46 protein-coding genes and 6 tRNA genes (1 of these 52 running past the window's edge) are annotated in these 57,671 nt (G+C 40.2%); 15 read left to right on the forward strand and 37 right to left on the reverse strand.

All coding sequences use genetic code 11. The features are described from left to right. Positions 1-129: 129 nt before the first annotated feature. Entirely contained in the window at positions 130-2,193 is a 2,064-nt protein-coding gene (rpsA, locus tag LX73_RS04420) for a 30S ribosomal protein S1 (protein ID WP_148898254.1), read from the reverse strand. A 79-nt stretch (positions 2,194-2,272) separates the two neighbouring features. Next, on the reverse strand, positions 2,273-2,929 hold the full coding sequence (gene cmk, locus LX73_RS04425) for a (d)CMP kinase (RefSeq protein WP_148898255.1): 657 nt from the start codon (positions 2,927-2,929) through the stop codon (positions 2,273-2,275). Positions 2,930-3,082: 153 nt separating this feature from the next. On the opposite strand from cmk, the gene rpsT reads away from it, so the two are divergent. From rpsT to LX73_RS04440, 3 genes are all read left to right on the forward strand, one after another. After that, positions 3,083-3,334, forward strand: coding sequence for a 30S ribosomal protein S20 (rpsT, locus tag LX73_RS04430; protein WP_148898256.1), 252 nt, complete (start codon positions 3,083-3,085; stop codon positions 3,332-3,334). An 18-nt stretch (positions 3,335-3,352) separates the two neighbouring features. Continuing rightward, a complete protein-coding gene (gene gpmI, locus LX73_RS04435) occupies positions 3,353-4,876 on the forward strand; it encodes a 2,3-bisphosphoglycerate-independent phosphoglycerate mutase (protein ID WP_148898257.1) in 1,524 nt (507 codons plus the stop codon). Positions 4,877-5,118: 242 nt separating this feature from the next. Then, a complete protein-coding gene (locus LX73_RS04440; RefSeq protein WP_148898258.1) occupies positions 5,119-7,731 on the forward strand; it encodes an ATP-dependent Clp protease ATP-binding subunit in 2,613 nt (870 codons plus the stop codon). Positions 7,732-7,824: 93 nt separating this feature from the next. On the opposite strand, the gene LX73_RS04445 is transcribed toward LX73_RS04440, so the two are convergent. Then, positions 7,825-8,952 (reverse strand): hypothetical protein, encoded by a 1,128-nt coding sequence (locus LX73_RS04445; RefSeq protein WP_148898259.1) that lies wholly within the window; start codon positions 8,950-8,952, stop codon positions 7,825-7,827. Between the two features lie 136 nt (positions 8,953-9,088). Between LX73_RS04445 and LX73_RS04450 the strand changes: the two genes are divergently transcribed. From LX73_RS04450 to LX73_RS04485, 8 genes are all read left to right on the forward strand, one after another. After that, positions 9,089-10,048, forward strand: coding sequence for a glycosyltransferase family 2 protein (locus LX73_RS04450; protein ID WP_148898260.1), 960 nt, complete (start codon positions 9,089-9,091; stop codon positions 10,046-10,048). Between the two features lie 157 nt (positions 10,049-10,205). Next, a tRNA-Pro gene (locus tag LX73_RS04455) sits at positions 10,206-10,279 on the forward strand. Positions 10,280-10,339: 60 nt separating this feature from the next. Beyond that, positions 10,340-10,413, forward strand: a tRNA-Arg gene (locus LX73_RS04460). Positions 10,414-10,430: 17 nt separating this feature from the next. After that, positions 10,431-10,501: transfer RNA gene (locus tag LX73_RS04465), tRNA-Cys, on the forward strand. 12 nt (positions 10,502-10,513) lie between these two features. Then, positions 10,514-10,586: transfer RNA gene (locus LX73_RS04470), tRNA-Glu, on the forward strand. A gap of 10 nt (positions 10,587-10,596) precedes the next feature. Next, positions 10,597-10,670: transfer RNA gene (locus tag LX73_RS04475), tRNA-His, on the forward strand. 59 nt (positions 10,671-10,729) lie between these two features. Beyond that, a tRNA-Glu gene (locus tag LX73_RS04480) sits at positions 10,730-10,802 on the forward strand. Between the two features lie 120 nt (positions 10,803-10,922). Then, positions 10,923-12,194 carry an MgtC/SapB family protein gene (locus LX73_RS04485; RefSeq protein ID WP_148898261.1) on the forward strand — a complete coding sequence of 424 codons (1,272 nt, stop codon included), beginning with the start codon at positions 10,923-10,925 and terminating at the stop codon, positions 12,192-12,194. A 213-nt stretch (positions 12,195-12,407) separates the two neighbouring features. Here the strand turns inward: LX73_RS04485 and LX73_RS04490 are convergent, their stop codons facing one another. After that, positions 12,408-13,682 (reverse strand): NAD(P)/FAD-dependent oxidoreductase, encoded by a 1,275-nt coding sequence (locus LX73_RS04490; protein WP_148898262.1) that lies wholly within the window; start codon positions 13,680-13,682, stop codon positions 12,408-12,410. A gap of 275 nt (positions 13,683-13,957) precedes the next feature. Here LX73_RS04490 and LX73_RS04495 point away from each other — a divergent pair, with 275 nt between their 5' ends. Further along, a complete protein-coding gene (locus LX73_RS04495; RefSeq protein ID WP_148898263.1) occupies positions 13,958-14,842 on the forward strand; it encodes a universal stress protein in 885 nt (294 codons plus the stop codon). 16 nt (positions 14,843-14,858) lie between these two features. Here the strand turns inward: LX73_RS04495 and LX73_RS04500 are convergent, their stop codons facing one another. Further along, the gene (locus LX73_RS04500; protein WP_148898264.1) at positions 14,859-15,683 is read right to left on the reverse strand and encodes an SAM-dependent methyltransferase; all 825 of its coding nucleotides are present in this window, start codon (positions 15,681-15,683) and stop codon (positions 14,859-14,861) included. Between the two features lie 99 nt (positions 15,684-15,782). Further along, entirely contained in the window at positions 15,783-16,739 is a 957-nt protein-coding gene (locus LX73_RS04505) for a glycosyltransferase family 2 protein (protein WP_211359356.1), read from the reverse strand. 89 nt (positions 16,740-16,828) lie between these two features. Here LX73_RS04505 and LX73_RS04510 point away from each other — a divergent pair, with 89 nt between their 5' ends. From LX73_RS04510 to LX73_RS04520, 3 genes are all read left to right on the forward strand, one after another. Then, positions 16,829-17,149, forward strand: coding sequence for a MerR family transcriptional regulator (locus LX73_RS04510; RefSeq protein ID WP_148898265.1), 321 nt, complete (start codon positions 16,829-16,831; stop codon positions 17,147-17,149). A gap of 54 nt (positions 17,150-17,203) precedes the next feature. Next, the gene (locus tag LX73_RS04515; protein ID WP_148898266.1) at positions 17,204-18,079 is read left to right on the forward strand and encodes an MBL fold metallo-hydrolase; all 876 of its coding nucleotides are present in this window, start codon (positions 17,204-17,206) and stop codon (positions 18,077-18,079) included. A gap of 312 nt (positions 18,080-18,391) precedes the next feature. After that, positions 18,392-21,763, forward strand: coding sequence for a DUF4175 family protein (locus tag LX73_RS04520; RefSeq protein WP_148898267.1), 3,372 nt, complete (start codon positions 18,392-18,394; stop codon positions 21,761-21,763). Positions 21,764-21,859: 96 nt separating this feature from the next. Here LX73_RS04520 and LX73_RS04525 read toward each other — a convergent pair whose 3' ends face one another. The 31 genes from LX73_RS04525 to LX73_RS04675 all read right to left on the reverse strand — a co-directional run. Beyond that, positions 21,860-22,618, reverse strand: coding sequence for an HAD hydrolase family protein (locus tag LX73_RS04525; protein ID WP_148898268.1), 759 nt, complete (start codon positions 22,616-22,618; stop codon positions 21,860-21,862). A gap of 56 nt (positions 22,619-22,674) precedes the next feature. Next, complete coding sequence (locus LX73_RS04530; protein ID WP_148898269.1) at positions 22,675-23,028, reverse strand: four helix bundle protein; 354 nt, start codon at positions 23,026-23,028, stop codon at positions 22,675-22,677. Positions 23,029-23,047: 19 nt separating this feature from the next. Continuing rightward, positions 23,048-24,067 carry a vWA domain-containing protein gene (locus LX73_RS04535; protein ID WP_148898270.1) on the reverse strand — a complete coding sequence of 340 codons (1,020 nt, stop codon included), beginning with the start codon at positions 24,065-24,067 and terminating at the stop codon, positions 23,048-23,050. Between the two features lie 96 nt (positions 24,068-24,163). Next, a complete protein-coding gene (locus tag LX73_RS04540) occupies positions 24,164-25,489 on the reverse strand; it encodes a glycerate kinase type-2 family protein (protein ID WP_148898271.1) in 1,326 nt (441 codons plus the stop codon). A gap of 351 nt (positions 25,490-25,840) precedes the next feature. Next, positions 25,841-26,383, reverse strand: a complete 543-nt coding sequence (locus tag LX73_RS04545; protein WP_148898272.1) for an archaeosortase/exosortase family protein — start codon at positions 26,381-26,383, stop codon at positions 25,841-25,843. A gap of 470 nt (positions 26,384-26,853) precedes the next feature. Then, entirely contained in the window at positions 26,854-29,319 is a 2,466-nt protein-coding gene (locus tag LX73_RS04550) for an SLBB domain-containing protein (protein WP_148898273.1), read from the reverse strand. Between the two features lie 474 nt (positions 29,320-29,793). Continuing rightward, the gene (locus LX73_RS04555; protein ID WP_148898274.1) at positions 29,794-31,038 is read right to left on the reverse strand and encodes an MraY family glycosyltransferase; all 1,245 of its coding nucleotides are present in this window, start codon (positions 31,036-31,038) and stop codon (positions 29,794-29,796) included. Between the two features lie 108 nt (positions 31,039-31,146). Next, positions 31,147-32,514 carry a nucleotide sugar dehydrogenase gene (locus LX73_RS04560; RefSeq protein ID WP_148898275.1) on the reverse strand — a complete coding sequence of 456 codons (1,368 nt, stop codon included), beginning with the start codon at positions 32,512-32,514 and terminating at the stop codon, positions 31,147-31,149. Between the two features lie 640 nt (positions 32,515-33,154). Beyond that, positions 33,155-34,261 carry a non-hydrolyzing UDP-N-acetylglucosamine 2-epimerase gene (gene wecB, locus LX73_RS04565; protein WP_148898276.1) on the reverse strand — a complete coding sequence of 369 codons (1,107 nt, stop codon included), beginning with the start codon at positions 34,259-34,261 and terminating at the stop codon, positions 33,155-33,157. Between the two features lie 52 nt (positions 34,262-34,313). Continuing rightward, positions 34,314-35,174 carry a polysaccharide deacetylase family protein gene (locus LX73_RS04570; RefSeq protein ID WP_148898277.1) on the reverse strand — a complete coding sequence of 287 codons (861 nt, stop codon included), beginning with the start codon at positions 35,172-35,174 and terminating at the stop codon, positions 34,314-34,316. A 21-nt stretch (positions 35,175-35,195) separates the two neighbouring features. Next, positions 35,196-35,960: a methionyl-tRNA formyltransferase gene (locus LX73_RS04575; RefSeq protein ID WP_148898278.1), complete on the reverse strand. Its 765-nt coding sequence runs from the start codon at positions 35,958-35,960 to the stop codon at positions 35,196-35,198. A gap of 5 nt (positions 35,961-35,965) precedes the next feature. Further along, on the reverse strand, positions 35,966-36,670 hold the full coding sequence (locus LX73_RS04580; protein ID WP_148898279.1) for a WecB/TagA/CpsF family glycosyltransferase: 705 nt from the start codon (positions 36,668-36,670) through the stop codon (positions 35,966-35,968). 11 nt (positions 36,671-36,681) lie between these two features. After that, the gene (locus LX73_RS04585) at positions 36,682-37,707 is read right to left on the reverse strand and encodes a polysaccharide deacetylase family protein (protein ID WP_148898280.1); all 1,026 of its coding nucleotides are present in this window, start codon (positions 37,705-37,707) and stop codon (positions 36,682-36,684) included. A 6-nt stretch (positions 37,708-37,713) separates the two neighbouring features. Further along, on the reverse strand, positions 37,714-38,598 hold the full coding sequence (locus tag LX73_RS04590; RefSeq protein ID WP_148898281.1) for a sulfotransferase: 885 nt from the start codon (positions 38,596-38,598) through the stop codon (positions 37,714-37,716). Continuing rightward, positions 38,591-38,965: an acyltransferase gene (locus tag LX73_RS04595; protein ID WP_211359357.1), complete on the reverse strand. Its 375-nt coding sequence runs from the start codon at positions 38,963-38,965 to the stop codon at positions 38,591-38,593. The genes LX73_RS04590 and LX73_RS04595 overlap by 8 nt, the downstream gene beginning before the upstream one ends. A 140-nt stretch (positions 38,966-39,105) precedes the next feature. Further along, positions 39,106-40,143: a glycosyltransferase family 4 protein gene (locus tag LX73_RS04600; protein WP_170245578.1), complete on the reverse strand. Its 1,038-nt coding sequence runs from the start codon at positions 40,141-40,143 to the stop codon at positions 39,106-39,108. A 66-nt stretch (positions 40,144-40,209) separates the two neighbouring features. After that, positions 40,210-41,187, reverse strand: a complete 978-nt coding sequence (locus LX73_RS04605; protein WP_148898284.1) for a hypothetical protein — start codon at positions 41,185-41,187, stop codon at positions 40,210-40,212. 241 nt (positions 41,188-41,428) lie between these two features. After that, a complete protein-coding gene (locus LX73_RS04610) occupies positions 41,429-42,610 on the reverse strand; it encodes a hypothetical protein (protein WP_148898285.1) in 1,182 nt (393 codons plus the stop codon). 50 nt (positions 42,611-42,660) lie between these two features. Further along, a complete protein-coding gene (locus LX73_RS04615) occupies positions 42,661-43,623 on the reverse strand; it encodes a sulfotransferase family protein (RefSeq protein ID WP_148898286.1) in 963 nt (320 codons plus the stop codon). Continuing rightward, positions 43,616-44,488 (reverse strand): sulfotransferase domain-containing protein, encoded by an 873-nt coding sequence (locus LX73_RS04620; protein WP_170245579.1) that lies wholly within the window; start codon positions 44,486-44,488, stop codon positions 43,616-43,618. Before LX73_RS04620 ends, LX73_RS04615 begins: the two co-directional genes overlap by 8 nt. Beyond that, on the reverse strand, positions 44,485-45,828 hold the full coding sequence (locus tag LX73_RS04625) for a flippase (RefSeq protein ID WP_170245580.1): 1,344 nt from the start codon (positions 45,826-45,828) through the stop codon (positions 44,485-44,487). The genes LX73_RS04620 and LX73_RS04625 overlap by 4 nt, the downstream gene beginning before the upstream one ends. A gap of 47 nt (positions 45,829-45,875) precedes the next feature. Next, entirely contained in the window at positions 45,876-46,946 is a 1,071-nt protein-coding gene (locus LX73_RS04630; protein ID WP_170245581.1) for a Wzz/FepE/Etk N-terminal domain-containing protein, read from the reverse strand. Positions 46,947-48,076: 1,130 nt separating this feature from the next. Next, the gene (locus LX73_RS04635) at positions 48,077-48,301 is read right to left on the reverse strand and encodes a type II toxin-antitoxin system MqsA family antitoxin (RefSeq protein ID WP_148898290.1); all 225 of its coding nucleotides are present in this window, start codon (positions 48,299-48,301) and stop codon (positions 48,077-48,079) included. Between the two features lie 11 nt (positions 48,302-48,312). After that, complete coding sequence (locus LX73_RS04640) at positions 48,313-48,582, reverse strand: DUF4258 domain-containing protein (RefSeq protein WP_211359358.1); 270 nt, start codon at positions 48,580-48,582, stop codon at positions 48,313-48,315. An 881-nt stretch (positions 48,583-49,463) separates the two neighbouring features. Then, a complete protein-coding gene (gene cysN / locus LX73_RS04645) occupies positions 49,464-50,741 on the reverse strand; it encodes a sulfate adenylyltransferase subunit CysN (protein ID WP_148898292.1) in 1,278 nt (425 codons plus the stop codon). A gap of 74 nt (positions 50,742-50,815) precedes the next feature. Then, positions 50,816-51,721, reverse strand: a complete 906-nt coding sequence (cysD, locus tag LX73_RS04650; protein WP_148898293.1) for a sulfate adenylyltransferase subunit CysD — start codon at positions 51,719-51,721, stop codon at positions 50,816-50,818. A 199-nt stretch (positions 51,722-51,920) separates the two neighbouring features. Next, positions 51,921-52,454, reverse strand: a complete 534-nt coding sequence (gene cysC, locus LX73_RS04655; RefSeq protein ID WP_148898294.1) for an adenylyl-sulfate kinase — start codon at positions 52,452-52,454, stop codon at positions 51,921-51,923. A gap of 75 nt (positions 52,455-52,529) precedes the next feature. Further along, complete coding sequence (locus LX73_RS04660; protein ID WP_148898295.1) at positions 52,530-52,883, reverse strand: four helix bundle protein; 354 nt, start codon at positions 52,881-52,883, stop codon at positions 52,530-52,532. Positions 52,884-52,992: 109 nt separating this feature from the next. After that, positions 52,993-53,757: a 3'(2'),5'-bisphosphate nucleotidase CysQ gene (gene cysQ / locus LX73_RS04665; protein WP_148898296.1), complete on the reverse strand. Its 765-nt coding sequence runs from the start codon at positions 53,755-53,757 to the stop codon at positions 52,993-52,995. A 110-nt stretch (positions 53,758-53,867) separates the two neighbouring features. Then, positions 53,868-55,637: an SLC13 family permease gene (locus LX73_RS04670; protein WP_148898297.1), complete on the reverse strand. Its 1,770-nt coding sequence runs from the start codon at positions 55,635-55,637 to the stop codon at positions 53,868-53,870. 111 nt (positions 55,638-55,748) lie between these two features. Continuing rightward, on the reverse strand, positions 55,749-57,671 hold the 3' portion of the coding sequence (locus LX73_RS04675) for a ComEA family DNA-binding protein (protein ID WP_148898298.1). Its footprint extends 132 nt past the window's final position; only the last 1,923 of its 2,055 coding nucleotides appear in the window; its start codon lies off the right edge, out of view; the stop codon is at positions 55,749-55,751.

Below are 57,671 nucleotides of genomic sequence, written 5' to 3' on the forward strand. Positions count from 1 at the left end.
CTATGGTATCATAGTACGTGCCATCCGGCACGAGGTCAAAACTGCTTCCCTTAAAGAAATTGACACCAAATAAAAAAGGCTCAGAGAGTAATTCTCTGAGCCTTTATAATTATTTATCTAAGCAGTCCGTTATTCTTCCTGATCGTCTGCCTCAGTTTCTTCTGCCTCTGAAGCTTCGGAAGAAGCGTCGCCTTCCTGTTCTTCATCTTCGGCCTTTTCACGAAACTTTTTGACTGCTTCTGCTTTCTGTTTCTCAGCCATCTCTTGTTTCAGATCAGCTAAGCCCGACATTTCACCAAGCGTTGGAGTACCTGTTTTGGTAGAAGAACCGGATTTTTGAGTATCCCGTTCTTTCTTAGGCTTAGACTCGGATTCAGACTTTTCCACATCTTCTTCGAACTGGCTGAGGGTAATATTTTTATCAGTTTCATCCAGTTCAATGACAAATGCTTCAACGCTGTCACCTTCCTCATACTCTTCAGCAGGCTCACCGTCGATTTCAGCCTTATCGGCTGGCAAAAATCCTTCCAGACCATGAGGCAATGAAACAAAGGCTCCTTTTTCGGTTGTTTTGGTAATCTCACCTTCAACCTCATTGGTACCTCCGTATTCCTCGGCAAGAGCTTCCCAAGGATTTTCCTCAATCTGCTTGTGACCAAGCGTTATGCGGCGGTTTTCAAAGTCGATAGCCAGAATGATGACTTCGATTTCTTCACCCTTGTCAATAACCTCATTTGGATGATTAATTTTTTCCGTCCAGCTGAGATCAGAAATATGGATGAGTCCGTCAATACCAGGTTCGAGTTCAACAAAGACTCCAAAGTTAGTGAGATTTCGAACCGTACCTTTATGCTTGGATCCAACAGGATAGCGACTGTCAATGTCTTCCCATGGATCTTTATCAAGCTGCTTAACACCAAGTGATATCTTCTTTTCAGGCTCATTAACATTAAGCACTACACAGTCAATAATGTCATCCTTGTCAACCAACTGCGACGGATGCTTAATGTGCTGTGTCCATGACATCTCGCTGATGTGAATCAATCCTTCAACGCCTTTTTCAAGCTCGATAAAGGCACCATAATCAGCAATAGAGACGACACGACCCTGTACCTGAATATTTTCAGGGTATTTGAGATCAATTTCATCCCAAGGATGTGGCTGCAGTTGTTTGAGGCCCAGTGAAACACGCTTGGACTCTTCGTCAAAGTCAATAACTGCAACATTAAGACGCTGATCAAGCGAAACAATTTCTTCCGGATGATCAACACGTCCCCACGAAAGATCTGTGATGTGTAAGAGACCGTCCACGCCTCCAAGGTCGATGAATACACCGAAATCGGTAATATTTTTGACAACACCCTCGAGCACTTGTCCTTCTTCAATTGTGGACAGAATTTCTTCGCGCTGTTCTTCCAGATCAGACTCAATAAGTGCACGGTGCGAGACCACTACGTTCTCGGCCGACATATTCAGTTTCACAACCTGAAATTCCATCGTCTTTCCGACATACGCATCAAAGTCGCGTACCGGGCGAACATCAATCTGAGATCCGGGCAAGAAGGCATCAATACCCATAATATCGGCGACCATACCTCCTTTGATACGGCGCTTGATATATCCTTCAATAACTTCGCCGGTTTCTGCAGCTCGTTCAATAGTCTCCCACGCATGCAAGATATCAGCCTTACGACGCGAAAGGATAAGCTGCCCTTCTTCATCTTCAACCTGATCAAGGAATACATCAACCTCATCACCAGGCTGCAAGTTCTCTACAACTTCATCGGGAAATTCATTAGCCTGTATAATGCCTTCGGATTTGAAGCCAATATCGACAACTACGTAATCATTATTAGCAGAGGCAACACGTCCGGTTACAATTTCCTTCTCTTCAATTTCATTGAGCGTGTTCTCATACATTCCGGCAAGCTCATGAAACTCTTCATCAGTATAATCTTCTGATTCAGCCTGCAGCTGGTCGTATGTGAAGGTTTCATCGCTTTCTACATCGCCGGAAAAAGTAACAATTTCTTCTGGTTCCGGAGCTGTTTCTTCTTCGATTTCAGCTTGTTCCTCTTCTACCTGTTCTTCTTTGGTAGTAGATTCAGCTGTAGTTTCTTCTTGAGACTCTTCAGTAACCGCAGTCTCTTCTTCGGTTTCGTTGTTTTGTTCTTGTTTTGATTCGTCTGTCATTATCTATGTTAGTTAAAATTACCGCATCCCAAAATTACAGGATGGGATTAGTGTTAGGATTAGTGATACAAATTAAAAATCAATTTAAAAGCTGTTCATTAATAGTTAAACAAATTCGATCAACCTGTTGTTCAAATGTCAAGTCAGTAGTATCAATTGATAGCGCATCTTTTGATTGTATCAATGGATCTTTATCTCGGCTTGTATCCTGCCGGTCACGTTCAGCAATATTCAATTTTACTTCTCGGTATGTAAGACCGGGATTATCTTTCTTAAGCTCATTATATCTCCTACGAGCCCGCTCGGATAAATCAGCATCCATATAAAACTTTAGCTTCGCATCGGGAAATACTGCTGTTCCCAAATCCCGACCTTCGGCAATATAAATACCGTCAGTAACGGCATCGCGCATTAACTCATTCACAAAAGTGCGGACTTTCGGCATCGCCGCAACCTTACTCACAAGATTAGCGACTTCGGGCGTCCGTATTTGGTCAGTCACCGAAGCGCCATCAATACATACATGAAACTGGCTATCAATGTAATAAAACGTAATCTTTTTCTGATCCAATAAACGAAAGAACGTTTCCGAATCCCGATTCGCTTCTAAATAAATAAGCGTTACAGCTCTATATAATGCCCCTGAATCGAGATACTCAATTTGTAATTTATCGGCTACGGCCTTGGCAGTTGTACTCTTTCCCGATCCGGCCGGCCCATCAATCACTATTATCATAATCGAAAGTCCCCTAATTTACCGTTATTTTTATAATTTTTCAATCATTGCTTGTTTAACAATTCCAGAAATTTTAACTTTGGGGCCATTCTGAAATAAGGAAGCAGATGATACAAAATAATTTGAAGAACTGATAAGAAAGATTACCAACTTATGCCACAACACAAATCAGCAGTTAAGCGAGTACGACAAAACGAAAAACGTCGGCAAAGAAACCAGAGCCAACGGTCAAAAATGAAAACGCTGGTTAAGAAAGCCATGGAAACAACTGATAAAGAAGAAGCTGAAGAAGCGGTAAAAGAAGCTACTTCTTATCTCGATAAGATGGCATCAAAAGATCTTATTCACGAGAACTTTGCTGCTCGCAAAAAGGCAAAACTCGATAAGCACCTACACAACCTGTAACTGTAGTTTCTAAAACCCTTGGCTAAACCGACCGATAAAGCACTTCTGGTTATCTTGGATGGTTTCGGTTTGGCTAAGAATAAGGATGTGAGTGCCATCGACCGTGCTCATACTCCATTTATTGATTCTCTTTTCTCTAACTATCCCCACTCTGCCCTATCGGCAAGCGGACGAGATGTGGGGTTACCCGATGGCCAGTTCGGGAATTCAGAAGTTGGGCATCTTAATATTGGTGCAGGGCGCATTGTTCCCCAAGAGTTAACACGCATTAATGATGCCATTGAGGATGGCCGCTTCTTTGAAAACGAGGCACTCTCTGCTGCTTTTGACAAAGCTAAACAGCACGGTCGCATCCATCTTATGGGTTTGTTTTCTGACGGTGGCGTGCACAGCCATAATAATCATTTGTTTGCCCTGCTACAGTTTGCAAAATCCATGGGTATTGAGGATACCTTTGTGCATGCTTTTACTGATGGACGCGATACTTCTCCCCACGATGGGTTAGAATATATCAAACAGTTTGAGAAGAAAGCTAAACAAATTGGGACGGGAAAAATTGCTTCAATCGTTGGCCGTTACTATGCAATGGACCGCGACCACCGGTGGGATAGAACTAAGATGGCTTATGACCTGCTCGTTCATGGCAAGGGACAATCCTTCGACAATCCGCGAGCAGCACTTCGTGCCTCTTATGACGGTGGAGTTACCGATGAGTTTGTAACACCGAAAATTATTGATCAATCGCCTGATTCGCGTATCCAAAAAGGTGATGTGGTTATTTTCTATAACATTCGCGGTGATCGTGCACGTCAATTAACACAGGCTTTTACCGAACAGGAATTCAACGATTTTGAAGTTCAAAAAGATCTGTCGCTTGACTACACTACCTTCACTGCTTACGACAGTACTTTTAAAAATGTAGAGGTTGCTTATCCGCCGCTGGAGCTCAATAATACGCTGGGCGAAGTAGTCAGCAATCACTATTTAAAACAATTGCGTATTGCTGAAACAGAAAAATATCCTCATGTAACATATTTTTTTAACGGCGGAGACGAACAACCATTTACCGGTGAGCAGCGAATTATTATTCCAAGTCCCAAGGTAGCTACTTACGATTTGCAACCGGAGATGAGTGCACCTGAAGTTACCGATGCGTTATGCGCACAATTGATGACGGAAAAAAATCACTTATGTATTCTTAATTTTGCCAACTCCGATATGGTTGGACATACCGGCGATATGCAGGCAGCAATACAAGCAGTAGAAACGATTGATGGCCAACTTAAAAAAGTGATGGAAACAGCTACCGATCACAATTATAAAGTGCTTATTATCGCCGATCACGGTAACGCAGACTGCATGATTAATAAGGACGGTTCGCCCCATACCGCGCACACCTCGGCCAAAGTGCCGGCAATAATTGCAGGCGAATACAGGGCTAAAACGCTGCAGGATGGTATATTAGCCGATGTGGCTCCCACCCTACTAAAAATGATAAATATTGACCAACCAGAAGAGATGACAGGATCAGCTCTCTTTTGAATCTCTTTATTTTTAGATACACACGTTTACTCACCTACAGTCGCAATCTAATTCTTTCGAAAGCTTAGTATAAATTTTAACAGCTTTTTGAAAGTTAAATTTGACAGTACGAAGACACCATATTAGTTTGCTTTTGCATCGAGGCCATACTACTTTCGATAAAGAAAAGTGAACTATTTTCTACACTCAATCGTTAATGCTACAGGCAAATAACCCAAAACTTAGAAGAAAGTTAGATGGATATGGAGGGTAATTTTTCAAGTAAAGTTCGAGATGTTATTCAATTTAGCCGTGAAGAAGCATTGCGGTTAGGGCATGACTATATTGGTACAGAACATCTTATACTCGGCATTGTACGGCTGGGAGAAGGTGTAGCTGTCAAAATACTAAAGAACCTTAACTGCGATCTCTTCAAGCTTAAAAAAACTGTTGAAGATACTGTTCGGGGAACGGGCGGCTCTGTAAAGGTGGGTAATATTCCTCTCACCAAACAGGCCGAAAAGGTTTTGCGAATTACTTATCTCGAAGCAAAGCTTTATAAGAGTGATACTATTGGTACCGAACACCTGCTACTTTCTCTGTTGCGGGATGATGAAAATATTGCTGCACAAATTTTACAGCAGTTTAGTATCTCTTACGATTCGGTACGCGAAGAATTAGACCTTATCATTTCGGGCAAATCCTCGGATGATAACCAGGGAGATTCACGTTCGGTTTCTTCCAGTCTTTCTTCATCCAAAGGCAGCTCAAAATCATCCGGAAGCTCTAAAGAAAAGAAAATGGACAAATCTAAAACCCCGGTACTCGATAATTTTGGTCGAGACCTTACCCAGCTGGCCGAAGATAATGAACTTGATCCGATTATTGGCCGTGAAGAAGAAATTGAACGCGTCGCCCAAGTACTAAGCCGCCGGAAAAAGAATAATCCTGTTCTAATTGGTGAACCCGGCGTTGGTAAAACAGCCATCGCAGAAGGATTAGCTTCTCGAATTGTCGAACGAAAAGTGTCTCGCGTTCTGTATGACAAGCGAGTCATCGCCCTGGATCTAGGTTCCCTCGTTGCCGGAACCAAATACCGAGGACAATTTGAAGAACGTATGAAAGCGGTGATGGGCGAACTGGAAAAAACGAAGGATGTCATTCTCTTTATCGATGAACTTCATACCATCGTCGGTGCTGGCGGAGCAAGCGGATCACTTGATGCTTCAAACATGCTAAAACCTGCTCTTGCCCGCGGCGAAGTACAAGCCATCGGAGCTACAACACTCAATGAATATCGCGAACATATTGAGAAAGATGGAGCCCTTGAACGACGCTTCCAGAAAATTATGGTTGATCCGACTACTAAAGAGGAAACGATGGATATTCTTACGCAAATTAGTGATCGCTATGAAGATCACCACAGCGTAAAGTATTCATCTGACGCTATCGAAGCCTGCGTAAATCTAACTGATCGTTATGTGACGGATCACTTTTTGCCCGACAAAGCTATTGATGCTCTTGATGAAGCAGGTGCACGTGTTCACTTGTCAAACATTCATGTGCCACAGCATATTATTGATCTGGAGGACGAGATTGAACAGACCAGCAATAAGAAAAATAGCATGGTCAAGAAACAGCGCTTTGAAGAAGCTGCTCGTCTGCGCGACAAAGAAAAACGCATGAAAGAAGAACTTGAGCAGGCACAGGAAGAGTGGAAAAAAGAATCTGAAGAGATTGTTTATGATGTTGAAGAAAAAGATGTCGCTCATGTCGTAGGTATGATGAGCGGCGTTCCGGTAAGCAAAATCAGCGAGAGCGAAAGCAAGAAGCTGGCCAACATGAAAGAAGAACTTTCAAAACAAATTATTGGCCAGAACGAAGCAATTGTTAAACTAACCAAGGCCATAAAACGAACACGCGCCGGACTTAAAGACCCTACCCGCCCTATCGGATCGTTCATCTTTCTTGGTCCTACGGGTGTTGGTAAAACCGAAATGGCCAAAGTCCTTTCAAGATACTTATTTGATAAAGACGATGCGCTCATCCGTATTGATATGAGTGAATATATGGAAAAATTCTCGGTCTCTCGCTTGGTGGGGGCTCCTCCCGGCTATGTGGGGCACGAAGAAGGTGGCATGCTCACCGAAAAAGTGCGGCGACAACCGTACAGTGTTGTACTCCTTGATGAAATTGAAAAAGCTCACCCGGATGTATTTAACATACTGCTACAAGTACTTGATGACGGTATTCTTACCGATAGCCTGGGCCGCAAGGTTGATTTTAGAAATACGATCATCATCATGACTTCAAATATCGGTGCAAGGGATATCCGTAGCCTGGGTGAAGGTATTGGGTTTTCGAACAGCGATACCAATTTCGATTATGAACAAATGAAGTCAACGGTACAGGATGCTCTCAAGAAAGTATTCAATCCGGAATTCCTGAATCGGATTGATGATGTTATTACGTTCCGTGCGCTGGAGAAAGAAGATATCTTTCAGATTATCGATATTCTGTCTGATGACCTATTTCAGCGTATCCACGAACTTGGTTACGAAGTTGAAGTAACGCAGGGAGCTAAAGACTTCTTAAGTGAGAAAGGATTTGACCAGAAATATGGTGCTCGTCCGCTTAAACGTGCTATTCAAAAATATGTAGAAGAACCACTGGCTGAAGAACTGCTGGAAGCAGATCATCCCGAAGGTTCTGAGATAAAGATCAAGATGAATAAATCACGTGATGGACTCACCTTTGGTTGGACTGAGGTAGATGACACTGCTAAAACTTCTGACAGTGAAGAAAGTTCATCTTCTGATGACGATACTGAATCAGAAGGCACGGATGAAGAGTCAAAGTCAGAGGCTAAGGCATAAGCTAGCTTCAGCAAATAAAGATAATAATCAGTAAAAGCCCGTTGGATTAATTCCGACGGGCTTTTTTATTATAACTGCTATTGTATCTCGGTATTAAAAGTCGGTTTCAATGCGAATCTCATTACTACCATTCTTTAGCTCATAACTGTCATCAGAAATCCTGATCAGCTTTGGCGTTAGCGCTTTTGTAAATCCAACTGATCCCGACAATTCTTTACTAACAATCGACCGTTTCTTAAGGTTTATAGCTTCAAATGACGGATTATCCAGCATTCCACTACCCGCTGAATAGTTACCGGTAAACGCTAAAATCAGGTCATCCTCTGGAAAATAATCCGCAAGAAATACTTTCCCATCTAAACTTGTGGATCCCAGTCTGTCGCCATCCAGCAACGAATAGACCATCACCCTGCTCGAAGAATAAAGAGTAATAAACCCATAGTCCGACGAAAATGATCCACCTTTCAAATTGTCATCAACAGAAATACTATTAAGCACATTTCCGTAAAGATCCATAATAACAGCTTTATCTTGTGCACCCGATTTACCGGTTATCAAGACAATAAGATCTCCATTGTCAGATATGGTAACATCTTTCAAGTATCGGTCTTGACTGTAAAAAATCTGCTCAAAATTATTATCTGCTCGTTTAGACTGCGCCCGAGATGCTAGCTTACCGTTTCTTTTTATTTTTGGATTATAAATAACGGTGCCAGACTGATCTTGGCTGGTCACAACCTGAGAAATCTTTTCACCTTGCTTACTTTGACTACTACTAGACATACTGGCTGCAACATTTCCGAATATATCATAAAAACTAAAACGTGTGATGTTATCGCGGAGCAGTACATGGCCGTTATTGGCGGAATATATCGCTTTTGAAGGGTCCGAAGTGCCTAAAGTAACGGTGCTGCTATAGGTAGTTAATAGCTTTCCTTTGGCATCATATACAGAAATTGTTCCATCGTCTCCCGATTGCTGCAAGACACTCACAATTGATTCATCAGCCGATACATCAACATCCAGAAAATCAGTAATCGTCTTCCCCGAACTGGAAAAACGAAGCCGATCAGATTTGATTGTTACTTTGTTGCCGTCAACTAAAAACGTGTTCCCATTATTATTACTTGTAGCAGCGGTTATAGACAGGCTAATTGATTGAGCCAACACAATAGAAGGAAACAGAACTATAAATAATACTCGTAAAGCGAATGCAGCCATATATACACCAATATTTTGTTAGTAAAATTGAAGTGTAAAGAACGCAATTATTTTCCAGAGTTTCAGCTGTAAGCCACTAAATTTTTGCAATAAAATTTGTAGGTTTGGTGCATTCAAAATTAGTTAACCCTGTACTATGTTTTTTTCTGTTGTTATCCCCGTCTATAATCGTCCCCAAGAAGTTGATGAATTGCTGGAAAGCCTGACGAGCCAAACTTACACAAATTTTGAGGTTCTTATTATTGAGGATGGTTCTGAAGATCATTGCAAAGAGGTAGTAAAGAGTTACAAAAAAGAACTGGATATTCGTTACTATTTTAAAGAAAATTCCGGCCAGGGATTTAGCCGAAACTATGGTTTTGAGCGAGCAAAGGGGGACTTTTTTGTTGTATTTGATTCCGACTGCCTGATACCGTCCCACTATTTTGAGACCGTCAATAACTATTTAAAAAAGCATTCGCTGGATGCTTATGGCGGTCCTGATCGCAAGCACAAAAGTTTTACACCGGTGCAAAAAGCCATTAGCTATGCCATGACCTCTCCTATTACAACCGGAGGAATTCGCGGGAATAAAAATCATGCCGGTACTTTTCATCCACGTAGTTTTAATATGGGTATTTCGCGAAAAGTATATGAAGAAACCGGTGGGTATCGCATCACACGGATGGGCGAAGACATAGAATTCAGCCTCCGCATTATTAATCACGGTTTTTCTACGGGATTAATCCCTGATGCTTACGTATATCATAAACGACGGACAGACCTGATACAATTTTTTAAACAACTCCATTTCTTTGGCCGTGCGCGCATCAACATCAGTCGATTCTTTCCATCAGAAGTTAAGTTAATACACTGGCTGCCGGCTCTATTTACACTGGGCACATTATTTCTACTGAGTCTTCCTTTATGGAATATGCCGCTCTTTGACATACTGGTCCTTCCCTACCTCGCACTATTTTTACTTATTTTTGTACATTCTTGGTATATCAATGATAACATTTTTATTGGCCTGCTGGGCACGGTAGCATCATTTACACAGCTTACAGCCTATGGTATTGGTTTTATGAGTGAACTATGGACCAAGCTCAGGGAGTAAAATTCTTCTCGTTTTCAAATTGATTTGAGACGAGAATAATCTTATATTTGTCATCTTTCTGAAAGGCTTGATTGGTATTTAATAAAAGCCTTCAGTTTTCTTTGAAATATTGAACGTATTATGCAAAAACAGTCCGGCAAAATTGTTTTTGCAACTACGGGGAGTAGCGCAGTCCGGTAGCGCATTCGCTTTGGGAGCGAAGGGTCGCAGGTTCAAATCCTGTCTCCCCGACATTTGTATTTTTTCTTTAAATGATCGTAAATTGATCATTTAGTAGTCATACAGACAGGAGCGCCCGTAGCTCAACTGGATAGAGCAACTCCCTTCTAAGGAGTAGGTTACAGGTTCGAGTCCTGTCGGGCGTACTGAAGAACGCTTTTTTGGCGACGTGGCCGAGTGGCTAGGCAGAGGTCTGCAAAACCTCCTACGGCGGTTCGAGTCCGCCCGTCGCCTCTTCAATGATATGCCGCGTTCGTCTAGGGGTTTAGGACGCTGCCCTTTCACGGCAGTAGCACGGGTTCGAATCCCGTACGCGGTACTCTGTTATGGAGCTTGTAGCTCAGTCGGTTAGAGCGCCAGGTTGTGGTCCTGGAGGCCATGGGTTCGAATCCCATCAGGCTCCCTCTGTTAAAACCTGTCGGGATTCCATACCTGACAGGTTTAACACTTTACTTCGATTATGCCGCGTTCGTCTAGGGGTTTAGGACGCTGCCCTTTCACGGCAGTAGCACGGGTTCGAATCCCGTACGCGGTACGGTAAAAGCCTCTGCAGGTTTAAATACTTGCAGAGGCTTTTTTTATTGGTAAATTGTGAATCCTTCAGAAGTCCCCTTATAATCATAGATTACTGATGTAAAGTAAATTTTATCTGCTTATGGACCTTGATCTAACGGTAATTTGGAACCTCCTTTCTGCGCTTGGTATCGGTCTGCTAATCGGTATTGAACGCGGATGGAATGGACGGCTCGAAGACGAAGGAGACCGCGTGGCAGGAATCCGTACTTTTAGCCTTGTCGGTCTGTTTGGAGGGGTCTGGACGGAAGTAAGTCAATTCATCAATGAATGGATTCTTGCCGTCGCATTCCTTGCTTTAGCAGCTCTTGTGATCACATCTTATATAATAGAGGCCAAAGTTGAAGAAGAAAAGGACTTAGGTATTACCACCGAAATTGCCCTCCTACTTACTTTCACTTTGAGCTCTTGGGCTGCTTTCGGATACCATGCTTATGCGCTTGGCACTACCGTTGTGGTTATCTCACTATTAAGCCTCAAGCCAACGTTGCATAACTGGTTACACAAAATTGAAGTCAAGGAAATATATGCCGGCATAAAGCTATTGATTATCACCGTTATTCTTTTACCCCTGTTGCCTAATAAAGGCTATGGCCCTTGGGAAGCCATTAACCCTCACTGGATCTGGTGGATGGTTGTACTCATCTCCGGACTATCTTTTATCGGGTACACCCTTATAAAATATCTGGGGGAAGATAAAGGAACCATGCTAACAGCTATAACGGGAGGCTTGGCTTCATCCACAGCTGTTACTTTGAGTCTTGCACAATTTGCTCGACAACAAAAAAAGATTGTCAGTGGAATCTTTATTGGAGGTGTTCTTGTAGCCTCTGCAATTATGTTTGTACGCGTCGGCATTGAGGTTGCAATTGTAAACAGTACTCTGCTTTATCCCCTTTGGATTCCACTGACTACCATGTCGATACTAACATTGGGAAGCGGATTCTGGCTTTGGCAAAAACATCTTCAGCTGGAAGACGATCAACCGCCTATTGAATTAAAAAATCCGCTACAATTTATTACCGCTTTACAGTTTGGGCTACTGCTTGGGGTTATTTTACTGCTAGCCACCGCCATGGAACAATGGTATGGGGATCAGGGTATTTATCTGTTATCACTGTTTTCGGGACTAATGGATGTTGATGCCATTACGCTTTCGCTTTCACGCATGGCTCAAGAGGGAACCGATTCAAGTGTAGCAACTCTTGGAATTGTAATTGCGGTTATTACCAACACCTTGGTTAAAGCCGGGTTGTTCATTTTCTGGGCCGGCTTTGAAAAGAGCAAGCAATTAATATGGCTCATTACAATCATTTGCATTACCGGAATCATAAGTCTCTTACCGGTGCTATAGGTAGCTTAACAATTTCCTTACTTCGCTATTTTTCGGGCAGCTTATCAAACAGCAAAAGTTTTTCAACCCGTAATCTCATTCGTATCCCTTCGGTATTTAAAACGACGGGCAATCGCATAGGTAATCCTGCCTGCGGTAATAATGCCAATTCTCAGCTCCCTGTTAAACTTTTGAAAAGATATTTTACTTATTTACTAACGGGGATGTGAGAATTTAAATCATGGTTCGGTCAGCTATAAACTCTGACATTGGTAATCCCCATGAAGGAATTTTCCCGCCTGTGGTATAGTACATTGACTTGAATCCCATCTTTAACATATGAGGGGTATACCCCATCTTTAATATACTTGTATCTCCACCCCACCATTCATCAGTATGCATATAGAAACCTTTATGGTCTCCCATATCTCCCATACAAACGAGCTCAAACTCTAGGGGGTCAATCTTTTCATCCGGATCATAACCGCCAATCTCTTGTCCCAGCACTTTGGCCAGTACTTCTGCCTCCATGTGCCCTAAAGACCCAATTTTGGGAACTGTTATCGAAGCAGCATCACCCACAGCAAATACTTCAGGATAATCCGGATTTCTCATGTGAAGATCAGTTATAATAAATCCTTGATCATCGCTGATTGGTAGCTTTTTCAAAAAGTCATGGGCCTCCCAGTTTGGAAAAATAATTTTCATTTCTGCTTCGAGACTACTGCCGTCTTCAAACTCAATACCATCCTCATATAAACGTTTTATACCCTTGGTATTGGCCTGATAGCCATATCCCATCTCGTCAAACATCGGCAGCAGCTGATCTAAAATTTGCTCACCAGCATCTTCTGCAATAACCTCAGCAGGTGTAAATAACGTGATGTTTTCCGGTCCCCCTAATCCTCTTTTTTGGAGCCATTCCGCCATCGAAAAGGAAATTTCTACCGGAGGACCTTCGCAGGCTGCTTCGGCTGTGGGAATGTCGGGGAGTTTATCACTCTTTCCCTGTTGAAAGTAATCGGATCCAATAACAATAGGCCCTCCCTTATAGCTACCATCATGTAAGTAACGACGTACTTTATCACCATAATACGTATCAGTGAACGTATGCCCATACTTGCCGAACCCTTCTATGTCATCAAATGCCAGCTTGTTGCCCAAAGCAATAACCAGATAATCATAATCAATTTCTTCTGTTGCAGACCCGGATCGTTCTACCGGTTTAAAGTCAACAGATTTGGTTTCCACATCTATTCCCTGCACCTCACCCTGAATAAAATCGATATTGTCGCGATCCAGAAATTTGATAAAGGGTAAATGTAGTGAGCGCTCCGGATTGTTATTATTCCAAACTTCAATGGGAATATTTGGAATAAACGCAAGATAAGGTTTGCGATCCATGCAAGTGATCTTAACTTCGTCACCAGCATATTCACGTATATAACGTGCTGTTGTTAATCCTGCAAAATTACATCCTAAAACAAGTATATGAGGTTGGGCAGCCATAATGGATAGTGGTTACTTACACTTTAATTGTAATGGTAATACTTCAACTTAATTTGAAGTATGCATTTTTACAAATAAAGTATTAAAGAATCTTAAATCTTTATTATCTTTTTGGGTGCCACTAACTTTCTTCCAAAATCGTGTAAATATTATTTAGCTGTAATAAAACAATTACTTAAATTTATTATCTTCCCCTGTTGAGACGGGTGCTTATCCACAAATACTATTGGGCTTGCATCTTATAAGAACAGAAATTTATAAACGATTACACAGATATGGCTTTTTCAATTGATCGTATTTTCTTTCCTACAGACTTTTCTAAAAATGCTGAACAAGCATTGCCATTTGCTGCAGAAATTGCACTTAAAACTGGTGCTAAACTGACGCTATTCCATGCCAGCCAGGAGGCAATGGATATAACTCCTGATTTTGAAAAGACCCGTGATCAGGTTATTGATGATAGCTCCAAAAACTTTGACAAACTCTTAAATAGCCTTGAAGAAGATCGATACAGTAGTTTAGAAATTTCAACGATTGTACAGGATGGACAGACCGTAACGGCATTACTTAACCAGGTCAAGGAACGCTCTACAGATCTTATTGTAATGGGCACAAAAGGCGTGACAGGTGATCGTAACGCTATTTTAGGAAGTGTGGCCTCTAGCGTTATTCAAAAATCACCTGTTCCTGTGTTAGCCATTCCGATCGCCAGCAGCCTAGATAATTTTAAGAATATGATTTTCACCAGTGATTATAAGGAAGGAGATTTAACGGCACTATCCGACTCCATCGATCTTGCAAAGCACTTTGATTCTTCCGTTGAGGTACTACATGTGAGTGATCAGAAAAGCATGGAATCAGAAATTAAATTCCGTGGCTTCCGAGACCTTGTAAATGAATATATCAACTATGACAAGATTTCTTTTCATCACGAGTTTGAACTGGATTTCTTCCCAACAATCAGCCAGTTTTTACCAGATCGGGCGGATTCACTATTGGTAATGGTACGGTACAAAAAGTCGTTCTGGGAAAAACTGACAAACCGTAGTCTTTCCAAAGAAATGTCTTTCTATTCGAAAGTGCCTCTGTTGGTGATGATGGGAGATCAAAGCTCAAAAGTCAACACAATTCTGGAAGAGTCCGAAGAAGAAAGCAGCTAAAAGTCGTTTCTCCAGTTTATTTTTTTTGACCTAATGCATAAATACCTGTTCCGCTTGTATTCGGTTCATTTAGATCGAGCCACATAAGTACAAGACCTATAGGAAGCATTAGCAAATAATAAACCATTAGAATCGGAAGTGCCCACATACCTATACTGTTAAGCCACAACATGGGATATTTGATAAGGATTTCCCATGCGATATGACCGTTTTCGCCATAAGTAAATGCAATATGCACAGGTTTTAAGCCGGCAGACAATAGCTTCTGCCGAAGGTCTTTTTTTGAATATCCTACCCGCGCATGCTCATCCACAAAAGAATCATCATCCCCCGCATCCTCTTCTGAATATATCGAGGGAGAATGCATCAGAAAAAAGCCATCCTCTTGTAACGATTGCTGCATATTCTTCATTACCTTTACATCTTCTTCGATATGCTCCAGTACATCAATGCAGATAATAAAGTCAAATTCCCGATCATATTTTAACTTACGTAAATCAACCTGTTCAAAAGTAATACGACCGGCCTTAATTTCTTTTTCAAAATAGGCGCGTGAATCCTCCAGGTAATCGGCTTTAACATCAACTGCTTTCACCGTCACATTCTCAAACTGTTGCAGTATAAAGCGGTCGTACTGCCCAAATCCCGATCCCGCATCTAACAACTTCCATGGCCCCTCTGCATCAAGCTTGGAACCAAAACGGCGAAGCACCGCACGTATATACCAGCTGCGTAGAAAAAAAAGATCCAGCAGCATATAAAAAAGGGTACGTAAAAATCGAAATCGGCGAATAAAATTTGCAAACCGGTCTTTAACCGGGTCGTAAGCAATACGACTCATTAATAGATATTGTCAAGGTTCAAAAATACAATTGAAACTCGTTGTGTAGCAGGGCACCAAAACGAGATAAAAAATAATACCAAGATTTTAACTTCATCATCAAACACGCTCTTTGATATTAGGTTTCTGCTGCTTTTCGTTCCGCTTTTGTATGAGCTCTCCCAAAAATCCAATAGAAAATATCTGTGCTCCCAGTACCATCAGCATTACCCCCAATAGTAGCAGTGGACGATCCCCAAGCGGTTGGCCATAGAAAATTTTATCAATTGTCAGATATAAATTAATGCCACCTCCGAGGATCAGGAACAAAAATCCCAGCGTACCAAAAAAGTGCATGGGACGCTGCAGATAACGATTCACAAAAAACAGAGAAAGCAGGTCTAAAAATCCGTGCATAAACCGTGATAGCCCAAACTTAGTCTCTCCATATTTACGAGGATGATGTTCAACGACTTTTTCCCCGATCCGGTCATATCCTTCTAATTTTGCAAGAAAAGGGATATAGCGGTGCAGTTCTCCATACAGATAAATGTTTTCTACTACTTCTCGACGATATAACTTAATTCCACAGTTAAAATCATTAAGATCAATGCCGGTTACCAGCGAAGTTACTTTATTAAAAAATCGGGAAGGCACAGTCTTTGAAATGGGATCATGACGATCTTTTTTCCAGCCGCTGACCAGATCAAGCTGTTGCTCTTTAGCCTGCTGAAGCATTTCCGGGATCTCAAATGGGTCGTCCTGCAAATCGGCATCCATGGTTGCAATAAAATGTCCGTCAGCCTTTTCAAAACCGGCCTGTAGTGCTGTACTCTTGCCATAATTTCGCTGCAGCTGAATACCCGAGACCTTTTCCCTGGATCTGTTCAATTCTTTGACAACTGCCCACGAGTTATCTGAGGATCCGTCATCTACAAAAATAAGCTCAAAGGTATGTTCATTCCCTATTGCCTCGTGGACTTTATCTGTCAACTCAGCTAGAGATTCAGCCTCGTTATACAGCGGAATAACAATACTCAGCTCAATGTCGGAGGTATATTTATTCTTTTCTGACAATCGGTTGTTAATTATTTTATGACAAAGAGTTAGATATAATCACCTAGATCATGTATAATAAGCAATAAAGATACATTTTTAGATCTCTTATGAAAAAACTTTATTACTCCATCGGCGAAGTCAGCGATATTACCGAGGTAGAGGCCCATGTGTTACGCTATTGGGAAACAGTGTTTGACGAATTGAATCCTCAAAAAAATAAAGCCGGTAACCGCACTTACAAAGAGGAAGATATTGAAACCATTTTGAGACTCAAAGAACTCATCCAGGACAAAAAGTACAGTACCGAAGGTGCACAACAGGTATTGGCCCAAGGAGATGAGCAGGAAAATGAGACGGTACCCATTAGCGTAAAAAAGGATCTCAAAGAGATCCGCGTATTTCTCAACAACCTGCTGGAAAAGCTCTGATTAATCGCCCGGCTGATTAACAAACTATTTTTTCAATTAAATGTTTGATTGTCAATGAATCTATCGCACATCTCTCTTGGACATTTTGACCTTTACAGTATTGAAACTGGTCGCTTTCGTCTTGACGGCGGCGCCATGTTTGGGGTAGTTCCGAAGACACTCTGGTCGCGCGCTATTGACGTTGACGACAAGAATCGCATCCCCATGGCCATGCGCTGTTTGTTGATTAAATCAAACAAGTCTGGACGTACCTATCTGATTGATAACGGATCAGGAACAAAGTTCAACGATAAGTTTGAAGATATTTATCAGCTTGACCATGAGCACAGCAATTTGCTGTCTTCTCTTTCTCATCACGGTTTTGACCCAGAAGATATTACTGATGTTATCTTTTCGCATCTTCATTTTGATCATTGCGGCGGTACCACATACTACGATGAGGACAACAACCTGCAGCATCAATTCCCAAACGCAACCTATCATGTTACCGAACGGCATTTAGAAACGGCTCAAAACCCCAATGCCAGAGAAAAAGCCAGCTTTTTGCCTGATAATATTGAACCCATTGCGAATTGGGATAAGCTCAACACTGTTGATGAGTACCATACCTACGAAAAAGGGCTTGATGCCCTGCCGGTCAACGGACATACGATCAGCCAACAGCTTCCCCGAATCACAGCCGATGATAAAACAATAGTCTTTATGGCAGATCTCGTTCCCACCCACATTCACCTGCCACTGCCCTGGGTCATGGGATATGATATGTATCCGGTAAAAACGCTGAATGAAAAGCAACAGTATTTAGATCAAGCTGTAGAAAACGATTGGTTTCTCTTTCTCGAACATGACGCTGAGGAAGAAGTCATTACGGCATCCAAAGAAAATGGTAAATATGTTGTTGATGAACGCTTACGGCTGAATGATATATAATGATAACATTGCCAGAGGTTGACATTATCTTGTAATAGAACCTGTATTGGGGTTCTAATAATATGAACTTGCAATGGTCATCCCCCTTGCACAAAATCCACTGTGCGTTTGCCTTTTATAAGAATCAGGAGGATGATAAACCGATAGTAGATATAACTCACGACGATTTATTATCGTTTGTTCGTTACTATCTACCTCAAAAATCTTTATCATACTGAAGTATCCAGACTTTATACTCAGCTTAAAAAATCTGACCCCAAATACCAGAGGCAGAATAACCACAAAACCCTCTAAACTCCGAGACTTATCCAGATGAACGTCGATGAGCAAACATATGAGCGGATGCAGCACCTCATCTCGGTGATACAAAAGCACCTAACGTCGTTAGTACGCAGAAAACGGATGCTGGTCGGGTTTCTCTTTTTTATCATCTCCCTCGGTGGTCTGCTTCTCGGCAGCATTGCAGAAACAGTATTTTTCTTTCCTGCATGGATAAAAGTATCAATCTGGCTGCTTTTGGTTGTATCTGCCACAGCCTCATCCCTTTATCTTTACAGCAATCTGCCAGACCGTTCCTTTGAGACCTTTTATCATCAATTTGGGAAATATCACAACCTGCCTTGGCTCAGCAATGCCCTCGATCTTTATTATGATGACACTACCGATCACTCACCTCTACACGATGCTGCAATCCGGCAGAATCTTGACAATTTATCTACTGACGAAGTCCATACGAAGCTTAAAGATTTCATCAACGATCACCGTATATACAACTGGTTCCAAAAAGCAACTGCAGCTTTAACTGTAATTGTAATTACGCTTATTAGCTTCGCAATATGGCAACCGGCTACGATCAATCGCATGCTCCATGCGGGGACAAACTATATGCCGCCCAATCCTTATCAATTTACCATTGATCCGGGATCAATTACGCTGGAACAAGGTTCCTCTATCACACCAAATATTACCTTTCAGGGAGATATACCCGAAAATATCTCCCTCGCTTTTAAGACTGATATAGAAAAAGAGTTTCGGCGGCGTAAGGCTAACTCTGTCAACAATAAGACTGCTCGCTTTTCTCCTGTCTCTATTTCAGCTGATGGGAAATATTATATTACGATGGATGGATTTAAGAGCAAAACATTCGACATTTCAGTACAGCTTCGTCCCCGTTTCGAAGAGCTGCAAGCCAAGGTTGTACCTCCTCCCTATACCAGGCTGGATACCAGCTCATACCGCTATCCCTTTTCTAAAATACAAGCCTACAAAGGCTCAAAAATCATTCTTTCGGCCACTACGAACAAAGCTATAGCAGAACTTAACTTGCTTCAAACGGGGGCAGAAGATACTACAAAGAAACTTACTACTGCTGATTCACTCACCTATCAACATACATGGACGGTCACCAGTACAGACACTATTTCTTTTAGGATGAGTGACCAGGCCGGGCTTACAAATGACAACAAATTCCGATTTGTGATAACGCCCAAAAAAGATCAGGATCCATTCGTCAATCTCATTGAGCCGGGCCAGAATATTCGCATGAAGACACCTGAAAATATTTCACTGTTATACGAGGCAGGCGATGATTTTGACTTAACTTCGGCTACACTCAACTACCGGCTGCAGCGTGCATTTACAGATAAAGCCCAAATCCGCTCTATTTCTCTGGGAAAACCTGCAATGAATCGCGAAGAACATTATGACTGGAATATCCCGGCATTAGATCCCAAACCACGCGATGTTATCACCTTCTGGATAACGGTTACTGATAATGATGCGACCAATGGATATAAAAAAGGACGATCACAAAAGCTCACCATCACTTTTCCATCAACTACGGAATATATGGATGAGCTGGAAACAAAAGAGGATGACATCACCGAGTCTATGGATAAGGTGTCAGACTCTTTTGATCAGATGCAAAATCAGTATCAGCAGTTTAAAGAAAACCTCAAGCGAAATCCCGAGACCAACTGGAAGCAAAAACAACAGCTTGAAGATGTACAAAAACAAAAACAGAAGCTGAATAAAGAAGTTGAAAAGCTCAATAAAAACTTTGAAAAAATTCGAAAAGAGATCCAGAAAAATGATGCCCTGTCACCTGAGACCATGAAGAGTTATCAGGAACTGCAGAAATTGATGAAAGATATTGACGATCCCGAACTGTCGAAAGCGCTGGAAAAACTGCGCAAAAATATGGGACAAATGACTCCCGAGCAGATGCGAAAGGCATTGGAAGAATACGAATTTAATGAGCAGCTTTACAAAGAGCGTATCAACCGTACCAAAGAATTGTTTAAAGCGCTAAAACTCAACAGCGATCTGGATAAAATGGCTAAATCGCTGGAAAAATTGGCCGAACAGGAAAAGGAAATAAGCCAATCAAAGCAATCCCCGAAAAATGATTTAGAACAACAAAAGTCAGTTTCTGAAGACTTAAGCCAACTGCAGAATAAGCTGGACTCTCTGGACAATGTTGCTCCTAAAAAAGCCAGGAAAGAAATCAATAAGCTGCAAAAAAACACTGAGAAACAGATGAATGAGACCCGGGAGAATATCAAAGAAAATATGCAGCAGCTGCAAAACCAACAACAAGCACCTAAATCAAGTCCTGAAACGCGCCAACAGCAACGCAATATTCAAAAGCAAATGCAGCAGATGGCGCAACAGATAGAAAGTGCTAAGCAAAAAATGAATCAGCAACAAAGACAGATTAATAAGCGGGCACTGGAATATGTTTTATACTCACTGCTCAATCTCTCTACCAACCAAGAAGAGTTAACCAAAGAAACTGAAAACCTGCCGCCACGTTCACAGGCATTTATTGAAAAGGCGCGGCAAGAACAAAATATTCGTCAGCAGTTTGCTGCTATATCTGATTCACTGTTTCAGCTTTCGGCCGATATTCCAAGCTTTTCAAACCAGATCAACAAAAAGAAAGTTGAGATCAATAATAAGCTAAATCGAGCAGTTACAATGCTCTCTGAACGTAATAAATCTAATTCGACTTTTGCTCAGCGACAGTCACTGGGAGGCATTAATACCTTGGCAACAATGGTTGCTTCACTGCTGGATCAGCTGCAAAATCAACAAGGCGGCAGTGGAGGCGGCATGATGAGTATGCAACAGTTTATGGAACAGATCAAAAAAATGTCGGGGCAGCAGCAAAAGCTGAACAAGCAAATCCAGCAAATGATAAATGACATCCAGGGTGAACGGCTGAGCCGCGACCAGATGGAGCGACTGAATCAAATGGCGAAGCAGCAAAATAAAATCAGGAAACAACTAAAGGAATTACAGCGGAACGGAGAGCTGGAATCCGGTGATCGCGTACTCAGTGAGCTTGAGCGTATGTCTAAAAAGATGGAAGATGCTATTAACGATCTGCGCGGCGGACAGCTTAACGGGCAGCTCATGCAGCGCCAGAAGAATATTTTATCAAGGATGTTAAGTGCACAAAAGGCCGTGCAGGAACGCGGTAAGGAAAAGCGCAGAGAGGCTACAACAGCCGAAGAGATGCGAAAAAGCACTCCGTCCGACCTCACCATCGAAGAGCTGCAGCAACGCATTCGCAAGATGCTAAACGATCCCGACTACACGAAATTTACCGATGACTACCAGCAGCTTGTCGAGCAGTATTTTAAGCTGCTAAAAGAACAAAAAAAGGAGACACTTAATTGATTGCCCAAATTCTTAAAATGATTAACTCCTGACACACCCCGACCTCCGCCCAAATTAAGCCACTCCTCTTTTTAGAGGGGATATATTATGAAAAAACTACTCGGCATCTGCTAACATCTTTCTATTGTCTTGAATAACGGTTCGATAGGCCTTTAGGAGTGCCCGGGTGACTGATTCCTCCAGCACTTCAGCATGTTCCTTTACTTCTTCGGCAGCGTTGTTTGGAGCAAAAGCACGTCCGACAATTTTTAAGCCGGAGATGTCTCCGCTACTGTCTCCAATGTAAGCCGCTTCCGAAGGGGCAATATCCATCTGATCGCACAGTGCCATAATACCATTTTTCTTGGTATTATTCTTTAGTATCACATTGATGGATACCTCCGTTTGATGGACTTCAAATCGTGGATATTCGGCTTCTACATATTTTTTGATTGTTGGATAGATATCATCAATCACATTTTTTTCTAGATGAATAATACCGGCATCCATCTTTTTAGTAAACTCGGGCACAAGACCATCATCCAAGGGCATAATCTTTTCCTTCATCCAATGTTTAATTTCTGCTACTTGTTGGGCTGCCTTTTCATCAAAACTCGGTAGAAACTGTATGTTATTATCTTCAAGTGTATATATTCCCGCACTTTCAAAGACCGTTGGGCGATCAATACCCAGCCACTGGACTACAGCCTCAACATAAGATAAGGGGCGTCCGGAGCAAATCGTTAACGGCGGAACGGCCATATCGTGAATACTCTGCTGATTAAGTCGTCGAATTTGTGAAAGCAGTTCCCAATCCGGCGTCTCAAAAGGAATAGATAGGCAACCGTCGATATCGGTAATGAAGAGTTTTATCATTGAAGCAAGAAGTGATTATGTGATTACGTAATTAAGTGAGAGTAGAACTTTTATTATCAATTCTTAGATTTGACATGATGATATAATCCTGATAGTTGGCTTGATACCTTTGCAATAAGCTCTACCAAATCAGATATGTCTTCTATGTAATTTTGCCGTTTAGATATTATAAGCTGTGTTTCTAGTTCGCTAAGCGATCCTTTGGCTATATTTATATGATGAGCAAATTCCGCTTGACTCGTTCTTGCGGCACCTTCTGCCACATTACTAGGTACGGATATTGCTGAACGTCTCATCTGTGATGTGAGTCCAAACTTCTCTTCGCCAGGAAAATTATCGGTTATTTTATAAATCTCATCGACCAAATCCATTGCATTTTTCCAAGCATCCAACTTATAATGTGGTCTCATAACAAAATTACTTAATCACCTAATCACGAATTTTAAACTTAGGAAACACCATCCCGAATAGCATAAAAAGGAGTCCAATTGCCGCCAGCCACTGGTACTGATTTTTATAATCCGCGTACTCTTGACTGGCAAACTCTCCTTGCTGCAGCTCATCGAGCCGACCTAAAAACGAATCAATGCCCGAGCCACCGCTGCGAATTTCATAATACTCTCCATTCCCCTCCTCTGCAATTGACCGAAGCACATCGGGCTGTAATTTCGTAGTCACCACCTCTCCATCTTCGTTACGTTTATATCCCATCAGAGAACCGGAATCACCATAAAGGGGAATCCTGGAACCACTGCTGGTACCAATACCCAAGGTATAAATTGAAACATTTTGATCCCGAAGTTGCTGCAGGGCACTGCTATAAGATTCACCATGATTCTCTCCATCCGAAATAATCAGCATCACCTTTGCAGCATTACCCCCCTTATCCTCTTTTATAGACCCAAAAGCTTCGGAAGCCGTTTCCATGGCAGCACTGAAATCAGTAGATGAAGAAGGCATTTGTTTAGTCTCGGCAATATTCAAAAACAGCCGAAGGGCCGAATAATCGAGTGTCATTGGTGCTTGTAAGTACGCTTCACCGGTAAATACAACCAGCCCCACCCGGTCTCCATCCAGCCGTTCAATGAGCCTGGTTACTTCGTACTTTGCTTTTTCGAGCCGACTTGGCTTTACATCTTCGGCATTCATGCTGGCGGAAAGATCAAGCGCCACAAGCAGGTCCACGCCCTGCCGCTTCACCTCTCGTACCTCGGTACCCAGCTTCGGGCCCGCTGCCGCAATAATAAGCAATCCAATGCCAATATAGATTGCAATGTGTTTAATGCCTTTGCCCAATGGCCAGAATCCCGACCGCAACCGTTCAAAAAGATCAGAGCCAAAGAAAGAAATGCGTTTTTCATTAAGCTGTTTATTATACCACCAGCTTGCTGCTATCAATAACGGAATAAGCAAAAGAAACCATAAATACAGACCATCTTGCCAAATCATAATACCAGGAAATTTATGCTACTTTAAAATCAGACAGAGAATAAATAACTCCCAAAGATATACCAAATTGTGTTCCGTTGATCACTCAGTCAGTAACTAATTATACGCAACCAACACCAGAACCACATCCATAAGATTATTACCGGTAGATCCTGTTTTCAAATGCGTTTTCATTTGTTCATGAAAGTGATACGAATCGTTACGATCCAGATATTCCTGAGGGGTGTTACCCTGACGTTCTGCTTTCGGAATTGTACTGCTGTCCACAATGGCACCTGCCGCATCTGTGGGGCCGTCGATACCGTCAGTGCCCGCACTCAGCCATGTCACATTGTTAAGATCGGCAATTTTCATGCCCCCACGCAATGCCAACTCTTGGTTACGTCCCCCCTTACCGTCGCCTGTAACCTCAACCGTACTTTCTCCATAAAAAACAAATAGCTTGCCAACTGTTTTATACCCCTTTTCACTTTGGATATAAGTCCGCACCTTTTTTGCAATATCCGATGCAACCTGTTCAACATCATCATTAAAAGGATGTGAAGATTTGTACACATCTAGCCCGCGGGACTGTGACAACGAAACAATCTTTTGGGACAGCTTTTTTGCTGAACTTATGATACACGAAAAACTATTGGAAGAATTACTATCGGCCGGTACTTCTTCAATATCACCGTCCATCCCCTTGCTGATATGCTTCTGTACTGACAACGGTATTTTTTTCCACAGGTTATAGTTTTTGAGAATTTGAAAAGCATCCTCAAAAGTTGAGAATGCCGCCGCCGTAGGTCCGCTGCCAATAACTGAAATATCATCATGCGGTACATCAGAAACAGCCAGGGTCCCCACCGTTGCATCGGGATGTAAATAACGTAGCAGCTGTCCGCCTTTAACCTCAGAGCAATGCTTGCGGACAGTATTTATCTCCTCAATGGCCATGCCTGAGTGGTTTAACAGTTCGTAGGCCCGACGAAGATCCCCAATTCCGATACCATCGGGCGGCCGGCACATCAACGAGGAAGTACCGCCGGAGAGTAATACGAGCAACAAACCATTTTCAGGAACAGAACGCACAAAACTTAGTGCTGATTCTCCTGCCTCCAAGCTATTTTGATCAGGCAAAGGATGAGAGGCTAATAGTATATTATCAGCAGCAAATGTACTTGTATCAACAGAATCCGGAGTAATCACCAAGCTTCCTGAAACGTAATCCTGCAATATATTCCTTGCTGATCCATACATTGGAACTGCAGCTTTCCCCACTGATAAAAGATATATGGGATGGTCTGAAAGGTTAATTGTTCGACCACAAACCTGAAGCCTATTTTGATCAACCGACATTGCATTGGTTACAGCCCGAACCGGTGAACAAGCTTCGAGAGCAGTCAAAAATATTTCTCTGACAGTGTTTCGAGCATCCATGAGAAAATCACATCTTGTTTGCTGGGACCGTAGATAATAATAAAAATGTCGGCGCTAAATACGTACTTTTTGCATCCACAAATATAATCCCTGCTTCAGGGAAAAGGTACCGCAAAAGAAATAAAGAATTTCTTGGAACCAACTATCTCCGAGGCAAGCCTGCGGAGTATTTTGCTGGTTCCATCTTGACCTGAAGATCAAAACCCGAAATTCTGTTATTTAGATTCCGAATCAAGTTCGGAATGACATATTTTTTGGACTCCGACGCAAAGCATCGGGGAATTCTATTTATTAAAATACAAGGCTGCTGTTCTGGGACTGTGAAATCTAAACGGCCACTTTAGGATATTGCTACACCTCAGTTGGGAAAAGCTCGGTCTCATCGGCAGCTTTTTTCTCTTCTCCACCAATGTTTATCCACACTATCGCCAGGACAAGAATCACCAGATAAAAGGTGGCTGTAGTAAAATAGTTGTGCATAAAATCAAAAAAGCCGGGCCAACTCACTTGTGCTATTGCCAATAGCACACTGCGAAAAATATTTACCAAGTAGATAACGCCAATCCCAATGATGATAAATGCTATTCGTGGTATCCACTTGCCCGGATAGGCAATTACAAATCCAACAAAAAGTCCCAGAGCAGTAATACCACTGCTGCCGTCGGCTAAAAAGATTCCCGGTGACTCACCAATGCCAAAGAATCTGCCTGAAGCATATACTTCATAGTCAAACATCTCAAGGATGCCGGTAGAAATAGAGACAATATTGGTCGTTAGCCAGGCGTCCAACGAACCTTTAGGAAGCAGCCAAAATTCATAAATGAGATACCAGCAAATGTATATCCCCAGCACCTTTAAGATAAACTGTCCAACCTTTGGTTTAAACCACTTCATATACCCCTATTTATTGGGCTTTGCAAAACTATCTTCATCTTGTCATTCTGAACTTGTTTCAGAATCTCACATGCAGTTTTTGACGTTTAACCAAGATCCTGATCCTGAAAGTTTTCGGGACAGGATGAGAAGCTAAGTTTTACAAAGTCTTCTGTTTATTTAGGTTCCGTGCAATATATCAGTTTGGCATAAATGCTCGAAATAAAAAATGGAAATGCCTCTTGCGGGCCTGCGGGGGGGTATCCAGAAGCTACGTACAAGTACTCCGTTTAAGCCCCACTCGGCTACGACTACACAAATTTTTCGTTGTCCTTTGGTGGGAGTCGCTTTATAAGTTTACTGAACAACAGTTACGCATATTATCATGTGAAATTATTACCAAAACCGTTGGGGATACGTGAGCTAAGGATATTACAATTGACTAGCAAAAGCTTTTGAGAGACCCCCGGGCGATAAATAGATGCCCGTTTTTAATTGCTCCGTATCTGGAAAATGGTATTACTTACAATTGCAGCCATTGAAACGATCGTAGAAAGAATTCCTACACGTTCCTGTGTGGTAAGTCTTTGTTTATTCTCTTTTTCAGGAACATAAATTGTGGCACCGGGACGTACGTCAGGATAATTTTTGAAAAACAAGAAACTCCTTGTGCGATCCACTTCGCCATTTGCATAAACAATATAGGCTTCTTTTGGCTTTCCTAGATTGGAAGCACCACCGGCAGCACGTATATAATCTTTCATCGATAATTTTTTCTCGTACCGAACACCAACGGGATATAACACTTCACCTGCTACCTGTACCGTCTGCAGTTCTCTTGGAATTTCTAACACATCTCCTTCTCTAAGAATTAGATCTTGCTCAGAACCCGGATTGTTGAGTATTCTTTCCAGTTTGATACCTACCTTAGTCTTCTTTTGCTCAATTTTTTTTCCTGAACTTTCAGCTCCATCACGAATATTGATAAGCGTGGTATCTATTTTTTGACCGGTTTTTCGGGTTAAGTTTGCCCCCTGCGGATATGCATAGTCCGTAATACCACCGGCACGCTGGATCAAATCTGATATACGAGTTCTCTTTTTATCTAAGGTATACGTTCCCGGGAATAAAACCTCTCCTTTAACCTTAACCTCTTCTTGTTTAAAGTAAGAAGGAGAATTTCGCACATATACCTTGTCAAAGGGTTTTAATGAGAAATTAGCTGCTTTATCACCCAGCTCTAAATTCTCATTCACGCGAAACCTAAATATTTCAGCCGTCTCCCGGGGTACAAATGTTGAATCTCCACCTGTTATTCGTCGCGATACTTCTACTCGGTACGGCGCTGCTGATTCTTTAAATCCATTAGCTTGCAAGATGATATCTTCAAGTGACATATCTTCGGCATAGCTAAAACTTCCAGGATCCTGAACTGCTCCCACAATATTAACTGTATAATCTTCACGCAGATCAAAAATAGATGATATTTGCACAACATCATTACGCTGTAGTGGGATATCATGCTGCTCGGGATTGTTCATCAGTTTTTTCAAACTAAATGGGATAGCTTCGGTCGTTAAATCCTCTTGTTCACGGAAAATAAGTCCCCGATTCATAAATACATCTTCTTTTAAGCCCTCTGCCCTCTGGATGAGTGAATATAAGGTGGTAGAATCGGCAAGCTGATAGGATCCAGGGCGAAATACGGCCCCGTTAATCTCAACTTTATTTTCAAACCGACTTAATACTTTGGCTACCCGTACGCTATCACCATTCTGGAGCTTAAAACCACTTTCTTGCGGATATGATATATCATCAATCCTTTTTTGCGTATTAGTATTACCCCAAACTTTAATACGCTTGGTGTAAGCTTGATTCGAAAATCCCCCTGCAAAAGTTAATAAATCTTGAATTGTCTCACCCTCTTTTAGCTCAAATAATCCTTTTCTCTTTGCCTCTCCACTTATTGCTACACGGTTATCATAGGGAGGGACCTTAATGATATCCTGGTCCCGCAGGCGAATATTGCCTTTTTGATTACCATCTACTAAAAAGTTATAAATATCGAGTGTTGCAGCGGTACTATCTCCCCTGATAATTTTAATATTTCGGAATGTCCCCAATGAATCCGGTCCGCCGGCAGAATAAAGTGCATTAAAGGCTGTTGCCAGCGAAGGCAAGGTATATGTTCCCGGGTTACGTACTTCTCCAATAACAGTAACTTTGATACTACGGATATTACCGAGTGAAATACGTGCCTGTGTATCTGTTGGCTGATCGCCATCTGCCTGCAAGCCCGAATAAATTTTACTTAGTTTCTTCCGAATACGATCACGAGCTCTTTTAATACTCAACCCATTTACATAAATAGGGCCTAAGTTTGCAAATGATATTGTCCCTTCTGGTGAAACAGTAAGCCGATATGTTTGTTCAGCAGCTCCCCAAATGTCAATCACCAACTCGTCACCCGGACCAAGCTGATAGTTTTCAGGAGTGGGAATATTTAATGATGGGGAAAAATTTATTTCTTCACTCCGAAAAATATTAGCACCAAATATTCGGCTTTTCTTTCTTCTGAACTTTTCAAACTCATTTTTTAAATACTCTGTGGTATCTGTAGTAACCACAGAACGTAGTGTAGGGTTACCCTCTTGTTGGATACCTTCTTGTTGGGACGGTCCCTGCGAACGTATCTCTCGCAACCGCCGCGACAATTTTTGTACTTCTACCGGAGAAACACCACGGGCAATAGCCATCCTTTCAATATCAGAAATCGAGTATCCCTTGTTTTGAGCTCGCTGCCATAACTGCTGAATCTGTTGGTCTGAAAGCTCATCAGCCTTTAAATTCTTAAAATCAATAGAACTTAAATCTTGCGAAAGGGCACTAATTGTAAGAACAAATAAAAAAGAAAAAAATACTGCTGCCGTACGAAGTAGCTGTTGTTTACTCACCATCTGACAAATAAGTAGTGAAAATTGAATGCTTTTTAAATGAATGGAAAAGTAACAAATATAAGCTAAAAGGTACACTTCATTTTTTGACAGTTTCATGTGTCTCTCCCCAATCCTAAATTCTCGGGATCGCCCCTTCCGGTGTTCTGTTCCAGGAGGGAATATTCCGTCTGGCCGTTGCGGACTTAAAGGGGGAAGTGGAGCGAGCGTATAACTAACCGCCTCCTTGCCTTCGACTATGCCCTGCGGGCTGCGCTCAGGCGGGCGGAGGTTGACTGGGGAATCAATGCAGACCGTAGGTTCAAGATAACATTAACTATCCCCCTCCCGGGAGGGGACTTTCTCTCTGCCTTTACTCCAATCCGCGGTCATCAGTCATTTGTCAACAGACATCTGTCTCCCTTAACAACAAAAAAGGCACATCCTTTCGGATATGCCTCATATATCATTATATAGTCAGAAATTGCACTCTAAATTCTAAACTACCATACTGTCTGCTTCTTCTCTTTGCTCTTTTGTATCAGAAAATGCGTTTTGAGAAGCTACTTCACTTGTAGCAGTATTATTTATAGGAGTCGTTTCATTGTGATTAAACTCAATACCCCATTTTTGTCTTCGATACGCCTGCCAGTTATATCCAAAGAGGGATGCTAAGACCCGACGTTTAAACCCATTTGTGGGTAATATTACGATGCTGCTGAATAGCAGAATACCCAATAAAAGATTAACTCCGATATTAAATAAAGAAAGCGTAGCCATGAGGCTCACCAGCGCAATACTTTCTGCATACAATAACAGCGATGCATTTTTATGTGACAGCCCCATTCTTAGCAGTTCATGATGAATATGATCTTTGCCCGGCTCAAATATTGAACTTTTTCTACGAAGCCGTTTAAAAACAACGCGTAGCGTATCAAAAAGTGGTAGAGCCAAAATAGATACCGCTAAAATAGGGGCAGCGTTACCAAATAAAGAATAAAACTCAGGATAGCTGCCTAAACCTATAAACTGAATGGCTTGTATGGACAATAAAAAGCCCAAAATCATTGATCCGGTATCTCCCATAAAAATAGAAGCCGGACTAAAGTTATAATAAAGGAAACCCAGCAAAGCCCCGGCCAAACAAAGTGAAAAGACCGCCATTGATAATTGACCGGTATAGAAGAAGGCACCCCCAAATAAAAAGGAAGATATAACACCAACACCACCGGCCAGGCCATCAATACCATCGATAAGATTAACGGCATTAATAACGCCAATGATTGTAACAAATGTCACAATAACTGCGGCCCAGTGCGGAATATCAGCTAGCCCCAATACTCCCTGAAAATCAGATATAAGAATATCAGATCCAAATATGACCAAGGCTGCAGCCGAAATTTGGGCAATGAGTTTCTTTTTGGCAGAGAGAACAACCAAGTCGTCTTTTAAACCAATAAAAAACAGGATTAAAAGTGCTGCAACTATATACGGAAAACCTTCTATAATATTTGCCCATGGGTTTATCGCAAAACTCAACAAAAAGGCAAAGAATATAGCAACGCCCCCCAATGTGGGAATGGCTTCAATATGTAATTTTCTATTATGATCTGGCTGGTCAAAAAAGTGATTTTTTTTAGCTGCCCTTATAATAATTGGTATAGCGTAATAAGATGTAAGGCAGGAAAGTAAAAAAGCAACTCCCAGTGCCATCCAGTCATACAACAGTAACGTATTTTCCATATACTAATATTTTCTTTAGCGTCTCTTGTTTCAACAACAAATTAATGGTTTAATAGGTTTATCACAATTATCTGCTTTTATCAATAATAACTAGTGTAAATCATTAAATCACGCCTTCCAAATATGATCTTCATTCTTCGCCCATTTTGGCTTTACGGCATTTCTAGAATCAATAATACAGTCGGTCCATTCTGCCAGCTTTAGGTAGTCAATATCTGAATGATCGGTCGATATTACAACGCAGTCAAAACTATTTATTGTGTCTTTATCCCATTCTACACTTTTCATTCCTGTCCATTCGTCATGTTCTCTGGTAGGTTTTATTTTAGGAATGTGGGAATCATAATACGATACATCTGCCCCATATTCTTTAAGCAAATCCATAATCTTAAAAGTGGGTGACTCTCTCATGTCGTCTACATCCGGCTTATAGGCCAAACCTATAACAAGAATATTGCTCCCATTCATGGCTTTTTTATGAGCATTTAATGCTTTGAGCGTCTGGTCAACAACATATTGGGGCATAGAGGTATTAATCTCTCCGGCCAACTCAATAAAGCGCGTATGCTCTTCATATTCACGTGCTTTCCACGTCAAATAAAAGGGATCAATAGGAATACAATGGCCCCCTAATCCCGGACCCGGTACAAATTTCATAAAACCGAAGGGTTTAGTATCTGCTGCATCTAAGACTTCATGCACATCAATATCCATCTCGGCAAAAACTACTTTTAACTCGTTGACAAGGGCTATATTAACAGCTCGAAATACATTTTCGGTAATTTTTACCGCTTCGGCTGTTTTAGTATCCGATACCGGTACTGTTTCTACAATTGATGTATCATACAACGCACAGGCTAATTCAATTGCTTCTTTACTGTGCCCGCCCACTACCTTGGGAATCTTAGAGGTATTAAAACTGGGATTCCCCGGATCTTCGCGCTCGGGACTGTATGCCACGTAAAAATCTTCGCCGGCCGTTAAACCGGATTTTGATTCCAGGATCGGAATTATCAATTCTTCGGTAGTACCGGGATAGGTTGTTGATTCTAAAATAACGAGCTGACCTTCACGCAAATGTTCTCCAATAGTCAGGCAGGTCTTTTCTATATACTGCATATCTGGTTCTCGATGATGATCTAATGGAGTTGGGACGCACAATAACAAAGCATCCGCTTCAGAAATGCGGTCAAAATCAGTGGTAGCATCAGATCTGTTACTTCCAGCAAGTTTCTGCATCATTTCTTTACCCAGATGCTTGATATAGGGTTCTCCCTCTTCGATACATTTTATTTTGTCTTTATCAATATCAAAACCCAACACCGGCATGTTGCTACTGTGGAAGGTCCACATTAAGGGCAGACCCACGTAGCCGAGCCCAACAATGCCTACGGTGTAATTTCTTTCTTCGATCTTTTTAAGTAAATCACGGAAACGATCAGTTTGAATATCTTCTTGTTGAACGGTATCAGACATATGGGTATTAATTAGGAAATGCTCTGTTAATTTTGATACTGAAGATAGCCAAGTTTAGCTAAAGTGTACATCAAAGCACAAAAAAAATCATACGTACTTTTTGGAATGATAAAGCTGTCCATATTTATGACCTCCGGTTTGTGTTGTTCATTTTGGCTTGATCCAAGGGTGTATATTCATTTTTTGTGACAAATCCCGTATAGACAGGACCAGAAAAACTGGAGAATCAAAACAGTCCCCGGCTGAGAATTTTGCGGTCTGCAAACTACATGTATTTTAATGATCTTTGCCCTGAGGGTAGTAGATACTTATTACTCATCAGTATAAAATGCATAAACGTATCTTTTAAGCCGATGCGCAAAATTCGTTAGGCCGGTTGTTTAATAACCATTAGTAGTAACAAGTACTTACCCTTTCAGAGCTTCGCTCACAATTCTTAGGTCTATTTGTAAGCCATCGCCATAATGAATTGCTGGTGGAAAACCGAGTACGTAGAGGATAATTTCGTACTGGTTCTTTACGTAGAAATAAGCAATCAAATGCGGTTTTGGTCGCTGAGTAAACGAAAGAATAAAACAACCATAGCCCCACTAAAGTAGGGGTCTATTGATTACTATCTCTGTAAACCCTGTGAACAGGGTTATTTAGAAGCTTCCAAAATCGCCTTCACGATACGTTTCGCCGTATTCCCATCCCAGTACAGCGGTTTTGGCAACTCTTTATTACCACCAGCAACACCATTCTGCAAATGCTTCTCAATATGATCCAAAATTACTTCCGGATCGGTACCTACCAGCGTATTCGTCCCTTCTGTAATCGTAATAGGACGCTCGGTATTTTCGCGCGCCGTAAGACATGGAACACCCAGCGCCGTTGTCTCTTCCTGAATGCCGCCGGAATCCGTCAGTACCAACCGGGCGTTATTCATTAAACACACATTATCCAAATAACCGACCGGCTCTAGCAAATGCAAATCTTCAATACTGTTCAACTGATCCCAGAGGTCAAACTTCTCTGCATTATTTTTGGAACGCGGATGCACCGGCCATACCAGTGGCAAATCGGTAGAAGTTTGTTCCAAAACATCAACAAAATTCCGTAACGTATCTTTTTGATCGACATTCGAGGGACGATGAAGCGTCACCAACCCGTAATTTTTTTCGGAAATACCTAAATCAGCAAGAATGGTAGATTCATCCGATCGCTCACGCATATTAAAAAGAGTATCAATCATGATATTCCCAACAAAGCGGATTTTCTCATCGGCAATCCCCTCCTTTTTAAGATTCATATTGCCGTCAATTGAGGGCGTCAGCAAAAGATCAGCGATACTATCGGTAAGAACGCGATTAATCTCTTCGGGCATGTCTCGGTCGTAGCTTCGCAGACCAGCTTCGACGTGGGCGACTTTGATACCCATTTTATTAGCAACAATCGTACAAGCCATGGTCGGATTTACATCACCTACTACTACCACCCAGTCGGGTTGTTCTTCTTGCAATACTTTTTCAAATTCGGTCATTACTTTGGCGGTCTGCTCGGCATGGGTACCACTGCCTACTCCCAAATGGAAATCCGGCTTGGGAATACCCAACTCGTCAAAGAAGATTTTAGACATTTCATAATCGTAATGCTGACCGGTGTGCAGCAGTTGTGCTTCTATTTTCTGATGATTTTTAAATTCCTCGAGCAAGGGTGCTACCTTCATAAAATTAGGTCGGGCACTGGCTACGTTAATGATCTTCATTAAGATGTGATATTAAACTTTAATTACAGTTTTACAATTGATATTAAGTACTTCATAAAACAGCCAAATCTTCTACTTGAAACCATTCTTTTAATATATTCTCACATGTACTAAACTCATAGTTTTCAAGCAACATCTCTAATTTCCTCTGGGTCGTATGAAGATTAACATAACATTTGAACTTCCTTATTGCCGACATCTTCACACGAGGACAATTTGGGGCAAAATCTCGTGGGTGAAGATAAATAACTCCCGGGATTCCATCATCTTCTAATTTTGAAAATCCATATCGCAATATTTTTTCATGCCAAAAGCGTAAATAACCCCCACCGCTAAATGGAACTTTAACTTTCCCAAAATCCAACACACTCATCGGTAATTGGACAAAGTTAGTTTGAGTTATTGAAGAATCAAGTATTTGAGGACGTTGCTCAATATCATAGCCACCATGGCCACGTTGTGCAGGGAATAAACTGGCATCATATTGTAAACCAATCTCATCCATAACCTCAAAAGCCCACTCTGTTCCGGGCGTAATAGAAAAAGAAGGGGCTCTATATCCCTTAACCTTTTTTCCCGTTACTTGTTCTAATGCTTCTACCGACTGTCGTAAATAATCTCTAAATTTTTCTTTTGAAAGAGTATTAACTCTATAATGCCAGTAACCATGCGTACCAATCTCATGCCCTTCTTCAGCTATTCTTTTTATTACAGCAGGATATTTTTGGGTTACCCAACCCAAGACAAAAAAAGTTGCTTTAACATCGTACTTATTTAGGATATCAAGAATAAGATTAGTCTTATCTTCAACGATCGAAGAAGAAAACGAATCCCAATTCCCTCGTCTTTCAACATAGGGGATTCCTGAAATATTAAACCAATCTTCTATATCAAATGATAAAGCGTGCTTCAATATTATCCTGTTTAATATTAGCTAATAAAATTCTTTCCCCAGTTGCCAGAACTCTTCTACATCTTCTCGTTTAGGAAACGAATAATAAGTCATTTTCTCATCAGGATTTGGAATAAGTTTATACTCACCTTTTTTTACCAAATCAATGGCTTCAATGATGGCATCCATTCCTAACTTCTTTGTTTCCTGAATTAATTCTTGTTGCGATTGATCCCCAATTTCAAATTTCTTCTGAACCAAAATAGGACCGCTGTCAATACCTTCATCTACAAAAAAGACCGATACCCCAGTATAATCTTCATTATTTTTTAGTACCCAAAAAGAAGGCATCAACCCACGATACTTTGGCAATAATGCGGTGTGCAAATTAAGACAACCTTCAGGTGCTAAATTTATTAACTCTTCTTTGAAAATTTGATTCCCCGCAATAGATACCAATAAATCGGGTTCATAAAATTTTATTTTCTCTAAAGACTCATGTGAATTTATACTACTATCCAATTCGATAACAGGTACAGAATGTCTTTCAAGTATAGTCTTCACTTTTTTAGTGGGGTCTAACTTATTTCGCAAAAACCTGATCCCGTAATTGAATAAAAAACCAGTACCAAATATATTCCAGGTTTTTAAAATCTTACTCAAAAAACTTTCTTTACCACCAAACGGGGAAGCTTCAAAAACCACACATCCAGTTACATTTACATCAGGTGATAAATCAGATAAAAGATAATCCAGATTCTCTGCTAAAAAAAAAGGATCATCTTGGGTAAGAATAACAACATTCATTAAATCTAAATCCTATTGGTAATAACTTTTGCTAAGAATGGAAGATACACAATCTGTCGACGAATTCTGGAAGGTTCTGTTATTAATCGGTAAAACCATTCCAAACCTATTTTTCTAAATACTTTTGGTGCTCGCTCTTTGAGCCCGCAATAAATATCAAAACTACCTCCTAACCCCATGTACAATGCAGGGTGTTCCTCGAACATCTTCTCCATTAAAAATTCTTGTTTCGGACTTCCCATAGCTACAAAAACAATATCGGGTTCTTTAATTTTAATCTCTTCTACCAATCCCTCTTCTTCTTGATCATCCATGTAGCCATCGCGATACCCTACTATATCAATGCCTTGGTACTCTTCTTTAAGACGTCCAACGGTTTGTTCAATAACCTCTGACTTGCCGCCAACCATGTAAAATGTTTTGTCCATATAATGTCTGTCAATAATATCCAGCCAAAATTCGGCTCCTGGAATTTTATCCGCGGTATATCCCTTACGTTTTAAAGCCATTACCGTTCCTATGCCATCCGGATAACCCACATGCTGATTAACCAATCTTCGAAGTGTATCATCATCTTTCATCAGTTTTTCAGCATTCAAAGCAATAAGAATATTATTAAAATTCCCATCTCCCAAGTAATTCAAAAAATCTTTTCGACTTGTAAAAGGATGAGTTTTATACTCATTTAAATAAACAACATCAGACATCATGCAGTTATTTGTTAATTCTTTTGTGGCTTTTCAATACTCCCTTCCTCTAATAACCTATCAAAGGTATAGAATTGATGTTTTTCTTTATGTTCTTCTATAAATTCTTCAAACTTTTGCAGTGAATACTTCGTCAGCGCTTTGGGATGACCAATGATTACAAAATCCGCATCAGGCTTATCAGTTTGATAATAGTCAAATGCCCTTTCTAAAAAAGAAGCTTTATAGCCATCAATACTGACAACCGTATTTGATGGTAATAATAACTTCTGTAGGATCCATTTCTTAGCTGCCGGTAATGGACCACCATCACCTAACGTTTTATGTTTAGGGTTATCTAATAGCTTTGTGAAGGCCAGCTTCCAGTAGAAAAAGGGAGATACTTTGTATGAAGATATAGGTATTTCAAGGAAACTTCCCGACTTATCAGGGGCTAATGGGTTATTCTCAAACTTCCATTTAGTTGTTTTGGGCGCACATCGAAAATCGAAATAACGGGCTTCATCTTCCTGATATCCTCCCTGATAAACCGTACTATCCAACCAGACACTATTTTCCTCAAGAGCACCTTTAATTTTAGTAAAAGGCTGAATGCACCACCCCCCTGCCCGATAAGCAAATACCTTATTATTTACACGAAATTGTTCTAGATTTTTTTTATAGGATGTTACTATTTCTCGAATCTTATTTTCTGACCAATCGGCCAGACGATATCGACTGGCATCTATATCCCATTTTCCATTTTCATAAACACTATCTTCCCAATGGGGATGAATATGGAGTTGCAAATCATGCCCATTTTCTGAAAGCTTTTTCAGTTGATTGGTAATCAACTCATAGTCTTTTTGGAGTTCCGGATAATCAGACTTAAACTCAGCTAATCTTTTTACAAAACCTATATCTACAAAAAAAACCGCCTTAATATCAAATTTATCTAATACTGAAAGTAACTTTTCGGTTGCCTCAATAATTGAAGTTCTCACCGATCCTGTTTTACTCCCAAAGTATAATTCGTAATCAAGCGTGAGTACAATATTCATAAATTTCTACTTCAGGATTTTATACTTGTTAATGAGCATCAAGGGGAAAGACAAAAGGTAATAACCAATCTTTTTGCAGGTTGACATATTTTTTATCCATCTATCATCCTTTCTTAACGTAATGGTATCTGATTTTTTTAGTCTGTTGCCTCCCACTAAATGTGGAATTTCAAAGGGTTCCTTTTCTTCAATTTTTTTTATTGTTTCAGAAAAATCAATCTCTAAAAAATTGCCAATATCAATAAAGGTCTGTTCAGGATTATCTACAATATCTTCATATCGAACTTTCATAATCTGCTTATTGGAAAGAAACCAGACGAGAATTTGACCCAATACATTTATAATCCAGTAATACAAAACGGTTCGCAAGGGCGGACTATAGGTTTGCACCTTCTTTTGAAAAGAAGTAATAACTCCTCGAACATCGCGAATAAGAAAAATACCTTTAACATTTCCATTATAGATTTTCCGGAGCGCCAAAAACCGACCGATATACTTAGCTGAATCTAACACATATCGATTATTATTAGTATGGATAGCTTCAATTAATTGTTTCTGAGCTTCTTGATACTTCTGAAAATCCCCCCTTGGCTTAGTTCCTGCTAAATAATAAGGAATGGCTGAATGATACTCCATGCGATGAGCTAATTGCTCATAATCAGTAACGTTATCTTTTATTTTTTTAGGCAATGATTGCTTTACCGATCGCCAATACTTACAGGAATCAAATTCAAAACCACATGAGCATGCATCGTTATTTTTCAGATAAGAAAAAAAGTGATGTAACTCACCAACATTTGTAATCTTTTTGTGATTATTTAAAACGGTTGCTAACACCGTTGAACCACTACGCCCGGCTCCCAGAATATAAATAATCTCTTTACTACTCATTTCTATACTTTATCACTTTGGCCGGATTCCCTCCTACAATTGCATAGTCTGGCACATCTTTGGTAACAACTGATCCGGCTCCAATAATTACATGGTCACCAACTTCTACACCCGCTAAAACAATGACACTTGCACCAATCCACACATCATTACCAACCTTAGTATTATACTGTTTTTTGCCCTGGTACTGAATGGGAGTATCCAAGCGGCTGTACCGATGGTTTCGTGAATATATCTTGACATCGGGACCCATGATTACGTTGGAACCGATCGAACAGTGCGACTGAATCATGCAACGGGTTCCCAATTCTGAATTATTCCCCACCTCAGATTTAGGTGAAATTTCAGCGCCGCTTTTAACTCTCAAATTCTCGCCGCATTTTCTCAAATAGTTCTTCACCAGGTACCTTCTGATCGTCGGAAAGAATAAGGCAAAGGGACGATAGTCTTCCGGTGTTTTTTTAAAAAGAATAATATAAAGAGCAAAATATAGTTTCCTCAACAAATTCATTGTCTCGTATTCAAATACAACTTTTCTAGGGTTTTACAAATATGATCAATAGTATATTTCTTAGCACTTTTCATAGCATTCTGGCTAAGTTCCGCCCATTCACCAGCCGATATGTTATAAGCTTTTTTAATTAGCCGACCCAACTCATCACTTGTACTCGCTTCACACACAAACCCGTTGTGATCATTACGGACCTGATATTTCAATTGTTCAAGGTTGGAAATTATTCCGGGCGTGCCACAATACATAGCTTCAGCTAGTGAAAGACCAAATCCTTCACTTCTGGAGGGAAAAATAAAAAACTTACTCCGGTTATAATATTGGTTAATCTCTTTTTGAGTAAGGCTATCCAAAACGGTTAAATTTACCTGATTCTCAAGGGCTTTAATTTCTTCCTGATAATTGCCGCTGCCAATAAAAACAACATTCAAATCCTCACTACCAATTTCTTGTAAGGCCTCTATCAGTTTGTCGGTGCCTTTTACTTTATAGAATGACCCTACATATAAAAAATCGATATCGCGTTCGTTATAATCGTTGCCGAGAGGATTAATATCCGCTGTATTGATACCCGCACACAAAAAATGATCAACATCCCTGTTTAATTTCTGTTTTACAACCTCTTCCATCGATTGACCTACACAAATAATTCTATCCACACAGCCGATAAGCTCACGATAAAATCGAATCAAAAATGTATTCTGCAAATTATTTATATCACTTCCGTGCATGGTCAAAAAAACAGTTGTTGACGGATGAAATAGTTTATAGATAAATGTCAGCAACAACAATGGCGACAAAAAATGCAGGTGTAAAACATCATACTGCTTCCTCAGCTGCATAAAAAAACGCAGAAAGCTCATAAGGTATTTTTTAATAGATCCTAAAAGTCCCGTAAAGCTTCTTTTTATTGAAAAAACACTTACATCCATGTCAGTATTTTTGCGAAACCAATCAACGTGGTTTTTTACAAAGATACCGGCATATTCTTTTTCTTCTGAAGGGTAAGCGTTGGTTAGTATTAATACTCTCAAGTTACCCACTTGTGTAAATGATTAAATTTATTATCGTTCTGTTACTATAATTTCTAAAATATTTTTTTACATATTATCTAATTCACTTGTCCGAAAATACGTTTTGTTCATTGTGCCTTTCGGTTCTTTTTTTAGTATTACTTTAAAATGTGTTACAGCTATTTGTTTTGGAGTCATATACTTAAAAGACGCTGGTAAACTCATCCTTTTTTCTACATAATCTATATCCTCTTGATCAACATACAATTGTAAATTTGAAGGAGACATGCTTAAACCTTCAAATAAAGTCATATACTGCGGGTATCTAATCCTATTCTGGCATCCATATTTTTTATTATTTAATAATTTCCAAACAGAATCTTGATATTTCAAATAATCCAACCTATGGATTTTATTAGAGGAGAATGGATAATGTGGTTGGCTATGAATGTCGTTACAATCTACTTTATGATATGCAATACCATTTCTTTTTAAAGCTTTGGTAGCTATTTTAGAATATTGCAGTAAGTTTTCTAGTGGAATTCTTTGCAAATTTGAAATACTATACCAGACATCAATTTTATCAATATTAAAATCTTCAAGTTCATTAAATTTCAAAAATGTAATGTTTAACCTATCAAAAAAAGTATTTTTATTATTTATATCTCGTATTTTATCAAATCTTTTTAATAAGACTTTCTTCTTTATAGAAAAATTCTGAGAAAGCTTATCCAAATGTTCTTCAAATAAATTAATGCTTTTTAAATAGTTAAGTGAGATATGATCATTTATGTCACAGGTAATTATTTTTTCAAAACCTAACAAATATGCAATTACCAAATCAATACATGCAGACCCTGTACCAAATTCTAAAAAGTTTTCTTTTTCAGACAAATCATGATAAAAGTTATCAAAATGATTAATACCCCTAACTATTCTTTGGTGATAGTACTGCCCATCCACATCTTGCTCACCGTACAAAGATTCTAATCGATTTCTATGCAAACCTAAATTACTTAAAAATGCCAAAAAACCTTCCGCCAGATGGATAACATAGATATTCATAATCAAAATTAACTTTAATATTCCAAATATTAATAAAGAGTAGTGATAGCCTTACCTATGTTTTAGCAGAAAAATAGAAAGACCTGCGACATCTCTACACTAAATTTTTAAATACATCACACATATATACTTGGAGAGATATATTTTATTTAAATTCATTTTGCTAAGTATTTTTAGTCCCATCTTCAAGACACTGATTTTTTAAAATATACTTGCCTTTTTTCTTTACAGAGAATAAGCATTAGTAAGTAGTAATATATTTCTCATTATTTTGAAGTATTTCTATATTTGCAAGAATCGCAACGAAGGGAGCAATCATTGCCGACTGCATAATATGACCAGCCAATGTAGCAACAACTACGACCAAACACATGACATAAAAGCAATACCATTGATCGTGTTTTTGGTTTACTTTTTTATAATTGTTAAAAATCCAATAAATCCATAATAAGAAAATGAATATTCCAATTATACCGTAAGCATCTAATAAATCAACAAAATTTTGCTCAGCGGTACCACTCCATCCGTCACCGAATACTAACAACAAAGGATTTTCTATTATCTTTGATATATATGTATCAAATACCCGTTTCCTTTTAATACCACCCGACAAATAGGTAAATATTCCATATTCATCAATAAAATATGCCCATCGTTGCAAGCCAAGAGAAATAAACTTGTAAAGGTATTCATAAATAGAAAAGAAGACTACTAATAAAACTGAAAATATTTTGTACAGCTTTATTTTAGGATAATTGTACACATAAACAAAAAATATGATAAGTGTACCAAGTATGGAAGATTTGCTCAGCAATGCAATGGAAGCAATAAAAAATAATAAAGTAATACCCAGTGCTTTCACAAAAGATTTTTTATTGAGATATAAGAGCAACGAATAAATTACTAATAAAGCACCGGTAACTTCATTGCCGGCATAAAAAAAACCAACGCCTCCTATCATAAATCCGCCAGTCGAAAAGCCATAATTAGAAAATCCAATTCCCAAAAAAGAAGAAAATAAATTTACTAAGAGGATAGCAGCATTTACATAAAGGATAACTCTTAACCGATCTTTCGAGAAGTAGTAATTATTACTTATAAAAACATATAACAAAAAGGGTAAACTTATTTTTACAACAGCATTTAAGTTATTTATGACCTCTTCATTAGAGTAAAAACATTGCACCAAGAATAATCCAAATAAAAGAATAATAGTCGAAAGAAAAACCAGAGAGTTCTTATCTAGATTAGTTTGCAAAATTCCAACCAAAAGAACTAAGATAAAAAAGATCCGAATTCCCTCTCCTAATGAAAAACTCCCTACTAAAAAAATATTATTGCTAATTAAAAAACCGTTTAAGGCATCAATAAATAGCCATAATACCAAGAAAACGAATATGGTCTTATCTAAGTACTTCTTCAAAAAGAAAAAAAATTAAATTATGAATGAACTTATTAGATACCTTTTTATATTTAGATCATATTATAATCTAACTTAGACAAAAGATTGTTTAAGTATTTAACTTTTTCTAACTCACTCTCTTGTAGTTCTTTTCGTCCCTTTCCAATACTATCTGTATTAATGGGCTTATGCACTTTTTTATGGTGAGCATGATATTTGGTATCCCCTAAATCACCCTGCTGATTAAATTTTGCAATCTTTTCACTCATAAAATCAATACCTAAAAAATGGCATACCCTTTCCACTGTTTGTTCAGGGTTAGATACCATACTTTCATAAGTTAATTCGTAATAGTCTTTTGGATACTTGTTACCAAACTTTTGTAAATATTTGACTGATTGTTTCCAGCGCAGGGCAGCCATATCCAAATCCTCGTAGAGGCCTGCTTTTACATACGAATTAACGACATCAATCCCATCTCGGATAATGTGGACAAACTGTGCTTTTGGAAACATTTTTTTCAATTCGTAAACATACATCGCATTTAACGGGGTTTTGTCTCCCCATCTTATTAGGGGTATTCCTTTTTTTCGGGCATAAAATTCGTAAAACTGATTTATAACTTTAGCAAGTGATTGCTCGTCAGATTCAAGCGCTTTCAATTCTAATGCCAGATCAGCTAATGTTTCAATTTCGAAAGTATAAAACTCCGGATGGTACTCAAATGTAGAAAGTATCAGGTTTACGTACTCATCCCAAGCCAAATTTTTATGCACAGCATGCAGCTGTGTAATCTTGCCTAGAACATAACTTTCAGGAGGTATGACAATTCCTTCTTGAGATACCAGTATTCGTCTTAGTAAAGTATTACCAGAACGTCCAGATCCGACAATAAAAAAAGGGGAAAAATCTTCATTCTCATGTAGTGAAATCGTGTTAAAATAAAATTTATTTCTGATCCTATTTACAATATTATACCCTCGATGAGCCCAGCGATTAAAGTAAAAATACTTCAACTTTGTCTTTTCATTCATCTTTAGCCTCTCTACTTTTTTCCCAACTAAACTCACGGCCTATCATATTAAATAACTCCTCATTGTGGGGAGCGAAATAAGATTCTAATTCAAGCCTTAGGTTCTCATCTAACTTGGAGTAATCGGTCTTGTTTATCCGATTAAAATCAAATTCATTATTATTGCGTTTAAGCTCTAGCCAATCAAAAATTTGTAATAATTTTTGTTTTGTATTCTCAAAAAAAGACTCACTTTGAATAATTAAAAACTGGTCTTCATCAAAATACTGATACCACTTTTCAAGCTGCTCAGCATATCTTCCTCGTGCCAAGTAAGAATAATATTGGTGTTTTTTTCCTCTATAGTTTACTGATGCTAATAGCTTTTCTTCTTCCTCTTCTAACCGACTTTCTTCTTTATTTATAGCTTTCCTAAATGTTAAAGGTTCGATCAGACCGATATTATTTTTTTTCTGAAAATTATACTGGGAATATGCCCGATCTACCGGATTCCTGAGCAGAAGCAAAAACTTGGCATTGGGATAATCTTTAGAAATCCTTTGGGGGGTAGCAGGATGAAATAGATAGTATGGTGAAGCTTCACCTGTTATAACTGAACCCTTCTTTCTTTTTTTAAGAGGAAAGTGCGATAAATACCACTTAAAATCTTTATGAAACCGATAATCATAATAGTGTATCTCTTTTTTCAAGGGAGAAACAAAATTCGCAGCATATTTTTTAATGTATCTAAATAAGGAAGAAGTACCTGATTTCTGAGCACCAATAATAAAAAAGTTTGGTTGTATTACTTCTTTAATGCTAGTCCTCAAAAGAATATCCCGATAACTCAGTTTAGCTTTTCGGGTTATTTTTTTAGTGATATTCATTTTCCCATTCCCCACATATCTATACCCAAATTCTTTTTTACCTGGTAGTAGTTTATCAAATTCTTCATTGCTAAAGATGAGCCCGTAGCAATAGCAGCACCAATAATGCCCCATAAAGGTATAAGTAAAGCATTAAATAGGATATTAGAAAAACCGGCAATAATTGTAGTATTTCTAACCATATTCTGATATTCAGACATGCTTAACAAATAGCCCACGGGACCTGTCACAGAATTAATGAATTGCCCGACCAGCAAAATCAACAATGGTTGATATCCTACTACAAATTCGGACCCAAAAAAGCTAAGTATAAATTCACCAAACAAAATTAATACAATGACTATAGGTAACGTAGTAAAAAATATAAGCTTTGTTGTCTGAGTAGCTGATTTTTCTAATTCCTCAATTTTGTCATCGTGATACAATTGCGAAAATTTAGGTGCTGCAATAGAACTAATGGCTGAAAGTACAAAAATTGTCAGTATCCCAATTTTATAAACAATATGATAGATACCCACGTCAGCTTCATCCATAAAAAAACCGAGCATTAGTATATCAGTCTGGGCAATAACTACATTCATTGTTGTCACCAAGAATAATGGGACAGATACATTAAAAATAGACTTATAGCTGATATCATGTTGATCATCATTAGAACTATCTTCTGGAAATGAGTAATAACCTAACAGAAAGAAAAGAATACCCATAATAAATAAAGACAATAGATGAGCATAAATGGGTATATTAATATTAGCAGTAAAAATAAAACTGATGAATAAAAATAAAACCAGCTCAAGAAAATTAGGAATCGCTTTAAAAAAACTATATCTCTTAATTTCCCCTAATGCACGGAATGTTTCTATATTTATATTTCTCAAACTCCGAAATAATATCACCCCAATAGCTAAATACAAAACTATGGTAATCTCTTCACCCGGTGTGTTAAATAATAAACTCTTTAATGGTTCTAAAAATAAAAACAAGCATAAGGATACAGTAATTGAAAATAAAAGAAGTAATAAATGACTCTTTTTATAAATTTTAAATGATACTGCTTTTGAAAATTTAGCAGCATATTCTGGAATTAACCGAACCAACGATGTCCGTAGTCCGCCTTCCGAAAAAATACAGCTTATAGCCAAAAAAGACTGGATTATAGCATATCTCCCAACTGCTTCAGCTCCATAGAATTGGGCAATAAGATAATTAATGACCACACTCGAAAGGACAACTGCTACTTTAGATAAAGACGAGTAAATACTTCCTTTGAAAATAAATGCAAAGTTATCATCCGATAACCACTGCTGTATTTTTTTCTTATAAAATATAATGTTAAACACGCTGATTTTGGTAATCTTTAAGATCTATCAGTATAAAAAAACCTTGCCTAATCAAGGTAAAAATTCTTCCACCATTTGTGAGCAAGTAAATATCCTAAAGCTACCAAAAAGCCAAGCATTCCAGAAACAATCAGAATCAATAATCCCGAGGTATTATCTTCCAGCGGCACACTCACCGGCTGCAGCACCGAAAGCACCGGCGTATCTTTTTGGAGCTCGAGCTTGGCCTGTTCTAGCTGCTGGGAAAGGGAATTATAGAGGTTAAAAGCTAAATCATATTGCGACTGCAACTCCTGCTCGCGACTCTGCGCTTTAGCCGTTGCTAAATTAAGATTACTGTCACGAAATTCAGCCAGCTTTTGCTGTATTACATTAAACCGTTTTTTGGCAGAATCTACCTGCTGTTGGACAAAGGCAAGATTCTGCCGGGTCTTTTGGGTGCGATAAGCTTTTACCTGCTCTTTTAACAGGCTAATACCTAGCTGCGAGACTTCCGCCGCTGCATTGGCATCCGGCAGGGTCACCGAAAAGTTTAGAACTCCGGTTTCCTGATCAACTGAAACTAATAACTGATCACGAAGTATTTTTACAGTTTCCATCTGTGCTTCGGTAATAGAAAGTACAGAATCGCGGCTAATCTTTTTGGGTAAGGTTCGCATATCCCGTTTTTTTTCAGAAAAAATATCAGCCATTTTACCAGGTAAGCCAATGGTGTATTCCTTTATATATCCAAAAATTGAAGGAGAATAAATTTCGGTATAGAATTCATGCACTCCGGCAGTGGTATCATAACTTGCAAAGTAAACGGGCGTATGCATAAGTTCCAGCTGGTAGGGTAAGCTTTCTGCAATCTTGGGATAAAGCTGGGGCGGAATGCTTCCGGTCTGCCCTCCACTTAAATCACTCGGACTAATCCCCAACATTCCACCATACTGCGACAACAAACTTCCGGCCTTTCCCCCTAAGCCTTGTTCTTGAGATTCCGGCATGAGTGTAGCTTCGGCCGTATATTCTTCGGGGCTAAAAAGTGCAATGAGCAATCCTAATACTAAAAAAGCGCCGGTAATTTTAACAATTTTTTCGCGGGCATCCCAGAAGGCCTGCAACAATTCGACCAAGTCTATTTCGTCTTCTTCGACGGGACGATAACCGTATTCGGGGGGAGCATCGTAGTAGGATTGAGGCTGTTGCCTTCTATGAGGTGTGGGGTCGTGATGTTCGTTATGTGATTCCTGGTTGCTCAGCGTTGTATTTATTTTGTATTAAAATTTCTTTCGTTAATCGTTATTCAACTTGTAGCTAAATTTTTGTTGAAGGTTGACTATGATCATCAAAGGGTCGATTTAGACAACAATTATCAAGGTAAACTTTTAAACCTTTTTTATTTTTTGAGACTTTGTTCTCGTTATGTACGTCTTCGTTGCTCAGCACATTGATAATTAAAATTTAAAAAAGCTCAAAGGAAAATAGGTGTGGAATCGAAACTAAATCTCTGCTCAATTTTAAGGTAGCTTATTATAAGGAAATATCGTGTTTGTGGAAAGATGTAATCTAAGAAATGTTATAATAATCCATTACAATAATTAGTGTAATTACAGGACCTTAGTTTGTTTTTAAGTTGATGTAGTTATGCTATTCACTCTGCCAATATAGAATACAAGCATAACTGCTATTTGAGATTCTTCACTTTGTACAACTACACCAGGTTTCGTTGCACTTCGTTCAGAATGACAAGCAAGGAGGTGCTCTGACTATAATGCTACTGTTGTCACCTCCGATCCCGAATGCTATGACTTTATCTAATGAGGTAAATTCAAGATAAGCAATTTGAAGAGTTATAGTGTTCATTTTTTTCAATCAAGAAAACCGCCGATAAATATCGGGACCAGAAAACCACTGGAACGAACCAAAAAATTGTCCCCCTCGCCTCTCCCGAGCTCTCGGGATCGGCACTCCTCCCGGGAGGAGATTTTTTGTGCTATTTTTTAAGCTTGTTGGCTGGATTCAACCTTCGGCTTGTACGGAGATCAAGGTGTATTATCACGGACAGCATTTAGTTTACACAATCCCAAACCAGCGCAGAGTGTAGGTTCGAGATGAAGATTAGTAAATTATTTAGCTTTCTGCCAAACGTCCTATATCACGAAAATTTTTAACCATTAATAATATCTCTCAACCTTAACCTATAACAGATGTATTTGCCTGTAACATTTTACTGGCTTTTCCAACCTTTAACAACTTTTCTACATCACGCCGCATACTGCAATACCTCTATTTCTGCATTGTTCGCTACCGCCTGTTCGGCAATACCCATAAGTTTTTGTGTTACTTCTTCTGAATGGGTGTATTCTCCACAATTTTCACAGACTTTGGCCGGAACATTTTTTACAACAATAATACTTTCATTTCGCTGCAATGTAACGGTAACCTTGCCCGCTTTCATCGTACCGGATTTACAAATTACGCATTCCATAATATTATGGGTTATTTTCGAGATCTAAAATCTTTCTTCCAAATGTCAAGAGAAGGTTCATAAGCTGTTACTACAATACAAGTATCTGCTTCCGAATTAACAGCAACCACCACATGAATGGGGCGCTGATTTATGTAAGAAAACATTAAATAGCTTGGATACGGTCGGTCATCGGGATAGGAAGCAATTCGCTGTCCATTTTGGATAACCGTTTTTACATCATCAATAGATATTTTACGAGCAAACATTTGCTCTGTCGCATGACCCGTAAATTCAAACACTCTACAATTCAAAATATAACTCTATAATAATCTCAAAAAATATAATTTAAGGTCAATTGATCTATCAATGGTAAAGTTTAAAAGTAAGTGGTTGCAGGCTAACCTTAAACTAACTTTGTGATCTGCTGTTAATGTTAAGGAAATATCGCATTTCTTAAAAGATAAAATCCTATTTAACCAGGGGCTGCCAGGTCCCAATAAAGGGTTTTTACAATTAGAAGATAATCTCAACCCGAAAGGGAGATCTACAGTGCCAATTCCCCGGCATTGGCCCCTTCATATTTATAGGGAGGGATGTTTGTAGAGCTGAAATTAATGTTTGGCTACAGATTTTAGATACCGACAAAAAATAAATCCCCCTCTAGAAAGAGGGGTGGTCCCACACATAGTATTTCTATGTGGGAGTGGGCTTATGTGCATTGTAACACTACAAGTATAATAACCCACCTCGCCTCTCCCGAGCTCTCGGGATCGGCACTCCTCCCGGGAGGAGATTTTTTGTGCTGTTTTTTGAGTTGTTGGCTGGATTCAACCTTCGGCTTGGCCAAAGATCGAGCTATGATTAGCCCGGACAGGCTTGAAACTACATATGCAGCTGCGGAAAACAAGTATCCCCATTCCAGAACATAACACTGCAATGAAAATGGTATTTATAATTTATAACAAATAGAGAAGTAGAACCCACTCATAAAGCTAATAATGACAAACAGGGAAGTGCTCTGACTATAATGCCAATGTTGTCACTCCGAGTGCAGCGAGGAGTCTCAAGTATGAATATAGTTACCATTTTGAAAGTTGCTCCGGCTGTGAATATTGCTATGATTGTCGTTTGAGACTTTTCACTGCGTTTGGGATGTTATGCCGGTTTAGAAAAGCCCTCACTAAAGAATCATTCCGGCACCGACTGTTTCGTTTGTAAACTCATCAATCAGGATAATACTCCCGGTCTCTCTGTTTCGCTTATAGGAATCATAAAATAACGGGTCAGTGGTACGAATTTTGATACGTCCGATATCGTTAAGCCCAATCTCTTTGTCACCTTCAACGCGATGCAAGGTATTAATATTGACCTTGTATTTTACCTCTTTTACAATGCAGCGGGCATCTTTGGTGGTGTGTTTGATGGCATATTTCCCATTGGGATCCAGCGGCTCTTTATTAAGCCAGCATACCATCATATCGATATCCTGTCCCACGGTAGGCTGGTTATCGGGCTTGGCAATCATGTCGCCACGGCTGATATCGATTTCATCTTCGAGCGTCATCGTTACCGACATGGGGCTGAAAGCCTCTTCCTCTTCCTGCTCAAAAGTTTCGACTGTATCAATTTTGCTGGTAAAACCGGATGGTAGTGCTATAATTTCATCTCCGGGCTTGAAAACGCCACCGGCTACTTTACCCGCATATCCGCGGTAATCGGGATATTCGGTTGACTGCGGACGTGTAACCCACTGCACGGGGAATCGACTGTCCACGTGATTAAAATCACTGTCTACTTGTACATTTTCGAGGGTATAAAGCAGTGTTGATCCACCATACCAAGGCATGTTGTCAGACTTTTCTACAACATTATCCCCATACAATGCACTAATGGGAACGTAATGAATGTCAGGGACATCAAGCTTGGAAGAAAAGGTCTTAAACTCCTCTTTAATCTCTTTATAACGCTCTTCGCTGTAATCCACAAGGTCCATCTTATTTACGCAAAGTACTACGTGCTTAATTCCCAGCAAAGATGATATAAATGAGTGTCGACAAGTCTGCTCAATAACACCGTTCCGGGCATCAACAAGAATTACAGCCAGGTTGGCTGTGGATGCCCCTGTCACCATATTGCGCGTATATTGTACGTGACCGGGCGTATCGGCAATAATGAACTTACGCTCGGGCGTTGAAAAATAGCGGTAGGCTACATCAATGGTAATGCCCTGTTCGCGCTCGGCCGAAAGACCATCAGTCAACAGTGCCAGGTTGGTATATTCATCCCCTTTCTTACGACTCGACTCTTCGATCTTCTTCATCTGGTCATCAAAAATGGACTTAGAGTCGTACAACAATCGTCCGATTAAGGTACTCTTCCCATCATCCACACTGCCCGCCGTAGTAAAGCGAAGCAGATCCATGTCGAGGTATTTCTTTGCGTCAGTTTCGTTACTCATTACAGTAATTACAAATTGAGAATTGTGAATTAGGAATTATTCCTAATTCTTAATTGAAAATTGAAAATTCTAAATCAAAAGTATCCCTGTTTTTTTCGTTCTTCCATCGCCGCTTCGGCTCGCTTGTCATCGGTACGGTTTCCACGCTCGGTAATTCGCGCCGAGGCCACTTCTTCAATAATCTGCGGAACGGTCGTGGCATCCGACTCGAATGCTCCGGTACAGGTCATATCACCGATAGTACGGAACCGAACAGTTTGTTCCTCATATTCCTCATCATCGGTTAGAGTAATAAATTCGGATTTGGCCAAGTAGGTCCCTTCTCGTTCTACGACATCCCGGGTATGTGCCAGGTACAAGCTGGGGATATCAATATCTTCGGCTGCAATGTACTGCCAGACATCCATTTCCGTCCAGTTACTCAGTGGAAATACGCGGAAATGTTCGCCCTGATTTTTACGTCCGTTATACAAATTCCAAAGTTCGGGGCGCTGGTTTTTGGGATCCCATTGCCCAAACTCATCGCGGTGAGAAAAGAACCGTTCCTTGGCGCGGGCTTTCTCTTCATCCCGACGTGCTCCACCAAAAGCAGCATCAAAATCATGCTCTTCCAGCGCTTCGAGCAGCGTAGGGATCTGTAATTTGTTCCGGCTGGGATTGGGTCCTTTTTCTTCCTTCACTTTTCCGGCATCAATCATATCCTGTACGTGAGCAACAATAAGCTCCACGCCCAGATCATCCATTAGCTGATCGCGAAATTCAATGGTCTCATCAAAATTGTGTCCGGTATCAACGTGTAAAAATGGAAAAGGAATTTTACCCGGCCAAAAGGCTTTCTGCGCCAGTCGTGCCATAGTAATGGAATCTTTGCCACCGGAAAACATGAGAACAGGGTTCTCAAACTGGGCGGCTACTTCTCTCATGATGTGTATGGATTCCGACTCTAGCTGCCGGATGTGATTCAATTTATATAACTGCATGTAATCTTAGGTTTTGATAAAAACTAAAACGGCAAAAAATAAGGATTTATTTATCCAATGACTATCTAAACACGATGAAAATTGTAAATAGATAGATTAAAAATAGCATTGATCAAAAAATCACTACACTGAGACTGTTTAATCAACACACCATTGTTGGTAATTCATTTCCAGCATCCAACATCTAGTATCCAAAAACTTAACTTCTGTTTCTTAAATACTCCAGAACCATTTGTACGCCCTCTTCAGGAGTGATATCGGTAGTATCAATTTCCAACTCTGGGTCTTCTGGTTCTTCGTAAGGGTCGCTGATGCCGGTAAAATTATCAATTTCCCCTTTTCGGGCTTGCTCATATAGTCCTTTTACATCGCGCTGTTCGCAGACTTCCAGCGGCGTTGAAATATGTATTTCGGTAAAATCTTCACACATATTGCGTACAAAATCACGTGCATCCTGATACGGAGAAATAAATGAAGCCACAACAAAAACACCATGCTTTTGCAGTAAGCTGGCAACAAAGCCTACGCGCTTAATATGGCTATCGCGCTCTTCTTTTGAAAAACCGGTAGTGGGAAATACTTCCCGAACGGCATCCCCGTCAAGATGTTCTACTTTGTATCCCCGATCTTTTAGCTGGGCATATACTTTTTCTGAAATGGTACTTTTCCCTGACCCGGAAAGCCCGGTAAACCATAGGACGGTGGGCTTGAGGGCACTTTCGTTATTTTTCATAAAACATTTTTTTAATTCTAATCGATTAACGTATCAATAATTATCAATATTAAATTTTGAATGCTGAATGTTGAATTACCTTAAGCTCTTTTGCGAAGTCTTAACAATAGCAGACAATATATTGACAATCTCATTTATTTCATTCAAATAAAAGTCTGCATCAAAATCTAACAAGTCGCTATGTTTTAGCAATCGCAGCCAATACTTAGTCTCCCGAGCCTCTTTTGATGCAATGGACATCTTTGCAATAAAATCCCGTTTGGATTGAGCTGCTCCAGCTTCCTCTACATTAGCTCCAATACTGGTTCCACTCTTTAGTATCTGTCTTGAGATTACATATTCATTTTTCTTAACAAGTTTTTTGTTCAGGATGATTATTTTGAGTGCAAAATTGAAACTCTTGGTTTTTATAATATTTTTCTTACTCATGATTATTGAATTGAGTCAAGGGTTAATAGTAAGACCTCAGAATCAATTCAACCTTACAAAAGAACTACTAAATTCAGTCTTTGCTAATTCAACATCCAACATTCAATACTCAAAATTCAACATTCTCTTCTAATCCAATAAGAAAGCTACCGTTTTTAAGATCCGGCTTATTGTAAGTTAAAGGCGACGAATGTGCACCATCACGCGCCGAATAACGGTAGACACAATCTCCTGCAGCCACGTCCCATTCCATAGTCGGTCCCATTCGGGGATAGATATCCGCTTTACCCTCAGCTACCAGACAAAACTTAAGCGAACTGCCCGCCGGTATCGTCTTATCGATTTCAATTCCTTTATCGGCAAGCTGCTCAACCAGTTCATCAGAACCGTGAGAACGACTTTGAACAGCTACAGAGGGATTATCCGTAGTCTCAGAGAAAATTCTCCGGGGCGCATTATCTGCTTCCTGTTTAAATGCCCCCTCTTCTTTAGTAGCATAATAGCTAACATCCTTATCGGGCACATAAACAACCCCCATCACCGGAACGCCTTGGTCAACAAGGGCAATATTTACCGTAAACTCTCCATTTTTCTTGATAAATTCTTTGGTACCGTCCAGTGGATCTACAATCCAGAATTTTGCCCAATCTTTTCGTTCCTCATAGTCAGGGATACCTGATTCTTCAGAAATTACGGGGGTATCCGGGTCAATTTCTTGAAGCGCATCAATAATAATATGATGCGACGCCAGATCTGCCTTTGTCAACGGGGAGTCATCATCTTTGCGAGTGATTTTGATATCCTGCACATCATTATAAATCTCCAGCATAGCATCGCCGGCCTCTTTTGCTGTTGTAATAACTTCTTTGAGCATAATTTTCTAAAATACTTTTAAAAAACTTGTTATACATTCCGACGCAGAGCATTGAAAAAAGATAGAGAGAGGACCAACCATCGCCCGTTTCCCATCCTCCGTCACTTCTCCTAAAACGGCCAAATCATAGGCACAAATGATATGGTGATTGCGGCCACTGTTAAGTTTAGCGGTAATCCAACTTTGGTAAAGTCAGTAAACTTATATCCGCCGGGGCCATAGACCATCAGGTTTGTTTGGTACCCGATAGGCGTAGAAAAACTGGCTGAAGCGGCCATAATAATCGTCATAACAAAGGGCATATAGCTAACCCCGAATGAGGCCGCCATGGATATGGCAATAGGAAAAATAAGAACAGCCGCTGCGTTATTGGTTACCATCTCTGTCAGTATCCACGTTAACAAATATACCCCTGCTAAGGCCAGATGGGGATTGTTCTGGATATAGCCTAAGAACTCTTCTGCCAGCACTGCAGCCCCGCCTGTTACCTCCAGCGCATTCCCCAGCCCCAGTGATGCGGCAATAACCAGCAATACTGACCAGTCAATATATTCTTTAGCCACATTGGCCCTGCAGCAACCACTGCCTACCATAAGGGCTGCTGCTAAAAATGAAGCCTGAAACATTGATAAAAAACCTAATCCAACACTGGATATCATAATCCCCAGTATAGTCCATGCATATCCTGTTTTATTAAAGTTTGGAGGATTATAATCAATCAATCCGCTGACTAAATAATAATCACTGGAATTGCGATACTGGTCCAAAAAGTTAGGAAGGGCTTCTAATAATAGTGTATCACCGGTACGTAGCTTAATATCCCCTAATTTTTCTTTCAGGCGTTCTCCGTTTCGGGATACGGCCAGTACTACAGCATCGTACATATTTCGGAATCCGCCTTCTCTAATAGTTTTGCCGTTTATGGGATGGCTGGGAGAGACGACAGCTTCAATTAGCAGTCTTTCGCGCTGCGAAGAAGTCAACTTAAAAACCTGGTCAGTGGCAGGACTCAATCCTTTAATCTGCCGGAGATCGACAATAGAATCTACAATACCGGTAAAAATGAGGCGGTCGCCTGCTTTCAGTTCTTGCTCGGGATCTACGGCAGCCATAATATGATCATCGCGATATATTTCAGCCAGAAAAAGCGACGGTAAATTACGCAATCCCGCCTCTTCAATAGTCTGCCCGGGCAATGAACTGTTTTCATCCACAATCATTTCAATGGTATATTCTCGCGGATCTTTAAAAGTGTCAAACCCGGAACCCCGTTCGGGCAGCATTTTATCCCCAAATACAGTTAAGTATAAAAATCCTACAATGGCACACGGGATGCCAATAAGGGCCGGCTCAAAAAGCCCTATTGTCTGGGTTGTCGCCTCTTCGATGAGCAGTCCGTTTACAATCAAATTAGTGCTGGTACCAATAAGGGTGCAAGTTCCACCTAAAATGGCGGCGTAGCTCAATGGGATAAGAAGCTTTGAAGCCGCTATACGGTTCTTTCGGCCCCAGTCTTCCAAGGCAGGTATAAAAGAGGCAACCACAGGTGTATTATTCAAAAAGGCACTGACTACCATCACCGGTGCCATAATACGCATTTGTGCTATACGTATGCTTTTGGTACGGCCAATAATAATTTTCACAATATATTGTATGGCACCGGTTTCTTTAAGTCCGGCGGCAACTACATACAATGCTGCTACTGTAAGCATCCCCTGATTTGAAAAACCGACCAGCGCCTCGGCAGGAGATACGGCCTGCGTGACAATCAGAATCGTCAGTCCGCCGATAAATACAGAATCAGCGGCAATCTGAGTGCCAACAAGCAGAGATACACATAATAAAATTACGGCAATTACCGTCCAGCCAGCCAAGGTCATTACGAGACTGTTATGTTCATTTTATATTTAAATTCGGAAATTAAAGAAAATGAATTATCGGCTGCTTTCAAACCGCCAATAACATAGTTTTTCTCTTAATTTGTAGGTACACTAAAACTTAAGCCGCGCCTGGATACCCACTTCGCTACGCTTGTCTCCCTGAATTTGATTTAACCCACTCCCGATTACTTGCTCATCTTCAAAAATGGTAATCCCAAATTTAGCCCAAAACTCCAGGTAGCTGGTCGGCTCATAATTGAGCAGTGCGTACATCCGCTGCCCGGTATTGTATAGCGCCTGACTGGCAAAGACATACAACAAATCATTTTCAAACTGATACACCCGAGTAGCAAAGCTTTCGGTATCAAACATTGTGATTCGGGTATCGAGCTGTAATTTCTCGTTAAATTGTAATCTTAAATCCTGGTAAATCAAATAACCGAATTCCAAATTTTCACCAGCCTGCTGACTTTGTACCAGCTCTCCCCTGGTGCGTAATCGTACTTTGGGATTCACCCAGTATTCCACATTAGCGCGATAAGTACTTCGGCGGGCTTTTCCCAATTTTCGAATTTGTCGTCCAAAAGAATCCAATGCTCTATATTCATCGTCCTCAATCTCGCTGCGCAGCTGTACATAAAAACTGAGGTCGTCATTAAACTCAACATTTACTTTCCCCAACCAGTCATAACCCTGTGTTGGCTGATTGGTACCGAAACGTGCGCTGGGAAAGCGAAACTGATCTATATAGGCATTTACGGTAACACGATCACCAATGGTGTGCTGCAACCCCAGGTAAATACCTTCTTCATTCTTCGGCTGGCCCGAAACTTCTCCAAAACCATTGCCCAATATTGACTGAAATTCTTTCTGATAATTACGGTATGCCAGCGACATTTCTGTATTATCTCCAATGCTCGTTTCAATGCCGGATATCACCCCCATACCCCCATTTTGTGATCGAGCAGCTTCGCCAAAGACAACAGCCGGACCAAATAAAAAGGTATAATCCGCTCCAAAGGTGGAATTCGTGCGGCCTTCAAAATCAAATTGAGCATAGGTACGATCGCTGGCAGCTATAACTTTGTCGTACTCCACCTGATAACCTGTAGCACCAATCAGTCCAAAAGGTAATTCCATTTGAATATGCCCTCCATACAACTGCTGGCCAAGGTTCTTTTCTTGAAGAAGCTCATTAATCGTACGATGATAACCATCAGTACCCGGTGATCGCGTGGTATCATTGCTAATTTCGCTGGCACTGCGCTGTCGATTAGAATAAAAACCGGTAAACTGTAATTTACCACCGTAGGTAGCAGCTACTCCCCGGTAAAAGTTCGTTTCTTGCGCAGATGTATATGGGTCAATACCCTGTCCACTCCTATTTACTGCGCCAATAACATCACTGCCTTTCCCAAACGAATAACCGCTCCAAATCACAAGACCCTGCCCAAATGCCAAACCGTAATCACCACCCACCAACATCTGCAGCTTGCCGTTATCCTGCAATGCAATATGCCAGCTTCGGTGATCAAACTTAACGGGACTCACAAGTTGTTCACCGGGGTCTTTTTCTTGCGTCAAATTTACTGATACATGATCACTCTGATAACCAAACCGCTGATAATATTTCACCCGATTACCTACATATCCTCCCTCTTCGGGCCTCTTTTTATATCCCTCTGCCTGTTGCAGATCTGTTTGCACACGCGAAAATGCCTGAAATCGGCCATCATTCGTCCAATATCGTAAATCGGTATATAGATTTTTACCCAGCTCTAACCCACTGCCGGGCGTTACATACGGGCGTACTTTCTCTAAGGTTACGCGGCCAATCCCAGATACTTCCTGCAGCTCATTAACCGATTCAAAAGGCTTTTGATTATCCCGATAATCAATAATAGCCCGCGCCGTCTTCAGGTTTAAACCAGGCACCCTCAATAGTGTATTAATACCGGCATTATTAATATTCACCGGATTTGCTGCCAGCTCTTGTAAGAACTCGGTTAATTGTTCGGGACTCATATCAGAACT

Origin of the sequence: Fodinibius salinus, assembly GCF_008124865.1 — a bacterium.
Lineage (GTDB): Bacteria > Bacteroidota > Rhodothermia > Balneolales > Balneolaceae > Fodinibius > Fodinibius salinus.

What these genes read in the sequence shown, in the direction of transcription:
- LX73_RS04500 (WP_148898264.1), bottom strand. Translation starts at nt 15,683, where the DNA reads ATGAGTCGTATTGCTTACGACCCGGTTAAAGACCGGTTTGCAAATTTT.
- LX73_RS04440 (WP_148898258.1), top strand. Translation starts at nt 5,119, where the DNA reads ATGGAGGGTAATTTTTCAAGTAAAGTTCGAGATGTTATTCAATTTAGC.
- LX73_RS04520 (WP_148898267.1), top strand. Translation starts at nt 18,392, where the DNA reads ATGAACGTCGATGAGCAAACATATGAGCGGATGCAGCACCTCATCTCG.
- LX73_RS04545 (WP_148898272.1), bottom strand. Translation starts at nt 26,383, where the DNA reads ATGAAGTGGTTTAAACCAAAGGTTGGACAGTTTATCTTAAAGGTGCTG.
- cysN (WP_148898292.1), bottom strand. Translation starts at nt 50,741, where the DNA reads ATGAGTAACGAAACTGACGCAAAGAAATACCTCGACATGGATCTGCTT.
- LX73_RS04660 (WP_148898295.1), bottom strand. Translation starts at nt 52,883, where the DNA reads ATGAGTAAGAAAAATATTATAAAAACCAAGAGTTTCAATTTTGCACTC.
- LX73_RS04450 (WP_148898260.1), top strand. Translation starts at nt 9,089, where the DNA reads ATGTTTTTTTCTGTTGTTATCCCCGTCTATAATCGTCCCCAAGAAGTT.
- LX73_RS04585 (WP_148898280.1), bottom strand. Translation starts at nt 37,707, where the DNA reads ATGAATATTGTACTCACGCTTGATTACGAATTATACTTTGGGAGTAAA.
- LX73_RS04530 (WP_148898269.1), bottom strand. Translation starts at nt 23,028, where the DNA reads ATGAGACCACATTATAAGTTGGATGCTTGGAAAAATGCAATGGATTTG.
- LX73_RS04445 (WP_148898259.1), bottom strand. Translation starts at nt 8,952, where the DNA reads ATGGCTGCATTCGCTTTACGAGTATTATTTATAGTTCTGTTTCCTTCT.
- LX73_RS04535 (WP_148898270.1), bottom strand. Translation starts at nt 24,067, where the DNA reads ATGATTTGGCAAGATGGTCTGTATTTATGGTTTCTTTTGCTTATTCCG.
- LX73_RS04510 (WP_148898265.1), top strand. Translation starts at nt 16,829, where the DNA reads ATGAAAAAACTTTATTACTCCATCGGCGAAGTCAGCGATATTACCGAG.
- LX73_RS04605 (WP_148898284.1), bottom strand. Translation starts at nt 41,187, where the DNA reads ATGAATATCTATGTTATCCATCTGGCGGAAGGTTTTTTGGCATTTTTA.
- LX73_RS04575 (WP_148898278.1), bottom strand. Translation starts at nt 35,960, where the DNA reads ATGAATGTTGTTATTCTTACCCAAGATGATCCTTTTTTTTTAGCAGAG.
- LX73_RS04560 (WP_148898275.1), bottom strand. Translation starts at nt 32,514, where the DNA reads ATGTCTGATACCGTTCAACAAGAAGATATTCAAACTGATCGTTTCCGT.
- cysQ (WP_148898296.1), bottom strand. Translation starts at nt 53,757, where the DNA reads ATGCTCAAAGAAGTTATTACAACAGCAAAAGAGGCCGGCGATGCTATG.
- LX73_RS04615 (WP_148898286.1), bottom strand. Translation starts at nt 43,623, where the DNA reads ATGAATGAAAAGACAAAGTTGAAGTATTTTTACTTTAATCGCTGGGCT.
- LX73_RS04515 (WP_148898266.1), top strand. Translation starts at nt 17,204, where the DNA reads ATGAATCTATCGCACATCTCTCTTGGACATTTTGACCTTTACAGTATT.
- cysC (WP_148898294.1), bottom strand. Translation starts at nt 52,454, where the DNA reads ATGAAAAATAACGAAAGTGCCCTCAAGCCCACCGTCCTATGGTTTACC.
- LX73_RS04555 (WP_148898274.1), bottom strand. Translation starts at nt 31,038, where the DNA reads ATGGAAAATACGTTACTGTTGTATGACTGGATGGCACTGGGAGTTGCT.
- rpsT (WP_148898256.1), top strand. Translation starts at nt 3,083, where the DNA reads ATGCCACAACACAAATCAGCAGTTAAGCGAGTACGACAAAACGAAAAA.
- cmk (WP_148898255.1), bottom strand. Translation starts at nt 2,929, where the DNA reads ATGATAATAGTGATTGATGGGCCGGCCGGATCGGGAAAGAGTACAACT.
- LX73_RS04485 (WP_148898261.1), top strand. Translation starts at nt 10,923, where the DNA reads ATGGACCTTGATCTAACGGTAATTTGGAACCTCCTTTCTGCGCTTGGT.
- LX73_RS04670 (WP_148898297.1), bottom strand. Translation starts at nt 55,637, where the DNA reads ATGACCTTGGCTGGCTGGACGGTAATTGCCGTAATTTTATTATGTGTA.
- LX73_RS04490 (WP_148898262.1), bottom strand. Translation starts at nt 13,682, where the DNA reads ATGGCTGCCCAACCTCATATACTTGTTTTAGGATGTAATTTTGCAGGA.
- LX73_RS04550 (WP_148898273.1), bottom strand. Translation starts at nt 29,319, where the DNA reads ATGGTGAGTAAACAACAGCTACTTCGTACGGCAGCAGTATTTTTTTCT.
- LX73_RS04540 (WP_148898271.1), bottom strand. Translation starts at nt 25,489, where the DNA reads ATGGATGCTCGAAACACTGTCAGAGAAATATTTTTGACTGCTCTCGAA.
- LX73_RS04590 (WP_148898281.1), bottom strand. Translation starts at nt 38,598, where the DNA reads ATGAGTAGTAAAGAGATTATTTATATTCTGGGAGCCGGGCGTAGTGGT.
- wecB (WP_148898276.1), bottom strand. Translation starts at nt 34,261, where the DNA reads ATGAAGATCATTAACGTAGCCAGTGCCCGACCTAATTTTATGAAGGTA.
- LX73_RS04620 (WP_170245579.1), bottom strand. Translation starts at nt 44,488, where the DNA reads ATGAATATCACTAAAAAAATAACCCGAAAAGCTAAACTGAGTTATCGG.
- LX73_RS04495 (WP_148898263.1), top strand. Translation starts at nt 13,958, where the DNA reads ATGGCTTTTTCAATTGATCGTATTTTCTTTCCTACAGACTTTTCTAAA.
- cysD (WP_148898293.1), bottom strand. Translation starts at nt 51,721, where the DNA reads ATGCAGTTATATAAATTGAATCACATCCGGCAGCTAGAGTCGGAATCC.
- LX73_RS04635 (WP_148898290.1), bottom strand. Translation starts at nt 48,301, where the DNA reads ATGGAATGCGTAATTTGTAAATCCGGTACGATGAAAGCGGGCAAGGTT.
- rpsA (WP_148898254.1), bottom strand. Translation starts at nt 2,193, where the DNA reads ATGACAGACGAATCAAAACAAGAACAAAACAACGAAACCGAAGAAGAG.
- LX73_RS04580 (WP_148898279.1), bottom strand. Translation starts at nt 36,670, where the DNA reads ATGATGTCTGATGTTGTTTATTTAAATGAGTATAAAACTCATCCTTTT.
- LX73_RS04525 (WP_148898268.1), bottom strand. Translation starts at nt 22,618, where the DNA reads ATGATAAAACTCTTCATTACCGATATCGACGGTTGCCTATCTATTCCT.